The organism is Kocuria rosea subsp. polaris (assembly GCF_001483755.1).
Taxonomy (GTDB): domain Bacteria; phylum Actinomycetota; class Actinomycetes; order Actinomycetales; family Micrococcaceae; genus Kocuria; species Kocuria cellulosilytica.
Map to the genome: position 1 here is coordinate 394,134 of NZ_LQBK01000004.1, position 55,460 is coordinate 449,593.

The 55,460-nt window shown below is 74.0% G+C and carries 52 protein-coding genes (2 of these 52 cut by a window edge); 24 read left to right on the forward strand and 28 right to left on the reverse strand.

All coding sequences use genetic code 11. The features are described 5' to 3' along the window. Positions 1-402, forward strand: the 3' portion of a protein-coding gene (locus AVL61_RS04205; protein ID WP_157571283.1) for a DUF6544 family protein. Its footprint begins 360 nt before the window's first position; the window shows 402 of its 762 coding nt (coding positions 361-762); its start codon lies beyond the left edge, outside the window; its stop codon occupies positions 400-402. Between the two features lie 43 nt (positions 403-445). Here the strand turns inward: AVL61_RS04205 and AVL61_RS04210 are convergent, their stop codons facing one another. The 3 genes from AVL61_RS04210 to AVL61_RS04220 all read right to left on the reverse strand — a co-directional run bounded on the left by AVL61_RS04210 (position 446) and on the right by AVL61_RS04220 (position 3,793). After that, entirely contained in the window at positions 446-2,053 is a 1,608-nt protein-coding gene (locus AVL61_RS04210) for a DUF4389 domain-containing protein (protein ID WP_058873073.1), read from the reverse strand. Positions 2,054-2,150: 97 nt separating this feature from the next. Then, on the reverse strand, positions 2,151-2,666 hold the full coding sequence (locus AVL61_RS04215; RefSeq protein WP_157571284.1) for a flavodoxin domain-containing protein: 516 nt from the start codon (positions 2,664-2,666) through the stop codon (positions 2,151-2,153). 128 nt (positions 2,667-2,794) lie between these two features. Then, on the reverse strand, positions 2,795-3,793 hold the full coding sequence (locus AVL61_RS04220; RefSeq protein WP_058873074.1) for a zinc-dependent alcohol dehydrogenase family protein: 999 nt from the start codon (positions 3,791-3,793) through the stop codon (positions 2,795-2,797). Positions 3,794-4,132: 339 nt separating this feature from the next. Between AVL61_RS04220 and AVL61_RS04225 the strand changes: the two genes are divergently transcribed. After that, positions 4,133-5,002: a VOC family protein gene (locus AVL61_RS04225; RefSeq protein ID WP_058873075.1), complete on the forward strand. Its 870-nt coding sequence runs from the start codon at positions 4,133-4,135 to the stop codon at positions 5,000-5,002. A 39-nt stretch (positions 5,003-5,041) separates the two neighbouring features. Here AVL61_RS04225 and AVL61_RS04230 read toward each other — a convergent pair whose 3' ends face one another. The 3 genes from AVL61_RS04230 to AVL61_RS04240 all read right to left on the reverse strand — a co-directional run bounded on the left by AVL61_RS04230 (position 5,042) and on the right by AVL61_RS04240 (position 6,236). Then, positions 5,042-5,299, reverse strand: coding sequence for a DUF6480 family protein (locus AVL61_RS04230; protein ID WP_082696946.1), 258 nt, complete (start codon positions 5,297-5,299; stop codon positions 5,042-5,044). Positions 5,300-5,457: 158 nt separating this feature from the next. Then, complete coding sequence (locus AVL61_RS04235) at positions 5,458-5,829, reverse strand: fluoride efflux transporter FluC (protein WP_058873076.1); 372 nt, start codon at positions 5,827-5,829, stop codon at positions 5,458-5,460. Continuing rightward, the gene (locus AVL61_RS04240; RefSeq protein ID WP_058873077.1) at positions 5,826-6,236 is read right to left on the reverse strand and encodes a fluoride efflux transporter FluC; all 411 of its coding nucleotides are present in this window, start codon (positions 6,234-6,236) and stop codon (positions 5,826-5,828) included. Before AVL61_RS04240 ends, AVL61_RS04235 begins: the two co-directional genes overlap by 4 nt. A gap of 78 nt (positions 6,237-6,314) precedes the next feature. Here AVL61_RS04240 and AVL61_RS17760 point away from each other — a divergent pair, with 78 nt between their 5' ends. Further along, a complete protein-coding gene (locus AVL61_RS17760; RefSeq protein ID WP_058873078.1) occupies positions 6,315-7,397 on the forward strand; it encodes an FUSC family protein in 1,083 nt (360 codons plus the stop codon). Positions 7,398-7,462: 65 nt separating this feature from the next. Here the strand turns inward: AVL61_RS17760 and AVL61_RS04250 are convergent, their stop codons facing one another. The 5 genes from AVL61_RS04250 to AVL61_RS04270 all read right to left on the reverse strand — a co-directional run bounded on the left by AVL61_RS04250 (position 7,463) and on the right by AVL61_RS04270 (position 13,412). After that, positions 7,463-8,290, reverse strand: a complete 828-nt coding sequence (locus AVL61_RS04250) for a hypothetical protein (protein WP_157571285.1) — start codon at positions 8,288-8,290, stop codon at positions 7,463-7,465. A gap of 401 nt (positions 8,291-8,691) precedes the next feature. Continuing rightward, positions 8,692-10,095 carry a rhodanese-like domain-containing protein gene (locus AVL61_RS04255; RefSeq protein WP_058873080.1) on the reverse strand — a complete coding sequence of 468 codons (1,404 nt, stop codon included), beginning with the start codon at positions 10,093-10,095 and terminating at the stop codon, positions 8,692-8,694. A 114-nt stretch (positions 10,096-10,209) separates the two neighbouring features. Beyond that, positions 10,210-11,367 carry a glycosyltransferase gene (locus AVL61_RS04260; RefSeq protein WP_058873081.1) on the reverse strand — a complete coding sequence of 386 codons (1,158 nt, stop codon included), beginning with the start codon at positions 11,365-11,367 and terminating at the stop codon, positions 10,210-10,212. A gap of 8 nt (positions 11,368-11,375) precedes the next feature. Beyond that, a complete protein-coding gene (locus AVL61_RS04265) occupies positions 11,376-12,590 on the reverse strand; it encodes an NAD-dependent epimerase/dehydratase family protein (protein WP_058873082.1) in 1,215 nt (404 codons plus the stop codon). A gap of 54 nt (positions 12,591-12,644) precedes the next feature. After that, positions 12,645-13,412 carry a methyltransferase domain-containing protein gene (locus tag AVL61_RS04270; protein WP_058873083.1) on the reverse strand — a complete coding sequence of 256 codons (768 nt, stop codon included), beginning with the start codon at positions 13,410-13,412 and terminating at the stop codon, positions 12,645-12,647. 129 nt (positions 13,413-13,541) lie between these two features. On the opposite strand from AVL61_RS04270, the gene AVL61_RS04275 reads away from it, so the two are divergent. Further along, positions 13,542-13,940: a hypothetical protein gene (locus AVL61_RS04275; RefSeq protein ID WP_058873084.1), complete on the forward strand. Its 399-nt coding sequence runs from the start codon at positions 13,542-13,544 to the stop codon at positions 13,938-13,940. A gap of 30 nt (positions 13,941-13,970) precedes the next feature. After that, complete coding sequence (locus AVL61_RS04280) at positions 13,971-14,762, forward strand: nitroreductase family protein (protein WP_058873085.1); 792 nt, start codon at positions 13,971-13,973, stop codon at positions 14,760-14,762. 9 nt (positions 14,763-14,771) lie between these two features. Here AVL61_RS04280 and AVL61_RS04285 read toward each other — a convergent pair whose 3' ends face one another. Next, positions 14,772-16,325 carry a GMC family oxidoreductase gene (locus AVL61_RS04285; protein WP_058873086.1) on the reverse strand — a complete coding sequence of 518 codons (1,554 nt, stop codon included), beginning with the start codon at positions 16,323-16,325 and terminating at the stop codon, positions 14,772-14,774. Between the two features lie 229 nt (positions 16,326-16,554). Between AVL61_RS04285 and AVL61_RS04290 the strand changes: the two genes are divergently transcribed. The 4 genes from AVL61_RS04290 to AVL61_RS04305 all read left to right on the forward strand — a co-directional run bounded on the left by AVL61_RS04290 (position 16,555) and on the right by AVL61_RS04305 (position 20,349). Beyond that, on the forward strand, positions 16,555-17,958 hold the full coding sequence (locus AVL61_RS04290) for an aldehyde dehydrogenase family protein (protein ID WP_058873247.1): 1,404 nt from the start codon (positions 16,555-16,557) through the stop codon (positions 17,956-17,958). Positions 17,959-18,127: 169 nt separating this feature from the next. Further along, positions 18,128-18,484 (forward strand): PadR family transcriptional regulator, encoded by a 357-nt coding sequence (locus AVL61_RS04295; protein ID WP_058873087.1) that lies wholly within the window; start codon positions 18,128-18,130, stop codon positions 18,482-18,484. 5 nt (positions 18,485-18,489) lie between these two features. Further along, the gene (locus AVL61_RS04300; RefSeq protein ID WP_058873088.1) at positions 18,490-19,503 is read left to right on the forward strand and encodes a permease prefix domain 1-containing protein; all 1,014 of its coding nucleotides are present in this window, start codon (positions 18,490-18,492) and stop codon (positions 19,501-19,503) included. Between the two features lie 318 nt (positions 19,504-19,821). Then, positions 19,822-20,349, forward strand: coding sequence for an Lrp/AsnC family transcriptional regulator (locus AVL61_RS04305; RefSeq protein WP_058873248.1), 528 nt, complete (start codon positions 19,822-19,824; stop codon positions 20,347-20,349). On the opposite strand, the gene AVL61_RS04310 is transcribed toward AVL61_RS04305, so the two are convergent. From AVL61_RS04310 to AVL61_RS04330, 5 genes are all read right to left on the reverse strand, one after another. Next, positions 20,324-20,647: a hypothetical protein gene (locus AVL61_RS04310; RefSeq protein ID WP_058873089.1), complete on the reverse strand. Its 324-nt coding sequence runs from the start codon at positions 20,645-20,647 to the stop codon at positions 20,324-20,326. The genes AVL61_RS04305 and AVL61_RS04310 overlap by 26 nt on opposite strands. A 147-nt stretch (positions 20,648-20,794) precedes the next feature. After that, a complete protein-coding gene (locus AVL61_RS04315; RefSeq protein WP_058873090.1) occupies positions 20,795-21,331 on the reverse strand; it encodes a hypothetical protein in 537 nt (178 codons plus the stop codon). A 180-nt stretch (positions 21,332-21,511) separates the two neighbouring features. Then, positions 21,512-22,216, reverse strand: a complete 705-nt coding sequence (locus tag AVL61_RS04320) for a response regulator (RefSeq protein WP_058873091.1) — start codon at positions 22,214-22,216, stop codon at positions 21,512-21,514. Continuing rightward, a complete protein-coding gene (locus AVL61_RS18110; RefSeq protein ID WP_197412635.1) occupies positions 22,213-23,415 on the reverse strand; it encodes a sensor histidine kinase in 1,203 nt (400 codons plus the stop codon). Before AVL61_RS18110 ends, AVL61_RS04320 begins: the two co-directional genes overlap by 4 nt. A 12-nt stretch (positions 23,416-23,427) precedes the next feature. After that, on the reverse strand, positions 23,428-23,949 hold the full coding sequence (locus tag AVL61_RS04330) for a hypothetical protein (RefSeq protein WP_058873093.1): 522 nt from the start codon (positions 23,947-23,949) through the stop codon (positions 23,428-23,430). 247 nt (positions 23,950-24,196) lie between these two features. Here AVL61_RS04330 and AVL61_RS04335 point away from each other — a divergent pair, with 247 nt between their 5' ends. Further along, entirely contained in the window at positions 24,197-25,060 is an 864-nt protein-coding gene (locus AVL61_RS04335; protein ID WP_058873094.1) for an SRPBCC family protein, read from the forward strand. A 208-nt stretch (positions 25,061-25,268) separates the two neighbouring features. On the opposite strand, the gene ilvD is transcribed toward AVL61_RS04335, so the two are convergent. After that, positions 25,269-26,960 (reverse strand): dihydroxy-acid dehydratase, encoded by a 1,692-nt coding sequence (gene ilvD / locus AVL61_RS04340; protein ID WP_058873095.1) that lies wholly within the window; start codon positions 26,958-26,960, stop codon positions 25,269-25,271. A 200-nt stretch (positions 26,961-27,160) separates the two neighbouring features. On the opposite strand from ilvD, the gene AVL61_RS04345 reads away from it, so the two are divergent. Both AVL61_RS04345 and AVL61_RS04350 read left to right on the forward strand, forming a co-directional pair. Next, on the forward strand, positions 27,161-28,063 hold the full coding sequence (locus tag AVL61_RS04345; protein WP_058873096.1) for an SDR family oxidoreductase: 903 nt from the start codon (positions 27,161-27,163) through the stop codon (positions 28,061-28,063). A 27-nt stretch (positions 28,064-28,090) separates the two neighbouring features. Continuing rightward, positions 28,091-28,513 (forward strand): ChaB family protein, encoded by a 423-nt coding sequence (locus AVL61_RS04350; RefSeq protein ID WP_058873097.1) that lies wholly within the window; start codon positions 28,091-28,093, stop codon positions 28,511-28,513. 13 nt (positions 28,514-28,526) lie between these two features. Here AVL61_RS04350 and AVL61_RS04355 read toward each other — a convergent pair whose 3' ends face one another. Further along, complete coding sequence (locus tag AVL61_RS04355; RefSeq protein ID WP_058873098.1) at positions 28,527-29,279, reverse strand: TSUP family transporter; 753 nt, start codon at positions 29,277-29,279, stop codon at positions 28,527-28,529. Positions 29,280-29,402: 123 nt separating this feature from the next. Here AVL61_RS04355 and AVL61_RS04360 point away from each other — a divergent pair, with 123 nt between their 5' ends. Beyond that, complete coding sequence (locus tag AVL61_RS04360) at positions 29,403-30,866, forward strand: aldehyde dehydrogenase family protein (protein WP_058873099.1); 1,464 nt, start codon at positions 29,403-29,405, stop codon at positions 30,864-30,866. Between the two features lie 14 nt (positions 30,867-30,880). Beyond that, positions 30,881-32,566 (forward strand): RecQ family ATP-dependent DNA helicase, encoded by a 1,686-nt coding sequence (locus AVL61_RS04365; RefSeq protein ID WP_058873100.1) that lies wholly within the window; start codon positions 30,881-30,883, stop codon positions 32,564-32,566. 21 nt (positions 32,567-32,587) lie between these two features. On the opposite strand, the gene AVL61_RS04370 is transcribed toward AVL61_RS04365, so the two are convergent. Continuing rightward, on the reverse strand, positions 32,588-33,145 hold the full coding sequence (locus AVL61_RS04370; RefSeq protein WP_058873101.1) for a dihydrofolate reductase family protein: 558 nt from the start codon (positions 33,143-33,145) through the stop codon (positions 32,588-32,590). A gap of 204 nt (positions 33,146-33,349) precedes the next feature. Between AVL61_RS04370 and AVL61_RS04375 the strand changes: the two genes are divergently transcribed. Continuing rightward, positions 33,350-34,588 carry an FAD-dependent oxidoreductase gene (locus AVL61_RS04375; RefSeq protein WP_082696949.1) on the forward strand — a complete coding sequence of 413 codons (1,239 nt, stop codon included), beginning with the start codon at positions 33,350-33,352 and terminating at the stop codon, positions 34,586-34,588. An 81-nt stretch (positions 34,589-34,669) separates the two neighbouring features. On the opposite strand, the gene AVL61_RS04380 is transcribed toward AVL61_RS04375, so the two are convergent. Genes AVL61_RS04380 through AVL61_RS04395 form a run of 4 tightly spaced genes read right to left on the reverse strand, consistent with a single transcriptional unit; the run spans position 34,670 to position 42,981 of the window. Continuing rightward, positions 34,670-40,063: a multicopper oxidase domain-containing protein gene (locus tag AVL61_RS04380; protein WP_058873102.1), complete on the reverse strand. Its 5,394-nt coding sequence runs from the start codon at positions 40,061-40,063 to the stop codon at positions 34,670-34,672. Between the two features lie 39 nt (positions 40,064-40,102). Next, complete coding sequence (locus AVL61_RS04385; RefSeq protein WP_058873103.1) at positions 40,103-40,972, reverse strand: DUF2182 domain-containing protein; 870 nt, start codon at positions 40,970-40,972, stop codon at positions 40,103-40,105. Between the two features lie 2 nt (positions 40,973-40,974). Further along, on the reverse strand, positions 40,975-41,724 hold the full coding sequence (locus AVL61_RS04390) for a DUF1326 domain-containing protein (RefSeq protein WP_058873104.1): 750 nt from the start codon (positions 41,722-41,724) through the stop codon (positions 40,975-40,977). Between the two features lie 60 nt (positions 41,725-41,784). Beyond that, positions 41,785-42,981, reverse strand: a complete 1,197-nt coding sequence (locus AVL61_RS04395; protein WP_058873105.1) for a hypothetical protein — start codon at positions 42,979-42,981, stop codon at positions 41,785-41,787. Between the two features lie 229 nt (positions 42,982-43,210). Here AVL61_RS04395 and AVL61_RS04400 point away from each other — a divergent pair, with 229 nt between their 5' ends. Continuing rightward, on the forward strand, positions 43,211-43,777 hold the full coding sequence (locus tag AVL61_RS04400; RefSeq protein ID WP_231738273.1) for a uracil-DNA glycosylase: 567 nt from the start codon (positions 43,211-43,213) through the stop codon (positions 43,775-43,777). 9 nt (positions 43,778-43,786) lie between these two features. Here the strand turns inward: AVL61_RS04400 and AVL61_RS04405 are convergent, their stop codons facing one another. Then, positions 43,787-44,332: a TetR/AcrR family transcriptional regulator gene (locus AVL61_RS04405; protein ID WP_058873106.1), complete on the reverse strand. Its 546-nt coding sequence runs from the start codon at positions 44,330-44,332 to the stop codon at positions 43,787-43,789. A gap of 123 nt (positions 44,333-44,455) precedes the next feature. Between AVL61_RS04405 and AVL61_RS04410 the strand changes: the two genes are divergently transcribed. From AVL61_RS04410 to fmdA, 6 genes are all read left to right on the forward strand, one after another. After that, entirely contained in the window at positions 44,456-45,973 is a 1,518-nt protein-coding gene (locus AVL61_RS04410; protein ID WP_058873107.1) for an MFS transporter, read from the forward strand. Positions 45,974-46,093: 120 nt separating this feature from the next. Beyond that, complete coding sequence (locus AVL61_RS04415; protein ID WP_058873108.1) at positions 46,094-46,618, forward strand: mycothiol transferase; 525 nt, start codon at positions 46,094-46,096, stop codon at positions 46,616-46,618. 234 nt (positions 46,619-46,852) lie between these two features. Next, positions 46,853-48,703 (forward strand): M23 family metallopeptidase, encoded by a 1,851-nt coding sequence (locus AVL61_RS04420; protein WP_058873109.1) that lies wholly within the window; start codon positions 46,853-46,855, stop codon positions 48,701-48,703. A gap of 110 nt (positions 48,704-48,813) precedes the next feature. After that, entirely contained in the window at positions 48,814-50,241 is a 1,428-nt protein-coding gene (locus AVL61_RS04425; RefSeq protein ID WP_058873110.1) for an FAD-binding oxidoreductase, read from the forward strand. Positions 50,242-50,391: 150 nt separating this feature from the next. Beyond that, the gene (locus AVL61_RS04430; RefSeq protein ID WP_058873111.1) at positions 50,392-50,676 is read left to right on the forward strand and encodes an FmdB family zinc ribbon protein; all 285 of its coding nucleotides are present in this window, start codon (positions 50,392-50,394) and stop codon (positions 50,674-50,676) included. 52 nt (positions 50,677-50,728) lie between these two features. Continuing rightward, on the forward strand, positions 50,729-51,982 hold the full coding sequence (gene fmdA, locus AVL61_RS04435) for a formamidase (protein ID WP_058873112.1): 1,254 nt from the start codon (positions 50,729-50,731) through the stop codon (positions 51,980-51,982). A gap of 2 nt (positions 51,983-51,984) precedes the next feature. On the opposite strand, the gene AVL61_RS04440 is transcribed toward fmdA, so the two are convergent. The 3 genes from AVL61_RS04440 to AVL61_RS04450 all read right to left on the reverse strand — a co-directional run bounded on the left by AVL61_RS04440 (position 51,985) and on the right by AVL61_RS04450 (position 54,237). Beyond that, the gene (locus tag AVL61_RS04440) at positions 51,985-52,929 is read right to left on the reverse strand and encodes a serine hydrolase (RefSeq protein WP_058873113.1); all 945 of its coding nucleotides are present in this window, start codon (positions 52,927-52,929) and stop codon (positions 51,985-51,987) included. Between the two features lie 52 nt (positions 52,930-52,981). Continuing rightward, entirely contained in the window at positions 52,982-53,515 is a 534-nt protein-coding gene (locus AVL61_RS04445) for an alpha/beta fold hydrolase (protein ID WP_058873114.1), read from the reverse strand. A 74-nt stretch (positions 53,516-53,589) separates the two neighbouring features. Then, on the reverse strand, positions 53,590-54,237 hold the full coding sequence (locus AVL61_RS04450; RefSeq protein ID WP_058873115.1) for a maleylpyruvate isomerase family mycothiol-dependent enzyme: 648 nt from the start codon (positions 54,235-54,237) through the stop codon (positions 53,590-53,592). Positions 54,238-54,312: 75 nt separating this feature from the next. Between AVL61_RS04450 and AVL61_RS04455 the strand changes: the two genes are divergently transcribed. Together AVL61_RS04455 and AVL61_RS04460 are read left to right on the forward strand one after the other, a co-directional pair. After that, positions 54,313-54,756, forward strand: coding sequence for a MarR family winged helix-turn-helix transcriptional regulator (locus AVL61_RS04455; protein WP_082696970.1), 444 nt, complete (start codon positions 54,313-54,315; stop codon positions 54,754-54,756). A 114-nt stretch (positions 54,757-54,870) separates the two neighbouring features. After that, positions 54,871-55,460: the 5' portion of a zinc-dependent alcohol dehydrogenase gene (locus tag AVL61_RS04460; RefSeq protein WP_058873116.1), read on the forward strand. The gene runs 430 nt beyond the window's last position; only the first 590 of its 1,020 coding nucleotides appear in the window; the start codon lies at positions 54,871-54,873; its stop codon lies beyond the right edge, outside the window.

Consider the following 55,460-nt stretch of genomic DNA (forward strand, 5'->3'; position numbering starts at 1 on the left):
CCCGTGATGTCGGCCGCCGGCCCGGACATCACCCGCAGCGCCGCCGGCCGGCTCGCCGGGGAGAGCATCACGGTTCCCCCGGCCTGCCTGGGTGCCGAGTGGTCCGCGGGCCCGGACCCGGACACCGCCGTGATGTCCTGGGTCCTCGACGGGGTGCGCGAGGACGCCCTGCTCCGGGTCGACCCGGAGGGCCGGCTCCGGGAGCTGAGCATGCAGCGGTGGGGAGATCCCGACGGCACCGGGTTCGGCCGTCACCCCTTCGGGGTCGCGCTGTCCGAGGAGGCCGACGTCGGGGGCGTGCGCGTGCCCACGGTCCTGCGCGCCGGCTGGGCGTGGGGGACGGACCGGCAGGCCGCGGGCGAGTTCTTCCGGGCGAGGCTCGAGGACGTCCGCTTCCGCTGAGCTCCCACTTCTGTCCGGCCGGCCGTCCCGGGAGGGCGCCGGCTCAGCGGGCCGGGTCCTGGCGCTCCGGGCCCTCGCCGGGCAGGTCCCGCGACCGGTCGTGCGGCCGGTCCTGCTGCCGGTCCGGCGTCCGGTCGTGTGCCCCGGCGGACCAGGGCGCCGCCGGGTGGGGCGGGGGCTCCACGGGACCCTGGTCGAGCCGGAACGGCGGGTACTCGTCGCGCAGGAGCAGCACGTAGGCGAGGACCCGGTTGACCCAGCGGTTGATGCCCATGACCAGGGCGAAGAGCTCGGGACGGTAGCGGCCCGTGAAGAGCAGGAGCACGGCGGCCACGAGCACGAGCAGCCCGAGCAGGGACGGCCCCCAGCTGGTGGTCGTCGTGCCGTCGTCGCCGCTGCGGCTGGTGCTCCACGTGCTCCCGCCGCCGGTGAGCACCCCGAGGATCAGCAGGTGCGGGATCGCCAGGAGCCACCACTTCACGAGCACCAGGCCGCGGGAGAGCCGCTCCGGGGGCGCGATCTCCAGCTCCGCCGGGTAGTCCGCGCGGGCCAGGCTGAAGGGCGGGTACCGGTCGGTGCCCAGGGCCGAGTAGGAGTAGAACCCCACCCGCCAGCTCCACCGCAGGACCCCCACGCTGAAGGAGAACCACGAGGGCGGGTACCGGCCCGTGAACAGCACGGCGACGCCGGCGGCCACCGTGGTGACCACGAGCGCGAACCACAGCACCGCCAGCACGATCAGGTGCGGGACCACCAGCAGCCACTTCACCAGCCACAGCCACCGGGACAGTCCCGCGTCGAGGAACCCGCTCAGGCGCACGGGGGAGACCGGCCGCGGGGCCCCGCTCCGGTCCGGGGCCCCGGCGAGCGCCGCGCCCGGGCCCGTGCCGCGCGGCGGCGTGCGCGGATCGATGTCCCGGCCCAGTCCGGCGGCGCCGAGCAGCAGCAGCGGGATGCCCACGACCACGCCGGCCAGGCCGCCCACCAGCTGGCCGCCGGCCAGGGGTCCCAGGAGGTCGGAGCGCGCCCCGAGCTGCAGGTCCGCCCAGACCGGCCGGGTGGCGTCCGCGTTCATCACCACGAGCGTCCAGCTGCCCGAGCGCAGGTCCAGGGTCAGCTCCCGGGTGCCGGTGCCCTGGTCCGAGTCCGCCCAGAAGGTCTGGTTCCCGGGCCGGTCGGGCACCCGTTCGCCGGGCACACGGGACGGGGCGTCGTCCCCGGACTCCGTGGCGCTGCCGAGCTCGGCGTGGGCGACGCCGTCCAGGTACCGGTCGACGTCGTCGGTCCCGGCCACGCCCACGAAGATCTCCTGCTGCGGGTCCGCCGCCGTCACGCGCACCTGCACCCGGCCGAGCTGGTCGAGGAAGGGCACGGGCGAGACCTGCGCGTCGCCGACGTCGAGCACGGCGGGCGGTCCGACCAGGGCGTAGGTGATGGTCTGGTGCCGGTCCGGGGACGTCGTGAGGAAGCGCCCGTCCTGCTGGGCCGCGGCGGCGCCGGCGAGGACGAGGCCGCTGACGAGCGCCGCCAGGGCCAGGGCGGTCAGGACGGCGCCCAGGACCAGCAGCACCCACTGCCCGGGCCTGGTGCGGCGCGGGGTGCCGTGTCGGGCGGTCGGGCGGGGCGGGCGGGTTTCGGGGTGCTCGTGCATGGGAGCTCCTGCGGGATCGGCCGGGTGGGGTCGGAAGGGCGGAGTCGGAGTGGCGGAGCCGGACGGGGGCCGGTCCCGGTGCGGGGCGTCCGGGTGGTCAGAGTGTGTCGGCGAGGCCGCGGCCCCAGGCGAGCGCGCGCTCCTCCTCCCCGGGGACCAGCTCGTTGCCCATGGTCACGAGGAAGCTCTCGGGCTCCGCGACCAGTTCGTAGCCGTGCTCCTGGAGGGCGCGGACGATCTTCTGCGAGGCGCGGCCGGTGAGCATCGCCGGGCCCTTGACCCGGGTGTCGAAGGCGGCCGCCCGGCCGGTCCCTGCGTCGAGGGCGGCCAGCCACTCGCGGACCCCGGGACCGGCGGCCGAGCCGTCCACGTCCAGGTGGTGGCGGGAGGCGTCCCGCACGGCCTGCTCGCGGGAGTTCTCCCGGCTCAGCCCGTGGCCGTGGGTGGGGGCGCCGACCACCAGCACGTCACCGGCACCCGGTGGGCGCCGCTGGGCCTCGGTGGTCGAGCGCACCTCCGCGGGGACCCCCGCCTCCGTGAGCCCCCGGACGATCGCCTCGGCGATCCGGTGGGTGTTGCCGTACATGGACTCGTAGACCACCAGGACGGTCACGGCGGGTCTCCTCTCTGTGCTCCGGTCGCTGTGCTCCGGTCGACGCGTTCTGCCTGCTGCGGTGCTGTCCCCGGCGTTCCCTTCCGTGCGGCCGGCCCGGCGGTGCGGGCCGTCCGCGGGGCCGCGGCTCACACGCGCAGGACGGCTGCTCCCGTGATGCGGTCCGCGGCCAGGTCCGCGAGGGCCCGGTCCGCCGCGCGCAGGGGATAGGGCACGGTGGTGGGGCGCAGCCGCAGCCGGGCGGCCAGCTGCAGGAACTCCTCGCCGTCCTGCCGGGTGTTGGCGGTCACGCTGCGCAGCTGCCGCTCCTGGAAGAGCTCCGCGGCGTAGTCGAGGGCCGGGACGTCGCTGAGGTGGATCCCGGCGACGGCGAGGGTGCCGCCCCGGTCCAGAGCGCGCAGCGCCGGGGGCACGAGCGTGCCCACGGGGGCAAAGAGGATTGCCGCGTCCAGCGGCACCGGGGGAGGCTCGTCGGCCTCGCCCACGAAGGCGGCGCCCAGCTCGCGGGCCAGCGCGCGCGCCTCCGCCGAGCGGGTCATGACGTGGACCTCCGCGCCCTGGTGCAGGGCCACCTGGGCGGCGAGGTGGGCGGAGGCCCCGAAGCCGTAGATGCCCAGCCGGCCCCCGGGCGGCAGCTGGGCCCGCCGCAGCGCCCGGTAGCCGATGATCCCGGCGCACAGCAGCGGGGCCGCGTGCTCGTCGTCGAACTCCTCGGGCAGGCGGTAGGCGAAGGCCTCGGGGGCCAGGGTGAGCTCCGCGTAGCCGCCGTCCTGGTCCCACCCGGTGAAGCGCGGGGCCGTGCAGAGGTTCTCCCGCCCGCGGCGGCAGAACCGGCAGCGGCCGCAGGTGTGCCGCAGCCACGCGACGCCCACGCGCTCACCCTTCCGGAACCGGCCGCACCCGGGGCCCGCGCGCACCACCTCGCCGACGATCTCGTGGCCCGGGATCACGCCCGCCCGGTGCAGAGGGAGATCGCCCTCCACGAGGTGCAGGTCGGTGCGGCACACCCCGCAGGCCCGCACCCGCACGAGCAGCTCCCCGGCTCCCGGCACGGGGTCGGGGCACTGCCCGAACCGCATCGGCCCGCCGGCGGCGGGACCGGGCTCATCGATCCACCACGCACGCATGCTGTCCTCGTCGATCCCCCGGGGAGGGCTCCGGCCGCGGCCGTGACCCCTGTCCTGCTCCGAGTCTAGGAACGGAACACGGGCTCCAGCCGGAAACGACGAATGTTAATGCCCCGTCCGCCGTTCCCGTCCCCCCGGTCCCCTGCCCGGGACGGCCCAGCGCAGGCGGGTCCGCCCCGCGGGGGAACGCCCCGGCACGGGCGGGCCCGGATGTCAGCGGGAGGTGTTCCCAACCGGGGCGCGGGGGACGACCATGGGGGACGAAGGACCGCCCGGGGGCGGGCCGCGTCGCCGGCCCCCGGGCACAGCCGTCCCGGCGCGCGACGAGAGGACTCAGGCATGACCGAGCGCATCGACCACTGGCCCGCGGGAGCCCCGTGCTGGGCGGACATCATGGTCTCGGACCTGGACCGTTCCATGGACTTCTACGCCTCCGTGCTCGGGTGGCGGTTCACGCCCTCCGATCCGGCGTACGGCGGCTACTGCAACGCCCTGGTGGACGGCGAGCCGGTGGCGGGGTTGTCGCCGGCGCTGCCGGACATGGAGGACGACCCGCACGCGTGGGCCGTCTACCTCGCGTCCGACGACATCGCGGCCACGGGCCGGGCCGCGGTGGCGGCCGGCGCCCGTCAGCTGTTCGAGCCGATGGCCGTGGGCCGCTTCGGCACCATGGGCGTGTGGATCGACCCCACCGGGGCGGCCTTCGGGGTGTGGCAGCCGCAGGAGCACACCGGCTTCAGCATCGTCGGCAAGCACGGGACCGTGGCCTGGTGCGACCTCCTGACCTCCGACCAGGCGGCCGCCGAGCGGTTCTACGCCGAGGTGTTCGGCTACACGTACCAGGACATCGGCACGCGGCACGAGGCGTACGCGGTGTTCACGGTCCCGGGCATGGACCGCACGGCCGGCGGGATCGGCGTGCCCGCCGAGGACGTCGACCACCTGCAGCAGGCGCCCCCGCTGTGGTGGGTCTGCTTCGAGGTCGACGACGCCGACACCGCGGCCGAGCGGGTCGTCGCCGCCGGGGGCGCGCTGGTCCAGGAGCCGGAGGAGTTCGGCTACGGGGAGCTGGTGTTCGCCGCCGGCCCGGACGGCGAGCGCTTCGCCATGATGGGCCCGTCCTCGGAGGACTGGACCGAGGAGGAGGACGACGAGGAGGACGAAGAGGACACCGGAGGGAACACCGGCGAGGACGACGGCCGGCCGTGAGCGCGGCCGCCGGCCGCCCGGCGCCTCAGGACGGGTGCCTCAGAACATGCCCACCACGGCGCCGACGAACCACAGCACCGCGAACAGCGCCACGAGGCCGAGGATGACCGCCAGCGCGATCTTGCCCTTCGCGGAGTCCCCGCGGTGCTCGACGTCGAGGTCGGGGTTGTCGGGCCCCACCCCCACGCCGGCGTCGGGCGGGGTGTCGCCGTCGATGCTGCGCCCGGACTCCTCGTTCAAGGCCTCCCGGGCCTTCTCCGGGTCGTTGCGCGCCTGCTCGGGATTGATGTCGGCCACGGGGTCCTGCTTCCTTCGGTCGGACGTGCTGGAACGGGTGTTCCCAGCAGAATAGCAAGCCTGCTGGTGAAATGGGTCGCCCGCTCGGGGACCGGTCCCGGTCCTCCGGCACGGAGCGTGCGCCGGGGCCCCGCGCCCTCCGCCGCCCCGGCCGCCGGTCAGGACAGCGGTGCGGCCGCGGCCAGCCCCGCGAGCACGGCGAGCACGGTCAGCGCGCCGGTGCCCGCGGCGTTGAGCAGGGCGCGGAGCGGGCTGCCGTCCCGGGCCAGCCGCACGGTGTCGGCCATCGCGGTGGAGAAGGTGGTGTACCCGCCGCAGAAGCCGACCACGGCGGCCGCGGCGGCGGGCCCGCCCAGCGTCCCGGCCAGCGCGGCGCCGGAGAGGAGCCCGGCCAGGAAGGAGCCGCTCACGTTGACGACCACGGTGCCGGCGGGGAAGGCCGTGGCCCACCGCTGCCGCACGGCCCCGTCCACCGCGAACCGGGCCATCGCCCCCAGCCCGCCGAGGAGGCAGATCAGCAGGGCGGTCACGCGCGCCGCCCCCGGGCCGCGAGGACGGTGCCGGCGAGGCACGCCAGGAAACCGCACCCCAGGGAGATCCCCACGTAGGCCAGGGCCTGCCCCGCGGCGCCGCCGGCCAGCATCCGCTCCGCCTCCAGCGCGAGCGAGGAGAACGTCGTGAACCCGCCGAGCGCCCCGGTGCCCACGCCGAGACGCAGCAGCATCCCGCGGGGCGTCTCCTCGCCGCGCCGCAGGAGGGACTCCAGGAGCATGCCCAGCAGGAAGGCCCCGAGCAGGTTCGCGGCCAGGGTGGCCAGCGGCCAGCCGGCCACCGCCGGCAGCAGCGCGGCGAGGCCGTGGCGGGCTCCGGTGCCCAGCGCGCCGCCGGCTCCCACGGCGAGGACCAGCAGCAGGCGCCGGTGCGGCGGTCGGCTCATGGGGGCTCCTCGGGGGCGGGCTCCGGCGGGGGAGCGGTCGGCGGCTCGATCCTACCGGCGGGTCCGTAGGATGTCGGGGTGCAGACGATACGCGGTGCCCGGATCCTCCTGGCCCTCAAGACCTCGCTGGCCGTGGCCCTGTCCTGGGTCGTGGCCCAGCGGATGCCCGGAGTGATCGACGACTACCCGTACTATGCCCCGCTGGGCGCGATCTCCGCGATGTACCCGACCGTGCTGGGCTCGGTGCGCGCGGGCCTGCAGACGGTCGCCGGCATCGCCCTGGGCATCATGCTGGCCGCGGGAGTCCTGCTGATCGGGGATCCCAATCTCGTGACCGTGTCGGTGGCGGTCGGCCTGGGCGTGCTCCTGGCGGGCATCCGTCAGCTCGGGGCCGGAGCGGAGTACGTCCCGGTCGGAGCCCTGTTCGTGCTCATCGTCGGGGGCCAGGACGCGGAGGGCTTCTCGGCGGGCTTCCTCGTGCAGATGTCCGTGGGCGTCGCGATCGGCCTGCTCGTCAACGTGACGGTCATCCCGCCCCTGGACTTCCGCACCGCCCGGCTGCAGCTCGACCGGCTGCAGAACGTCGCGGTCGACTACCTCGAGGACGTCGCCGGGGAGCTCGCGGAGCCCGGGACCACCGGGGGACGGGATTGGCGCCAGCGCAACCACGCGCTCGTGCGCATCACGGGCGAGGTGCGCGAGGCGGTCGACGAGTCGGCGCGCAGCGCCCGCGGCAACCCCCGGATGGTGCTCCGCCGCCGCCGGCGCCGCGCCGGGGCCTCGGCGGACCCCGGCTACGACTCCCTGCTGAAGCTCGAGAACGTGATCTTCCACCTCCGGGGCTTCACGGACGCGCTGCGGGAGCTCTACGACCACGAGCAGCACGACTGGCTGGTGCCCGCCGCCCTGAGCGCCCGGCTCGCCGAGGCGGTGCAGTCCGCCGCCGACGCGGTGCGCGCGTGGGCCGACGGCGAGGACCCCGAGGAGGCGGCCGAGCGGGTCCGCTCCCTGGTGGGCCGGCTCCACGCCGAGCTCACCGACCCCTCGCGGGCGGAGGACCGGCTGGTCATGGCCGCGGCCCAGGACCTCGCCCGGCTCGTGGCGGTCCTGGACCCGCCGACCGCCCCGACGGCGGGCAGCAGCGCCGTGACGCGGGGCTGAGGCCCGCACCGGCCGCGGGGCGGCGCCGTTCCCGGTGCCTGCGGGCCCCGGGAACGGCGCGCGGCTCAGGCCCGGCTGCGCCGCCGCAGGCGCAGGGCGACCGCCGCGCCCAGGGCGGTCCCGGCCACGAGCAGCCCGGCCAGGAGGCCGGGGCGCTGCTCCGGCTCCGCGGCGGCCGTCTGCATGTTGAGGCCCGGATTGACGGCCGCGGTCGCGGTCCCGGCGGGGGCCTCCACGACGGGGGCCTCGGCCACGGGGGCCTCGACGACGGGAGCCTCCACGACGGGAGCCTCCACGACAGGCGCGACGGGCGCCGGCGCGACCTCCACCGGGGCGGGGGCCACCGGGGCCACGGGTGCGGCGGGGGCCTCGCAGGCCACGATGGCCTGCTCGAGGAGCACGAGGAACTGGCCGACCGCGGCCTCGTCGAGGGCCAGCTGTGCCAGGAGAGCCTCGAAGGCCACGGCGGCGTCGGCGAGGGCCTGCTCGGCGACAGCGGGGTCGAGCGTGCCGAGCGCGGCGGCGAGCTCCTGGTCGAGCTCGAGGAGGCGCGCCTCGGCCTGGGCGATCGCCGCCGGGTCACCGGACTCCTGGGCGGCCATCAGCGCGGCCCCGGCCGCCTCCAGCTCCTGCAGGCTCGGCCCGCCGGCACCCCCGACGAGTGCGGCGTACTGGGCCTCGGCGGCGGCCAGGGACTCGGCCGAGGAGTCGAGGGCCGCGAGCGAGTCGGGCGTGAGGCCCGCCCCGGCCAGCGCCGCGTCCAGCTGGGCCGTGGCCTCCAGGCAGGCGGGATCCCCGGGTGCGGCGAGGGCCGCCGGGGTGCCCGTGAAGAGGCCTCCGGCCAGCATCGCGGCCGCGGCGCCCGTGGCCGCCCATGTCTTTCCAGCAGTCATGTCCTGTGTCTCCTGTGCTCGGTCCTCGCCCCGGGGCCACCCCGCGGCCGGCAGCGCGCGGCAGACCTCCCCCCGGCGTCACCGGTCCGCGCGCGGGGTGACAGGAAATGTCGTGCTGCTGGTCGGGCGGCGTGCGCCCCGGAGCTCGCGGAGATCCGGGGCGCGTCCGACGGACTGCTGTGCCGTCAAAGTACGCGCCGGTAGCCTTCGTTGGCAATAGTGAATCGACGGGTCGGGGCGGAGCCCTCCGGGCCGTCCGCCCGGAGGGGTCCGCAGGCCGGTGGAGGCGGGGATCCTGTCCCGCGCGCGCAGGACCGGGTGCGGGCACGCCGCGACCCCCGGGTGCGTGGCACCCGGGGGTCGCGGCGATCGGAGAGCCCTCCGCCGGAGCGGAGCGCGGGTCAGTGGGCGGCCACGGAGTCCTGGGCGGCGGCCCAGGCGGCGTAGGAGCCTTCCAGCTCGACGACGTCGTAGCCGGCGTGGCGCAGGGTGGAGGCCACGACGGAGGAGCGCAGCCCGCTCTGGCAGTAGGTCACGATCGTGCCCTGGGCCGGGAGCCGGTCCAGGTTCCACAGGACCCGGCCGCCGTGCAGCTGCACGGAACCGGGCACCGAGCCGGCGGCGTGCTCGCTCACGGCGCGCACGTCCAGCAGCATCGCCTTGTCGAAGGCCTCGACCTCCTCCGGGGCCACCAGACCCGGGGTGGACCGCGGCAGCCCCTCCACGGTGGTGACGTAGCCGGCCACGGCGTCGATGCCCACCCGCACCAGGTGGTCCCAGAACTCGTCGGCGGCCTCCTGCTGGTCCTCGGCCAGCAGCACCAGCGGGCGGGGGTCGGTCTCGGGGTTCACCGCCCAGGCGGCGTAGGTGGCGATGGACGTGCCGGCCGGGATGTTCAGCGCCCCGGTCACGGTCCCGGCGTGCACCTCCTCGGCGGAGCGGGTGTCCACGAAGGTCACCTCGTCGGCGGCCAGGCGCTGGGCGACCTGCTCGGTGTCGAGCTCGGGCAGCGGGGCCCGCTCGCCCATGACGGCCGGGCCCCGGCGGTTCTGGTGCTTCATCCGCCCGAAGTAGAACGGGGCGTCGGGCTGGCCCTCGAGCAGCTCGGCGACGAAGCCGGCCTCGTCGTCGGCGGCCAGGTAGGGGCCCCACCAGGCGTAGAGGCGCTCGTAGCCGACCGTGGTGGAGGGGATCGCGCCCAGGGCCTTGCCGCAGGCCGAGCCCGCGCCGTGGCCGGGGAAGACCTGGACGTGGTCGGGCAGGGTCAGGAACTTCTGCTGGAGGCTGGCGAACATCTGCTGCGCGCCGAGGAAGCGGGTGTCCGCCCCGCCGGCGGCCTCGTCGAGCAGGTCCGGGCGGCCCAGGTCGCCGGAGAACACGAAGTCGCCGGTGAGCAGGTACCCGGGGGCGTCGGCGAAGGCGCCGTCGGTGACCAGGAAGGACAGGTGCTCGGGGGTGTGGCCCGGGGTGTGCACCGCGGCCACCACGATGTTGCCGATGCGGATCTCGTCACCGTCGTGCAGACGCTCCGCCTCGAACTCGTACTGCCAGTCCTCCCCGCCCTCACCCGAGACGTGCATGGTGGCCCCGGTGGCGGCGGCCAGCTCGCGGGTGCCGGAGAGGTAGTCGGCGTGGATGTGGGTCTCGGTGACCGCGGTGATCTCCATGCCGTTCTTGACGGCCAGGTCCCGGTAGACCTCGATGTCGCGGCGGGGATCGACCACCAGCGCCTGGCCGGTGGCCTGGCAGCCGATGAAGTAGCTGGCCTGGGCGAGGTCCTCGTCGTAGATGCGCTCGATCAGCATGGTGCTCTCCTTGGTTCGCTGGTTGGTGACGCGTGCCCCGTCGGGGCTTCCCGCGTCGTGCTGAGCACAACGATAATACCCCTGGGGGTATAGCGCAAGTACCCCCGGGGGTATTTAGCGGGCGGGGCGCCGGGATCGTTGCCGGCGGGTGCGGTGCCGCTCGACCGCCTCCTGGTAGGACGCCACGAGGGCCTCGGTCGCGGCCCGCCAGCCGAGGCCCTCCGCGTCGGCCCGGCCGGCCGCGCCCATCCGCGCGCGCAGGGCCGCGTCGTCGAGCAGCCGGGCCAGGCCGCCGGTGAGCGCGTCCGTGTCCCCGGGCGGCACGAGCAGTCCGGTCCGCCCGTCCTGCACCGCGAAGGGGATCCCGCCGGCCCGGGCGCCCACCACCGGCACCCCGCTGGCCAGGGACTCCAGGGCCACGAGCCCCAGGGTCTCCGTGGTGGACGGGAACGCGAACACGTCCGCCGAGGCGTAGGCGGCCGCCAGCTCCTCCCCGGCGAGCCGCCCCGGGAAGACCACGGGGGCGCCCGCGAAGCGCCGTTCGAGCTCCGCCCGGTGCGGGCCGTCGCCCACCACGGCGAGCCGGGTGCCCGGCAGCCGCCGCAGCGGTTCGAGCAGCGCCGCCACGTTCTTCTCCCGCGACAGCCGCCCGACGGAGAGCACCAGGCGGTCGCCGGGGTGCCCGTCGGTGAGCCGGGCACGCATCGCGGGGGACGCCTTCGCGGGGTGGAACAGCTCCGTGTCGACGCCCTTGGGCCACAGCGCCGTGCCGCGCACGCCCAGGGCCTCCGCGCGTTCCACCATGGGGTCCGACGTGCACAGCGTGATGCCGGCGAGGTTGTGGGTCGTGCGGATCCATCGCTCCACGGGCCGGCGCAGGACGCCGAGCCCGTGCCTGAACGCGCTCATGTACTGCGGCACGTCGGTGTGGAAGGACGCGAGCAGCGGCAGGTCCCGGGCCCGGGCCGAGAGGGCGCCCCACGCGCCGAACCACACCGGGTTCACGGCGTGCACCACGTCGGGGCGGAACGCCGACACGGCGCGCTCGGCCCGCGGGGACGGCAGGCCTCCCCGGACGTCCCGGTACCAGGGGAACGCCACGGACGGGACCCTGAGCACCCGGTGCGGGCCCCAGTGCCCGGGCGGGTTCCCCGGCGTGAGCACGAGCGCCTCGTGGCCGAGCTCCCCGAGCTCGTCGAGGGTGCGCGTCAGGCGCGTCACCACCCCGTCGACGTTCGGGACGAAGACGTCCGTGTACAGCGCGATCCGCATCCGCCGGCTCAGGCGCCCACGGCCACGGGGTGGGCCGGCCGCGACGGGACGCCCGGGCGGCGGCGGGCGTTCCACACGGACGTCGCCGGGATGCGGGAGAGGTCCACGCGGTGGGCCCAGCGCACGGCGGTCTGCTCGACCTCCCGGAGCAGGCCCTCCGACAGGGTGGTGGGTCGCAGTCCGAGGTCCAGGAACGCGGCGTTCTCGACGTGCAGGTCGTTCTCCGCGAACTCCTGGCGGGGGTTGGGGACCGTCTCCACCTCCGCGCCGGTGAGCCCGGCCACGAGGCGGGCGAGGTCGCGGACCCGGTGCGTCTCCGTCATCTGGTTGAAGATCTTGACCCGGTCCCCGGCCTCCGGCGGGTTCAGCAGGGCGAGCTCCACGCACCGGACCGTGTCCTGGAGGTGGATGAACGCGCGGGTCTGCCCGCCCGTGCCGTGCACGGTCAGCGGGTGCCCGACCGCCGCCTGGACGAGGAAGCGGTTGAGGACCGTGCCGTAGTCGCCGTCGTAGTCGAAGCGGTTGACGAGCCGCTCGTCGAGCGCCGTCTCGGCGGTGCCGGTGCCCCAGACGATGCCCTGGTGCAGGTCGGTGATCCGCAGCCCGTCGTTCTTGGCGTAGAACGCGAACATGGTCTGATCCAGCACCTTGGTCATGTGGTAGAGCGAGCCGGGGTGTGACGGGTAGAGGATCTGCTGGGCGACGCCGCCGCGCGGGCCGGGGACCTCCACGTCCAGGTAGCCCTCGGGGATCCGCATCCCGGCGGTGCCGTACCCGTAGACGCCCATGGTGCCCAGGTGCACGAGGTGGACGTCCAGGCCGGACTCCACGATCGCGCACAGCACGTTGTGGGTGGCGTTGACGTTGTTGTCCACGGTGTAGCGCTTGGTGCGCGGGCTCTTCATGGAGAACGGCGCCGCCCGCTGCTCCGCGAAGTGCACCACGGCGTCCGGGCGCTCGATGACGAGGAGGTCCAGGAACGCCTCGTAGTCCTCGGCGAGGTCGATCTCGGCGGTGCCGAGCCGCCGGCCCGTGCGCTCCGCCCACGCCGCCAGTCGCTCGTCGAGGCCGCGGATGGGGGTCAGCGACTCCGTCCCGAGCTGGACGTCGATGGCGCGCCGGGAGAGGTTGTCGACCACGACCACGTCGTGGCCGCGCGCGGACAGGTGCAGGGCGGCGGGCCAGCCGCAGAAGCCGTCACCGCCGAGGATCAGGATCTTCACTGGTGCTCCGTTCCCGGCCCGGCCGGTGCCGGGCCCGTCGTGTCGGTGTCGGTGTCAGCGTGGAGGACGCGTGTGAACCCGGAGTGAACGGTCCTGGACCAGCTGCTGGTGCCCGAACGAACCGGGGCCGACCGCCCACGCCGGACCGGCCAGTTCCCGCAGCTCGTGGGGCAGATAGGCGCGGCGCAGGGAGCGCAGCCCGTCGGTGCGCAGGAACGAGCCCGCGGCCAGGGGCAGGACGCCCACCGCGTACAGCCGGTAGGCCGCCGGGCTGCGCACGAGGTCGTTGTGCACCACGAGCCGGCCGGCCAGCCGCTCGGAGTCCGCCACGAGCTCCCGCACGGGCCCGGGGTCCAGGTGGTGGAGCAGGTGGTTGGAGACCACCACGTCGAACGTCTCGCCGGCCGTGACGAGCTCCCGGCTGGTGACCCGCCGGAAGGCCGGGGGCGCCGCCCGCGGGTGCCGGACCGCCCAGCGGGCGGTCCGTGCCGACGCCCAGCGGTGGGCGCGGGCGTCCGGGTCGATGCCGGTGATGCGCAGGTCGATCCCGTCCCGCTGCGCCCACCGGGCCAGGGCGCGCGCGACGTCCCCGCCGCCGCAGCCGACGTCCAGGAGGCTCAGCGGGCGGCCGGTCGCGGCGAGGGGCCGGATCCGGTGCCGGTAGGTGGCGGACCAGCCGGCGACCAGGGAGTTGACGAGGTCGAAGCGCGCGTAGGTGCGCTCCAGCGCGGCGAGGTCGCAGCCGGGGTCGTCCATGAGCTCGCGCAGCCCGGCGTCCCGCCGGGAGAGGTCGGGCCGGGCGCGCGGCAGGACGGAGGGCATCTGCCCATTCTGCGCAGGACGACACGATCCGCCAAGGAGCGCGGCGGGCCGGGAGCGGCGTGCCGTGCCGTCACTAGACTGGGGATCTCTGCCGGCGCCGGGCAGGAGCAGACGGGAGAAGGGGGCCGCGTGGGACACACCGTGCGTGCCGTGGGCTCGTCGCCCGCGCCGTGGATCGGTCTCGCGAGCGCGTGCTGGGCCGCCAACGCCGCCCTGGGCGCGTCCGTGGGCGCCGGGCTCGTGCGCACGGGCCGGTTCCGCTGGATCCACCACGCCCTCTACATCGCCACCACCACCACGACGGCGGCCGCCGCGCTCCTCGCCGCCTGCTCGTCCTCCGCCTCCGGGCGCGCCGCGGGCCGAGCCCTGGCGCCGGCGCTGCTGCCCCTGCTCGCCCTCCCGCGCATCGGCACGCCGGCCCAGGGGCACCCGCGCCGCCACGCGCTCGCGGCGCTGTCCGCGGCACCGTTCTACGCCGCGGCCCTGGGCCGCGCCCGCGCCGCCCGCGGACCGACCCGCCCGTCCTGACCCGATCCGCCCGATCTGACCGGAGAGCACATGGAGTTCCTCGACGTCGTCTTCAACCGCCGCACCACGAACGGCCCGTTCCTGCCGGAGCGGGTGTCCCCGGAGCACCAGAAGCTGCTGCTGCGCACGGCCGCGGCCGCGCCCTCCCAGTTCAACAGCCAGCCCTGGCGCTTCGTGCTGATCGAGGACCGGGGGACCATCGACCGGATCGCCCGGATCAGCGCCGACTCGATGACGCAGGTGATGGCCGAGGGGACGTTCTTCGACCGGTACAAGCGCTACTTCCGCTTCAGCAAGCAGGAGATGGACGAGCAGCGCTTCGGGATGCTCTTCGACAAGCTGCCCGCGGTGCTGCGCCCCTTCACCAAGAAGGCGTTCACCCCGGGCGGGCAGGCGATGATGAACCGGCTGCGGGTGCCGCAGACCCTGGGCGCGGAGAACCACAAGCTCGTGGCGGGGTCCCCGCTGCTGCTCGGCGTGATGCTCGACCGCCGCGAGTACCGCCCGGGGGAGCTCTCCGGGTTCTACTCGCTCTTCTCGATGGGCGCGGCCATGGAGAACCTGTGGCTGACCACCGTGGAGCTCGGCATGGGCATCCAGTTCATCTCCTTCCCCATGGAGGCCCCCGCCCGGTGGGCCGAGATCGTGGACCTCCTGGACGTGCCCGAGGACCTCGAGCTCATGGCCGTCTACCGGCTGGGCTACGTCCCGGAGGAGCACCGTCGCCCGGCGATCGACTGGTCCAGCCGGGAGCGGCGCCGGATCTCCCAGTACGTGTTCCGGGAGTCCTGCGCCACGCCGCAGCAGGGCTGGGACGACTGAGGGGCGCCGTCACCCTCCGGTGATGAGGGACGCGGCGCGCTCCGCGATCATCGCCGTGGGCGCGTTGGTGTTGCCGCTGGGCACCCGCGGCATGACCGAGGCGTCCACGACCCGCAGGCGGTCGATCCCGTGCACGCGCAGGTCCTCGGGGGAGACCACCGCGTCCGGGCCGGTGCCCATGCGGCACGTGCCCACCTGGTGGTGGTAGGTGGTGACGAACCTGTTGACGTAGGCGATCTCCTCCTCCTCGGTGCGCACCTCCGCCCCGGGGTAGAGCTCCTCGGCGCCCCATCCCTGCGCCAGCGGCGGCGCCGCGACCATCTCGCGGGCCTGGCGGAAGGAGGCCAGCAGCGCCTCGCGGTCGCGCGGGTCGTCGAAGATGTTCGGGTCCAGCTCCACGGGGTCCGAGACCCCCGGCCCGGTGAGCCGCACGGTCCCCCGGGAGTACGGCCGGACCAGCCCGGAGTGCAGGGTGAAGGCGTTCGCCGGCCCCGTCATCCCGTCGTCGTACATCGGGACCGAGAAGTGGATCGGCTGCGTGTCGGGCGCGTCCAGCTCCGGCCGGGAGCGCCAGAACAGGTGGGTCTGGGTGACGGACCAGTCGGAGGCGGGGTGCTCGATGGTGCGGTTCGTCGCCTCGGCGATGACGGGGGCCAGCAGGTGGTCGTGCAGGTTGGCGCCCACCCCGGGCAGGTCGTGGGCCACGGGCACCCCGACGTCGGCGAGGTGCTCGGCCGGGCCGATGCCGGAGCGCAGGAGGATCTTGGGGGAGTCGAGCGCCCCGGCGCACAGGATCACCTCGTCGGCGTGGATCCGCTCGGGGACGCCGTCCGGGTCGTCGAGGGGCACGACGGCCACGCCGACGGCGCGGGCCTCCTCGAGCAGGACCTTCTGGAGGAGCACGCCGGTGCGGACCGTCAGCCGCGGGTGGTCCTCCACCGGCGCCACGTACGCCATGTACGTGTTGAAGCGCCGTCCGTCGCGGACGTTGATCTGCTGCTGGGAGACGCCGTCGAGCGTGCCGGCGTTGTAGTCCTCGTTCCAGGGCACGCCCACGTGCTCGGCGGCCTCGACGATCGACTCGAAGATCGGGTTGAGCGGGTAGTCCTGCACCGCGGGGACCGGCCCGTCGGTGCCCCGGCTGCCGTCCGGGACCGCCCCGGCGGGCGGCACGTAGGCCTCGACCGCGGTGAACCACGGCAGCACGTCGTCCCAGCCCCACACCGGGCAGCCGTCCGCCGCCCAGGCGTCGTAGTCCTGCGCCGCGCCGCGCACCCAGATGGTGGCGTTGAGCGCGTGGGAGCCGCCGAGCACGCGCCCGCGGGGCCAGTGGATGACCCGGCCGTCCGCGTGCCGCTGGGGCACGGTGAAGTAGTCCCAGTCCTCGGGCGAGTGCCAGAGCTCGCCCAGGCGGGACACCAGGTGGATCGCCGGATTCAGGTCCTTGCCCCCGGCCTCGAGGAGGATCACCTCGTGGCCGGCGTCCAGGAGGCGGCGGGTCAGGATGCTGCCGGCGGTGCCGGCGCCCACGACGACGTAGGTCTTGGCGGTCTCGTTGTCCATGGCCCCAGTGTGGTCCGGAGCACACCGCGGCACCTTGTCCCGGCGTGCACGGCGCTTGACCCACAGCGCGCCGGTCCGCGCTGTGGGTCAAGAGCCGTGCTCGCACGGACAAGCCGCGGTGACGTGTCCCGGGTCACCATGGGGGCAGTCCTGATCCGTCCGTCCCGAAGGAGACCCCGTGACCACCACGACCGAGACCACGACCGAGACCACGACCGAGACCGCGCCCATGACCTACGGCGACCTGCTCGCCGCCGTCACCGACCCGGAGGGCCGCGAGATCCTCGACCCGGCCACCGGGGAGCTGGTCGGCCGGGTCCACGAGTCCACGGTCGAGGAGCTGGATCAGGCCCTGGCCCGCGCCCGGGAGGAGCAGGGCGAGTGGGCGGCTGTCCCGGACGCCGAGCGCTGCGCGCTGCTGCACCGGGCCGCCGACGCGATCGAGGCGAACGCTCCAGCGCTCGCCGAGCTGCTCTCGCGCGAGCAGGGCAAGCCGGTGCACCAGGGGCCGAACGCCATGTTCGAGGTCGGCGGCGCGGCGGCCTGGATGCGCGCTGCGGCGTCCTTGCCGCTCGAGCCCGAGACGGTCTTCGACGACGAGTCCGGCACCGCGGTCCTCACCTACGACCCCATCGGGGTCGTCGGGGCGATCGGTCCCTGGAACTGGCCCATGATGATCTCGGTCTGGCAGATCGCCCCGGCGCTGCGCATGGGCAACACCGTGGTGCTCAAGCCCTCCGAGCACACCCCGCTCTCCGTCCTGGGCCTGGCGCACGTCGTGAACCAGGTGCTGCCCGAGGGTCTCGTCACCGTGGTCCCCGGCGGCCGGGAGGTCGGCGAGGCACTGTCCCGGCACCCCGGCGTGGACAAGCTCACGTTCACCGGGTCGACCGCCACGGGCAAGGCGATCATGCGCTCGGCCGCGGACACGCTGACCCGGCTGACCCTCGAGCTGGGCGGCAACGACGCGGGCATCGTGCTCCCGGACGCCGATCCGCAGGCCATCGCCGAGGGCCTGTTCTGGGGCGCGTTCATCAACACGGGCCAGACCTGCGCGGCCCTCAAGCGCCTCTACGTCCACGAGGACGTCTACGACGCCGTGTGCGAGTCCCTCACCGAGGTCGCGGCGGCCATGCCGATGGGCGAGGGCCGGGACGAGCGCAACGTCCTGGGCCCCCTGCAGAACAGGTCGCAGTTCGAGATCGTGGCCGACCTCGTGGAGAAGGCCAGGGCCGGCGGGGGGCGGGTGCTGCTCGGCGGGGACCCGGACGAGGACCGGCCGGGGCACTTCTATCCGACGACCCTGGTGGCCGACCTCGACGACGACAACCCCCTCGTGACCGAGGAGCAGTTCGGGCCGGCCCTGCCCATCGTGAAGTACTCCTCGGTGGACGACGCCGTGCGCATGGCCAACCGGCTGGACGTGGGGCTCGGCGCCTCCGTGTGGGGCACCGACACCGACCGCGCCCGGGAGGTGGCCGCGCGGATCCAGGCCGGCACGGTGTGGATCAACAAGCACGGCGCGATCGACCCCCGCATGCCCTTCGGCGGGATCAAGGGCTCGGGCTTCGGCGTGGAGTTCGGGGTGGAGGGCCTCAAGGCGTTCGGCGTGCCGAAGGTCATCGCGTCCTGACGGAGCCCGCCGCCCCGCCCCGCCCTTCTTCGCCGAACTCACCGGCTCCGCCCGAGACCGCAGACGAGGTCCGCCGGTCTCGGGCGGAGCCGGTGAGTTCGGCGGTGGTGGGGGCAGGCTGTGCGGGATGGCTCTTCCAATAGTGTGTGACGCACACTATGATGTGGGCATGGCACCGGAACCGTTCGACCAGGTCGTCGCCTCCCACACCCAGGAGCTGCGCCGCGGCACGACGGTCCTGGCCTGTCTGCTCGTCCTGGACGAGCCCCGCTACGGCTACGCCCTGCTCCGGACCCTCGCCGATGCCGGGCTCGACGTCGAGGCCGGCACCCTCTACCCGCTCCTGCGCCGGCTCGAGACCCAGGGCCTGCTCGAGAGCGACTGGAACACCGACGAGTCCCGGCCCCGGAAGTTCTACCGGATCACCGGGCTCGGGGCCCGCGCCCGGGACGCCCTCGAGGCCGAACGGCTCCGGCTGCACGCGGCGCTGTCCGCCCTCTCCCGCCCGACTCCTCCCGAGGACTGATCGCCGTGTCCGCCAGCACCCTCACCCCGCGCACCGAGAGCTATCTGCAGGAGGTCGCCCGGCGCCTCCCGCCCGGAGCCCGCGCGGACGTGTCCCGGGAGCTGCGGGGCACTGTCGCCGACATGGTCGACGACGGCGTGGCGCAGGGACTCCCGCCGGCCGAGGCGGAGCGCCGCGCCCTCGAGGAGCTCGGCGACCCCGCCCTGCTGGCCGAGGACTACGGTCCCGGTCCCCGGCACCTGATCGGCCCTGCGCACTACCACGACTTCCTCGAGCTGCTGCGGGTCCTGGTGCCCGTGCTGGCCGGACTCTTCGGCGGGCTCACCCTGCTCGGCCGGCTCTTCGGGGAGGCGGGGCGCGAGGACCTGGTCAGCTATCTCGTGCTCTCGCTCGCCCCCGCGGTCGGCGCCGCGATCCAGGGGGCCCTGATGGGGGCGGGCATCGCCGTCGTCGTCTTCGCCGTGGTGGAGCGCACGGAGGCCGCGGAGGCGGCGCGCCGCGGCGACCGGGGCGGGGCCGCGGGGCAGGCGCCCCCGCGGTGGACCGTCGAGCGGCTGCCGCCGCCGCGCCCCGAACGGGACATCACCGCCGGGGAGCTGGTCTGGGCCACCATCGCCCTGGGCCTGGCCTTCGCCGCGCCGTTCCTGCTCTCGCGGCCGCTGTTCCGCGAGGGCCCGCTCGCCGGCGAGCCGATGCTCGACCCGGCCGTGTGGACGCCGTGGGTGCCGCTCTACCTGGGGATCGTGCTGCTCGCCTGGGGGTGGGAGCTGCTGCGCTTCCGCCGCCGCCGGTGGTCGTGGGCGCTGTTCGGGATCAACGCCGTGCTGGACCTCGCCATGGCCGCGCTGCTCGTCACCGTGCTGCGCACCGAGTCCGTGGTGAACCCGGTGCTCCGCGAGCGCGGCTGGGTGGGCGACGAGTTCGCGCAGATCGGCGTCGCGGTCGTGGTGGGCGTCACCGTCTGGGACCTCGTGGCGACCTTCCTCGCCTGCCGCCGGTCGGTGGCCCGGCAGCACTGACCGGCGCCGCCCCGGACCGCGGGCAGGGCCCGGTCCGGGCGGCGGCCGTGCTGTTCCGGGACAGCGCTCGGCCCGCGGGAGCTCCTCGGAGCTCCCGCGGGCCGGGAGAGGGCCTCTGCCGCCGCGGGGTGCCGAGCGGTGCGGAGCGCAGGACGCTTCGTGGGCGTCCGGCGCCGGCCGGGATGCGCGGAACCGGGTCCGGTGGCGCACCGTGTGATCACCAGTTGACACCGTGGTCAGCACGATGCGCAAACGTCTACTCTGAACCTGATCAGATCGACCGATTTCGGTCAGGAAGGAGGGGCTGCTGTGGTCAGCATGACGAACGGCGGGGCCGGGACGGGCCCGCTGGACCCGACGGACCGGAGGATCCTGGCGGCGCTGGACGAGGACCCGCGGATGACCGTGCTGGCCCTGGCGCAGCGCACGGGCCTGGCGCGCGGGACCATCCAGGCCCGGCTCGAGCGCTACCGCGCGAGCCCCGCGCTGCGCCCGCACAGCACCCGGGTGACGCCGGCGGCGCTCGGCTACGGTCTCGCCGCGAGCGTGGCCGTGGAGCTCGACCAGCACCAGCTCGACGAGGCGATCGCCGGTCTGCAGGCGATCTCCCAGGTCATCGAGGTGTTCGCCCCCGCCGGGCAGACGGACCTGCTGTGCCGGGTGGTCGCGAAGGACCCCGAGGACCTCTACCGGGTCTCCGAGGAGATCCGGTTGTGCCCCGGCATCCTGCGGACGTCGACGAGCATGTTCCTGCGCACCGTCATCCCGTACCGGGTGGCGCCGCTGCTCGCGGAGGGCGGGACGCCGGGGAGGGGCGGGGTCAGTTCCGGGCGGCCGCGCCCATGACCTCGGCCCGCAGCCGGTCCAGGTCCACGTCGTCGCCCTCGTGCAGGCCGTGGGTGCGGACCCACGCGCGGGCGCTGAGCATGATCTCGTCGTAGTACTGGTGGGTCTCGCAGTGGGCGGCCCCGATGCGGGCCTGGGCGCGGGGCTCACAGCTGTCCTCCGTGAAGGAGATGACGGCCACCGGGCTGAGCGCCAGGCCGACCACGCCGTGGACCGCCGTGATGGTGCGGCCGTGGAACGTGTCGCCGGGGGTGAGGTCCCAGGCCCTGGCGGTGGGGTGCTGATGGGTGAGGTCCATGATCGGCTCTTGAGCTGGAGGGGAGTCCGTCCGGCCGGCGCACAGCGCCGGGGAACGGCCCCGGGAACGGGAGGTGAGGGAGGAAGAGCGGAAGGAGGGGGCGGTCCGGGGGCCGGCCGGTGTGCGGCCGGCCCCGGCGCCGTCCGGTCAGTGACCGAGACCGGTCCAGTGGCTGGTGTCCTGGTACCAGGGGGACCAGGAGTAGCCGTCGTAGTAGCGGTACTTGACCACGTGGTAGACCTTCTTGTCGTCGTGGTGGTCCAGGTGCTTGTAGTGCCCGCCGCCCCAGGCGCCGCCCCAGTAGTAGTAGTGGTCGCCGCCGGTGTAGTGGTGGTGGCCGTACTTGCTCACGGCGTAGTAGTGCTGCTTGACCTCCACCTTGTACCCCTTGGGGCACTTCACGTGGAACGGGTACTTGACGATCTTCTTCCCGTGGTGCCACGTCCAGGAGGGCTTGTGGGCGTCGACCGAGCAGTGCTTCTGGTGCGGCTTGTGCGACTCCGTCCCGAGCACCGAGGACTGTGCCGAGTCGGCCGGCGCCGGAGCCGCCTGGGCGGGGGAGCCCAGCAGGGGCAGGGCACCGGCGGCCAGGGTCAGGGAGGCCAGGGACAGCACCGCCTTGCGGGCGTAGCGGCGGGCGCCGGCCGGCTGCGGGGCTGCGGACGAGGTGGTTTCGATGGACATTTCGGGTCTCCTGCGGAAGAGGGACTGCGTGGTTGCCGGTGGTTCCTCCCCCGGGGTCCGGCGGGGAACTTCTCGAACCGACAGGACAAGATTCGCAGTCGGGGGCACCGTGCGGCGTCCACCCGGGAGTTGAACTCCGGCGTACAACCGGGGTGGTACGCGGGAGGCCGGGGGCAGGACTCAGAAGCTGTCCGTGGGCTTGACGAGCCCGCTCTTGAACGCGGCCGTCACCGCCTGGGCGCGCTCGCTGACGCCCAGCTTCAGGAAGATCCGGTGGACGTGGGTCTTCACGGTCGCCTCGCTGAGGAACAGCCGCCGGGCGATCTCCGTGTTGGTCAGGCCGTGGGCGACGGCGACCAGGACCTCGCGCTCCCGCCGGGTGAGCTGCTGCAGCTGCTCCGGCGGCGGGACGGCAGGGTCGGGGTGCCGGCTGAACTCGGTCAGGAGCCTGCGGGTCACGTCCGGGTCCAGCCAGCCCCCGCCGCGGGCGAGGGAGCGCACGGCGTCCGCCAGGACCTTCGGCGCGGAGCTCTTGAGGATGAAGCCGGAGGCGCCCGCCCGCAGCGCGGCGTGGACGGCGGCGTCCTCGTCGAACGTCGTCAGCATCAGGACGGTGGCGACGTTCGGCACCCGGTCCAGGAACGCGTCGGACGTGAGCACCCGGGTGGCGGCCACCCCGTCCGTGCCGGGCATGCGCACGTCCATGACCACCACGTCCGGCTGCAGGCGGGCCGTCTCCTCGACGGCCGCCGCGCCGTCGGCGGCCTCGCCGACGACGATCAGGTCCGGCTCGGCGGTGAGGAGCATGGCCAGCCCGGAGCGCACCATCGCCTCGTCGTCCACCAGGAGCACCCGGACGGGTGCGGGTTCCGTGCCGCGTGTCATCCGGTGGCCTCCCCGCCCGCGGTGGCCGCCGCGGCGCCGTGCGGGTCGGCGGGGCCGACGGGAAGCCGCGCGGACACCAGGTACCCGCCGTGCGGGTCGGGTCCGGCCGTCGCCTCGCCGCCCACCGCCCGGGCGCGCTCCGCCATCCCCCGCACCCCGTGCCCGGTCGACAGCCGTGCGGCGAGGCGACCGCGGGCCCCGGCGCCGTCCGTGCGGACGGAGAGCTCGACGTCCCGGGGGCCCCAGTCGAGGGCCACCCGGACAGGGCGGTCCGGGGCGGCGTGCTTGACGGCGTTGGTCAGGGCCTCCTGCGCGATGCGGTACGCGGCCTCGTCCACGGCCGGCTCCAGGGCGCAGGGCTCGCCCGCCACGCAGAGCTCCACCTCCCGGCCCGCCGCGCGCAGGTGGTCCAGCAGGCCGTCCAGTCGCTGCAGGCCCACCGGCTCCTGCTCTCCCGGAGCCGCCGGCGCCGGGGAGAGCAGGCCCAGCATGCGCCGCAGCTCCGTGACGGCCTGCTCACCGAGCTCGTCGACCTGCCGCAGCGCCGCCCGGGCCCGGTCCGGGTCGCGCTCCATGACGCGCTCGGCCCCTCCGGCCTGCAGCACCATGAGGCTCACCGCGTGCGCCACGACGTCGTGCAGCTCCCGGGCGATGCGCTGGCGCTCCTCGGCCTCGGCCCGGGCGGCGGCCAGCCGGGCCACGAGCTCGCGCTGCGCCACGCTCCAGCGGACCCACCGGCCCACGCCGAAGACGACGAGGTGGGCCACGGTGAGGAACAGGGCCGCGACGAGGAACGAGGCCGCCCGCATCGACGGATCGGGGGTGTCCTGGACGGTGGCGTGCACGCTGGTGGCGACCGGCAGGAACGCGATCGCCAGGCCGGGGACCGCCCTGCGGTCCGGGCAGTGCGCGGCCACCGCGAAGAGGGCCAGCCAGACGCAGAAGATGGGGTGGAACCCGAAGCCGAGCAGCGCGACGGCCACGGCGCCCAGCACGACCAGCAGGAGCACGGCCAGGGGCCACCGGCGGCGCCAGAACAGGGGCAGGTACAGCAGCGCCGCCGAGAGCACGACGAGCCAGGGGGCGACCGCACCGGGCTCCGCCGTGCGGTCCCACGTGATCTGGAGCTCGATGCCCCACAGCACCGGCACCGCGACGAGGTCCAGGGCCACGCGCGAGGGGTGTCTCCAGGATCTCATCGGCCCCCCTGCTCAGCTGCACACGGACCTGCCGAAGACGGTGCAGATCCACATCCGCTCGACGGGAGGGGCGGGCAGGCGGCAGTCCTCGACGATCGAGTGGCGCCGGATCTCCTCCCACGCCACCACAGGTCGCAGGGCGTCCTCGGCGCAGTCCGGGACCTCGGCGGGCCGTGCCCCCAGCGCGGTCTCCACGGCCGAGCACAGCTCGGCGCCCGTGGCGAGCCGGCGCTCGGAGCCCGCGCCGTCCGGGGGGCCCTGCGCGGGGCACCCGGACGGGTGCTCGAGCCGGATGCCCGTCATCTCGGAGTCCGGGTCGTGCAGGACGCCGTGCAGCAGGATCCGCGAGATCCTGATCCGCTCGACCTCGTCCGTGCGCCCCGACGCGACGCGGGCGATCAGCACCTCGGGGTCGACGTCCCGTCCCAGCCAGTCCGGCGGGCCCTGCACCAGCACGTAGTCGCTGTCCACCAGCCGTCCCCACGCCAGGTGCCCCTCGACGGCGTCGGGCGCTCGCGCGTTCTGGACGGACACCAGTGTCCGGAATTCTGTCTCGAGTGTCGCCATGCCGAGCCCCCCGCGAGTCGTGCGGCAATTCTCCTCGTCCGCCCACGTCAAGTCCATAGTCGGCGTCCCCGGCGGGCCGGCCGGTGCGTTCCGCGGCGCCTCCGGGGGTCCCGGAACCCTGGTCTCGCGGGGCCGTGCGCGGTACCGTAAGCAGACTGGCGAATTTGTTGTTTTTCGTCACCGCTGATCGTCAAGACGGAACGAAGGAGATGCCATGAGCACCAAGGTCGAGAAGACTGTCGTGGTCGACGTGCCGCTGACCACCGTGTACAACCAGTGGACCCAGTTCGAGGACTTCCCCCACTTCATGAGCGGCGTGCAGAGCGTGACGCAGCTCGGCGACGACCGCCTCGAGTGGGTTGCCGAGATCGGCGGCGTCCGCCGGCAGTGGGAGGCGAAGATCGTGGAGCAGGTCCCGGACCGCCGGGTCTCCTGGGCCGCCACCGAGGGCGCCACCAACGCCGGCACCGTGATGTTCCACGACGCGGGCAACGGCCGGACCGAGGTGCACCTGGTCCTCGAGTACGAGCCCGAGGGCCTCGTGGAGAAGGTCGGGGACAAGCTCAACGTGGTCGAGAACCAGGCCGAGGGCGACCTCGAGCGGTTCAAGAAGTTCATCGAGGACGAGGGCTACGCGACCGGCGCCTGGCGGGGCTCCGTCAACGAGGGCGCTCCCGTCGGCACGCCCGGGGTCGAGCACGCCGCCGCCTCCCGCGGGGACGACGGCAAGGCCGGGGTGTCGGGCAAGGCGGTCGCCGCCGGCGTCGCGGCGGCCGGCGTCGCGGCCGCCGGGGCGGCCGCCGCGGCGAAGAAGAAGGACTCCGCTCCGGACACGGAGCCGGTCACCCTCGAGTCGACGGCGCCGCCCGCGGCACCGGCGGCCCCCGCGGCGCCGGTGACCCCCGCGGCGCCGGTGACCCCCGCGGCGCCGGTGACCCCCGGCGAGACCGTGACCGGGGAGGTCCCCCCGATCCCCACCGTGGACGAGGCCCTCACCGACGACACCGTCGACGCGGACCTGGACGTGGACCCCACCAGCCGGCGCATCGACGACCGCCCCGCGGGCGGCGCGCTCTGAGCCGACCCCTCCCGTGCACCGGGCCCCCGACCACCGCGGTCGGGGGCCCGGTGCACGGAAGGGGTGCCCGGTGCGGCCGAGCCGCGCCCGGACCGGGCACGGGGACCGCCGGCCGCCGGGACTGCCGGCCGCCGGGACTGCCGGCCGCCGGGACTGCCGGCCGCCGGGACTGCCGGCCGCCGGGACGGCCGGCCGCCGGGACGGCCGGTCAGCCGGTGACGGCCCCCAGGGACGCCGAGCGCACCAGCTTGACGTACTTGCCCAGCACGCCGCCCTCGTACTGCGGGCGCAGGGGGGCCCAGCCCTCGCGGCGCCCGGCCAGCTCCTCGGCGTCCACCAGCAGGTCCAGGGAGCGGGCCGCCAGGTCCACCCGGATCCGGTCGCCGTCGCGCAGGAACGCGATCGGCCCGGCGTCGACGGCCTCCGGCGCGATGTGGCCGATGCACAGGCCCGTGGTGCCGCCCGAGAACCGCCCGTCGGTGAGCAGCAGCACGTCCTTGCCGAGCCCCGCGCCCTTGATCGCCCCGGTGATGGCCAGCATCTCGCGCATGCCCGGACCGCCCTTGGGGCCCTCGTAGCGGATGACGAGCACGTCCCCGGCCGTGATCTCGCCGGCCTCGAGGGCGTCCATCGCCGCCTGTTCGCGCTCGAAGACCCGGGCCGGGCCCTCGAAGACCTCGGCGTCGAAGCCGGCGGACTTCACCACCGCGCCCTCCGGCGCCAGGGAGCCGTGCAGCACCGTGATCCCGCCCGTGCGGTGGATGGGGTTGTCGAGCGTGCGGATCACGTCGCCGTCCAGGGGGTCGGGGTCCAGGGCGGCCAGGTTCTCGGCCACCGTGCGTCCCGTCACGGTGAGGGCGTCGCCGTGCAGCAGCCCGGCGTCGAGCAGCGCCTTCATGACCACGGGGATGCCGCCGTGCCGGTCGACGTCGTTCATGACGTAGCGGCCGAAGGGCTTGAGGTCCGCGAGGTGGGGGACGCGGTCCCCGATCCGGTTGAAGTCCTCCAGGGTGAGCTCCACCTCCGCCTCGTGGGCGATGGCCAGCAGGTGCAGGACGGCGTTGGTGGACCCGCCGAGGGCCATGAGCACGGTGACGGCGTTCTCGAAGGCCTCCTTCGTCAATACGTCCCGCGCCGTGATGCCCTGCCGGAGCATCTCGACCACGGCCTCCCCGGAGCGGTGGGCGAACTGGTCGCGCCGCCGGTCCGCCGAGGGCGGGGCCGCGGAACCCGGCAGGCTCATGCCCAGGGCCTCGGCCACGGAGGCCATGGTGTTGGCCGTGTACATCCCGCCGCAGGCGCCCTCGCCCGGGCAGATGGACCGCTCGATCCGGTCGAGGTCGGCCCGGCCCATCAGGCCCGCCTTGCACGCGCCCACGGCCTCGAACGCGTCGATGAGGGTGACGTCCTTCTCCGTCCCGTCGCTGAGCTTCACCCATCCCGGCGCGATGGTCCCGGCGTAGAGGAACACCGAGGCCAGGTCCAGGCGGGCGGCGGCCATGAGCATGCCGGGCAGGGACTTGTCGCACCCGGCCAGCAGCACGGACCCGTCGAGGCGCTCCGCCTGCATGACCGTCTCCACGGAGTCCGCGATGACCTCCCGCGAGACCAGCGAGAAGTGCATCCCCACGTGGCCCATCGAGATCCCGTCCGAGACCGAGATCGTGCCGAACTGGAGGGGGTAGCCGCCCCCGGCGTGGACGCCCTCCTTGCAGCCCTGCGCGAGCCGGTCCAGGGAGAGGTTGCACGGGGTGATCTCGTTCCAGGAGCTCGCGATGCCGATCTGCGGCTTCTCCCAGTCGGCGTCGCCCATGCCCACGGCACGGAGCATGCCGCGGCTGGCGGTCGCGTCGATGCCGTCGGTGACCTGACGGCTGCGGGGCTTCATGTCGGGGCTCATGCGGTCTCTCCCGGGTCGTCGGTGCGCGGTGGGATGCGCGGGGCAGGGCGTGCCGCGAACCTATCAACGGAACTCGAGGAGCGTCGAGCGATGTCCACGGCCGGCGCGGAACTTTGTGCCCGCGGGGGAAGACAAGGCGTGCCCGGCCCTCCTAGGGTGGGAGCAGGCAACGATAAGCAACCTGATCGAAGGAGCCCCAGATGCCCGAGGCGCCCGTCTCCCAGCACGCCCGCGCGATGGCCGACGACGAGGGCGGGATGCCCGAGCAGCAGCAGACGCCCCCGGGCCTGACCGCCGCCATGGACCCCGTGCCGGACCACGGGGAGGCGTCCTGGGAGGGGCGGGGCCGGCTCGAGGGGCTCAGGGCCCTGATCACCGGCGGGGACTCCGGGATCGGCCGGGCCGTGGCGATCGCGTTCGCCCGGGAGGGCGCCGACGTCGCGATCAACTACCTCCCCGACGAGCAGGAGGACGCCCAGGACGTGGTGGGCTGGATCGAGAAGGCCGGGCGCACGGCGGTCCTGGTCCCCGGTGACGTGCGCGAGGAGCGGAACTGCCAGGAGATCGTGGACCGGGCGGTCGAGGGTCTCGGCGGGCTCAACGTGGTCGTGAACAACGCGGGCTTCCACTGGGCGCGCGGAGAGGCGGGGCTCCAGGGGCTCGCCACGGAGGACCTGGAGCGGGCCGTGCGCACCAACCTCTACGGCACCCTGTGGATCAGCCGCGCGGCGCTGCCGCACCTCGGCCGCGGGGACAGCATCATCAACACCACGTCCGTACAGGCCTACGACCCCTCGGTGTCGATGGTCGACTACGCCGCCACGAAGGCGGCCCTCAACAACGTCACCGCCAACCTCGCCGCCGAGCTCGGCCCCGACGGCATCCGCGTCAACGCCGTGGCCCCCGGGCCCGTGTGGACCCCGCTGGGGCCGGCCACCAAGGAGCCCGGGGCGGTCGCGAGCATGGGCAAGGAGACGCCCCTGGGGCGGATCGCCCAGCCCGCCGAGCTGGCCGGCGCCTACGTCTTCCTCGCCAGCCCGGCCGAGGCCAGCTACGTCAGCGGCATCGTCCTCGGCGTCACCGGCGGCATGCCCGTCTTCTGAGCAACCCCCCCACGGAAGGAGCACCTCGTGCCCAAGACCGGCCAGGACGACCACGCCAAGAAGAGCGAGCTGCCCTCCACCCTGCAGCGCTCGGGGCGGAAGGCGCAGGACACGTTCGCCAAGACCTACGACTCCGCGCTCGAGCAGTACGACGACGAGGAGCGCGCGGCGCGCACGGCCTACAGTGCGCTCAAGCACACCCACGAGAAGGTCGGCGACCACTGGGAGGGCAAGGAGGAGCCCGGGCCCTCCGACGAGCACGCCGCCGGGGGCCGCGACTCCCGTGCGGAGACCGCCGGCGGGGTCGACGCGAACTCCTCCAAGCAGCACCTCTACGAGGTGGCGAAGCGGCTCGGCGTCGAGGGCCGCTCCTACATGACCAAGAAGGAGCTCGTCGACGCGATCCGGAAGGCCAACGACGCCGCGACGCGCAGGGCTCGGGAGGACTGAGGAGCGGCCGGGCTCAGAGGACGCCCAGCAGCCCGCGCACCAGCGTGATCGCCCCGCCCAGCCCCGCCAGGACCAGGGCGGTCGTGCGGGCGGTGCTCAGCGGCACGCGGCGGGCAACGACCCCGCCGATCCGCACGCCCAGCACCACCGTGAGGACCACGCCGGGCGCCACCCACCACGGGGGCATCCCGTCCGTGCCGGCCGCCCCGAGCAGGGTCTTGGTGAGCACCGACAGGGCGCCCATCGTCATGAACACCGGCTGCAGGGTCGCGGCGAAGGAGCGCTGCTCCCAGCGGGCCAGCCGGGAGTGGATCACCATGACCGGCCCGGCCACCCCCGCCGTGGTGTTGAAGAAGCCCCCGATCGCCCCGGCGAGCACCGTGGGCAGCCGCCCCGGCCACTCGGGCAGGCGGGGGAGCCCGAACATGGTGGTCAGCGCCAGCAGCACCACGCCGCCCACGACGACCTGCAGCCAGGCCGCGGGCAGCTCGCGCACCACGAGCGCCGCCGGCACGGCGCCCACCGCGGCGGCCGGGGCGATGAGCGCGTAGCGCCGCCAGTCCACGTGGCGCCACACCGAGAGCATGATGAGGAACCCGGAGACGGTCGTCGTCGCGTTGGTCACGAGCACGCCCGTGGCGGGGCCCAGCAGCAGCGCGAGGGTCGGGGCCACCACCAGGCCGACCCCGGTGCCCGAGACGCGCTGCAGGACCGAGCCCACGAGGATCGCGAGGGCGGCGACGACGATGATCTCCACGGGTCCCATTCTGCGCCCCCGTCCGCCCGGTCCCGGTGCGCACGCGGCCGGTCGTGGCACTTCCCGGATTCGATAAGTACCCTTGCTGTTACGCGAGGTCCCTGCGGGACGACGACGACCGAAAGGTGCGCCATGAGCATCACCCGAGACCTGATCATCGACGGGGAGCACGTGCCCGCCCTCAGCGGCAGGACCGCCGCGGACGTCAACCCCTACACGGGCGAGGTCTTCGCCACCGTCGCCGCGGGCGGGCCCGAGGACGTGACCCGCGCCGTCGACGCCGCCGCGGCCGCGTCCGAGAAGTGGGCGGGGATGGCCCCCGGCGCCCGCCGGCGGATCTTCCTGCGCGCGGCGGACCTGTTCGAGGAGCGCATCGAGCAGGGCGCGGACATCATGGCCCGCGAGGTCGGCGGCGTGCGCGGCTGGGCGGAGTTCAACACCCACCTGGCCGCCGACATCCTCCGGGAGGCCGCCGCCGCCACGACCATGCCCCAGGGCGAGGTGCTGGCCACCGACCTGCCGGGGGTGCGTTCGATGTCGGTGCGCCAGCCCTACGGGGTGGTCGCCGCGATCTCTCCCTGGAACGCCCCCTTCATCCTGGGGATGCGCTCCATCGCGGTGCCCCTGGCCGTGGGCAACACCGTGGTCCTGAAGCCCAGCGAGGACGCGCCGCTGGCCTGCGGCCTGTTCCTCGCCGACGCCCTGGTCGACGCCGGCCTGCCGGCCGGGGCGCTGAACGTGGTGACCAACGACCGTGCGGATGCCGCGGACGTCGTCTCGGCACTGATCTCCGACCGGAGGGTGCGGATCGTCAACTTCACCGGGTCCACCGCGGTGGGCCGCACCATCGGCACGCTCGCGGCGCAGCACCTCAAGCCCGCCGTGCTGGAGCTCGGCGGCAAGAACAGCCTGGTGGTGCTCGAGGACGCCGACCTGGACTACGCGGTGGACGCCGCGGCGTTCGGGGCCTACATGAACGCCGGGCAGATCTGCATGTCCGTGGACCGGGTGCTCGTGGACCGCTCCGTCGCCGCGGAGTTCACCGAGAGGTTTGCCGAGAAGGTCAAGGACCTGCCCGCGGGGGACCCGACCGACCCGGGCACCGTCATCGGTCCCGCCGTCAACGCCCGGGCCGCCGAGCGGCAGTACGGGCTCATCGACGACGCCGTGGCCAAGGGCGCCGTGGTGCGCGCCGGCGGGCACCGGCTCGAGAACTCGCTGGTGCCCGCGACCGTCCTCACCGAGGTCACCCCGGCGATGGACATCTTCCACGACGAGATCTTCGGCGCCATCACCACCGTCTTCGAGGTGGACGGCCCGGACGAGGCCGTGGAGTTCGCGAACAACACCAACTACGGCCTCACCGCCGGGGTCATCACCGAGGACCTCGGGGCGGGCATGGCCGTGGCGAAACGGCTTCGGACCGGGATCGTGCACGTCAACGACCAGTCCGTCGCCGACGAGCCGCAGGCCCCCTTCGGCGGGATCCAGGAGTCCGGGTACGGGAAGTTCGGCGGCCAGGCCGGCGTCGAGTCGTTCAGCGAGCGGCGGTGGATCACCGTTCAGGAGGAGGGCCACGCCCGGTTCCCGTTCTGAGCGGGAGCGCAGCCGTGAGCCCGAACCAGCAAACAGCGCAGGTCTCCGCGGAACGGCTCCGGGAGGTCGCCGCGTCCCGCTTCGGCATCGACGAGTTCCGGGAGGGGCAGCTCGAGGCGATGGCGGCGGCGGCCACCGGCCGGGACGTCCTGGCGGTGATGCCCACCGGCCACGGCAAGTCCGCGATCTACCAGGTCCCGGGCGCCGCGCTGCCCGGGACGGCCGTGGTGGTGTCCCCGCTGATCGCCCTCCAGCACGACCAGGTCGAGGCGATCAACGAGGACCTGGGGGCGGAGGTCGCGTTCGCGCTGAACTCCGCGGTGGGGGCCCGCCGCGAGCGTGCCGCCTGGGCGGCGGTGGAGCGCGGGGACGCGAAGTTCCTCTTCCTCGCCCCCGAGCAGCTGGCCCGGGAGGAGACGACGCAGCGGCTCGCCGCGCACCCGCCGTCCCTGTTCGTGGTGGACGAGGCGCACTGCATTTCCTCCTGGGGCCACGACTTCCGCCCCGACTACCTCGTGCTCCGGGAGGCGGCCGAACGGCTGGGCCGCCCGCCCGTCGTGGCCCTCACCGCCACCGCCTCCCCGCACACCCGGGCCGAGATCGTCGACCGGCTCGGCCTGCGCGACCCCCTGGTCCTGGTGCACAGCTTCGACCGGCCCAACATCGAGCTGCGGGTCGTGCGCCACCACCGCTCCTCCGACAAGCGCCGTGCGGTGCTCGACGAGGTCGCCGGACTCGGGGGCCCCGGGCTGGTCTACGTCGCCACCCGCAAGGAGACCGAGGACTACGCCGCGGAGCTCACCCGGCGCGGGGTGCGCGCCGAGGCCTACCACGCGGGGCGCCGGAAGTCCGAGCGGGACGAGGTGCACACCCGGTTCCACGACCACGAGCTCGACGTGGTCGTGGCCACCACCGCCTTCGGGATGGGCATCGACAAGCCGGACGTGCGCTTCGTGGTGCACGCGGACATCCCCGACTCCCTGGACAGCTACTACCAGGAGATCGGCAGGGCGGGCCGGGACGGGCGGCCCGCCCTGGCCGTGCTGCACTACCGCTCCGAGGACCTGGGGCTGCAGCAGTACTTCGCCGGGGCCGCCCCCGAGCCGGAGGACCTCGAGAAGGTCTTCCGCGCGGTCCGCCGGCACGGGCCGGTCCGGTCCCGGGAGCTGCGCGAGCACACCGGGCTCGGCCTGCGCGCCCAGGCCCGGGCCCTGCACCTCCTCGAGCACAGCGGCGGCGTGCTCGCCCGGCGCGAGGGCTGCCGTGCCGTGGACGGCGCCACGCCGAAATCCGCCGTCGCCGCCGCGCTCGCGGAGGCCGAGGCCCGGCACCGGATCGACCGGTCCCGGATCGACATGATGCGCGGCTACGCCGAGACGGACGGGTGCCGGCGGGACTGGCTGCTCAACTACTTCGGCGAGGAGACCGGCGGCTGGTGCGGCAACTGCGACAACTGTGCGGAGACGGGCTCCGCCGCCGAGGCCGAGGAGCGGGCCGCCGCCACCCCGCACGGGTGGGAGATCCAGACCCCGGTCACCCACCGCGAGTGGGGGCACGGGATCGTCATGGGCGCGGAGCCGGACCGGATCATCGTCCTGTTCGATTCGGTCGGCTACAAGGAGCTGTCCCTGCGGCTCGTCGAGGAGCACGAGGGCCTGCTGGAGCGCGGCCCCGAGGAGCGGCGGGAGGACGGCGCGTGAGCCCCGGGAGGCGCCCGCCGGTCAGCGGACGACGTCGTAGACGGCCTTGAGGACGCCGTTGGCGTAGGCCTCGTGCTCGACCAGCTCGAGCCTGCGGAAGGTGTCGGTGCTGTCGTCGAAGAGGCGGCGGCCCGCGCCGAGCAGCACGGGGAACACCAGGAGGTGGTACCGGTCCACGAGTCCCGCGGCGACGAGGCCCTGGGCCAGGGTGGCGCTGCCGTGGACCAGGACGGTGCCGTCGACCGTGGCCTTGAGCTGCGCGACCTCGTCGAGGGAGCGCAGCACGGTGGTGTTGTGCCACTGCGGGTCCTCCAGGGTGGAGGAGACCACGTACTTGGGCATGGCGTTGTACTCCGCGAACTCCTCCATCGAGGGCCACACGGGGGCGAACTCGTCGTAGCTGACCCGGCCCATCAGCATCGCCGCCGCCTCCTTCTGCTCCCGGTCCTTGAGCTCATAGGCGGCCTCGTCGTAGGGGACGTGCTGGAACGTCCAGCCCGCGTGCGGGTGCGGGCCGCCGCCGGGGGAGTCGACGACGCCGTCGAGGGTGATGAACTCGGTGACGATCAGCTGGCCCACGGGGATCTCCTGCCGGTACGGTCGGTGCTCCTGTCTGCGGTTCCTACTCTGGCGTGGCCGCGCGGCGGTGGAAAGGACTCGGCGCCCCATGACGGGGCCGGCGGCCGGGGCGTGCCGGTCCCCGGTGCCGCGCTCTTGCGCGGCCGGGGCCGCGGTGGGACCCTCGGCAGGGACGAGGGTTCGGCGAGGGTCCGGGAGGCACCCGTGGCGGCGGAGCAGGCGACCGGGCGGACGGTGGCGCAGGTGCGGACCACGTGCTGCGTGGTGGGCGGAGGCCCGGCCGGGCTGCTGGCCGGGGTGCTGCTCGCGCGGCAGGGCGTGGACGTGGTCGTGCTGGAGAAGCACGCGGACTTCCTGCGGGACTTCCGCGGCGACACCCTGCACCCCTCCACCCTGGAGGTGATGGCCGAGCTCGGCTGGCTCGAGGACGTCCTGGCGCTGCCGCACACCCGCGTGGAGCGCGCCACCGTCTCCCTCGGCGGGGAGACGGTCGTGGTCGGCCGCTTCGACCGTCTGCCCGTGCGCTGCCCGTTCATCGCGTTCCTGCCGCAGTGGGACTTCCTGGACCTGCTCGCCGAGAAGGGGCAGCTGCTGCCCGGCTTCCGGCTGCTGCGCTCCACGGCCGCCGACGGCCTGCTCGTCGAGGACGGGCGGTGCACCGGCGTCACGGCGCACGACGACGACGGGACCCCGGTGCAGCTCCGGGCCGAGCTGGTGCTGGCCGCCGACGGCCGCGACTCCGTGCTGCGGGCCGCCGCCGGCCTGGTCCCGCGGGCCTCGCCGTCCCTGATGGACGTGCTGTGGTTCCGCGTGCCCCGCAGCGAGGGCCAGGAGCAGCCGCTGTTCAACGCCGGGAACGGTGCGGTGGTCGCCCTGCCGCGCACCGGCTACTGGCAGGCCGCCATGATCGTGCGGGCCGGTGAGCACGACGCGCTGCGCGCCCAGGGGCTGGAGGCCTTCCGGGACCGGGTGCGCGCGCTCGCCCCCGGGCTGGGGGAGGGGCTCACCGCGATCGAGGACTGGGAGCAGGTGAAGCTGCTGCGCGTGCGCGTGGACCGGCTGCGCCGCTGGTGGCGGCCCGGGGTGCTGTTCCTCGGCGACGCCGCCCACGCGATGTCCCCGGCCGGCGGCGTGGGCATCAACCTGGCGATCCAGGACGCGGTGGCCGCGGCGAACCTCCTCGGCCCGCGCCTGCTGCACGGCGGGGTGCGGGCTCGGGACCTCGCGCGGGTGCAGCGGCGGCGGGCGTGGCCGGCGCGCGTCACCCAGCTGTTCCAGCTTGTGCTGGCCCGCCGGCTGGTCCCCTCCCGGCCCGGGCAGGCGCCGCGGCCGCCGGTGCCGCTGGGCGTGGTGCGGGCGCTGCCGTTCCTGCCCCACCTGACCGGACGGGCCATCGGCATCGGCCTCCGGCCCGAGCACGTCCGTCCGCTGCCCCGCGACTGACGGACCCCGGCCCGTCCGGCCGGGGCGGCGTGCTCAGGGCCGGTGCTCACCGGGGGGCGGAAGCCCTGCCGGGAGGATGGATCACCGGTCCTCCCGGTCCTCGACGCGCAGGATGCCCCACATGCCCTGGCCGACCGCCCAACGGAAGGCGCCGCTGCGGTAGGCGTGGTCCCCGGGGTCCCACCTGGTCTCCGGGGTCATCACCAGGTCCTGGACGAAGCCGGCGCAGATCGCCGTGACCGATCCGGACTCCGGGCTGGAGTTCTTCTGCTTCCGCACCCACGGCGCGGTGTCCCACGCGAAGTTGTGGGCGGTGAAGGTGTGGTTGCGGGGCTTGTCACCCGCGCACACCAGCCGCCACCAGATCGGCAGATCGTCGCGGACCTCGATGATCGGGGCCGTGAGGTTGGGCAGCGCCATGGGCCTGTGGTGCGGAGTCAGCGGCGACCGGTAGCTGATCGCCTTCTGTCCCACGTCGACGGGAGGATCGCTGGGCGAGATGTCCGGCATGGGCAGGTCGACGTCGCCGTTGATGAAGTGGCGCAGCCCGTCCTGCAGGAAGAGCACGAGCTCCTGGCCGACGATCTCCCCCTGGCACTTCACGTGCACGTGCGGGCCGACCCACTGCTCCGTGCGCTCGTCGTGGCGGTCGACGGGGACCACGTCGCGGGGCTCGACGACGACAGCCCCGATCAGGCCGTGGTGCCGGTGGTTGCGGATGTCGGCCATGTCGAAGAGATAGCAGACCTGTCCCGGCCGGGGGCTCTTCGACTCGTCCGGCTTCCGGTCCGGCTGTGGCGCCAGCAGGTCGTCGACGTACCACCAGTACTCCCGCCAGTTCGGGTCCCTGTGCCCGACCCCATGATCCGTGCGGTGGACCACGGCTCCGGCCGCGGCCTCGTCGCCGTGGACCACGTGGGCGGTGCCGTCCACGTCGAGGGCGGCCACGGTGCTGTCGTGGTTGAGGCCCACGTAGGAGCCGTCGTCGCTGACCACGTCGTACAGGAGCAGGCTGGGGTGCAGGGACACGCGGGGGCTCACCGTCCTGCGGTCGGGATAGCCGAGATGGTCACGGTGCTCGACCGGCAGGCGCGGCGGGCTCACTTCCGGGCCGAAGTCGGGCAGCTGGGGATCCCGGACGGAGTAGTTCTGTCCCGGAAGATTCTCCTCGGGCAGCAGCACCTCGTTGATGAGAGTGACCTTGATCCACTCCCCGGGATGGGCGCGCAGGACCAGGGGCTGGCCGGAAGGGTCCACTCCCGCGGCCCGGAGGTTGCCGGTCTCCCGCCCCTCCCGATCCTTCTCGGGCACGGCGTGCTGGGCCGCTCGGTAGATGAGTCCCCACGGGTCGGTCAGCGCATGGGCGGCGTATCCGTGCTCGTGGCGCTGGGCGACGACGACGTACTCCCGCACCTCGTCCGCCGACCACTTCCCGTCCGGTCCCCGGTTCGGCCGCCGGCGCCCGAACCGGGAAGCCTGCGCGCTGCGGAGCCGTTCCAGGGTTCTTTCGAGCTCCTCCCCGCTGGGTGGCACGACGGGCTGCCTCGGAGCGCTCTCCCCGTGCTCCTCTGCTCCGTCCGGCTCGGCCCCGGTGACGGGCGGCAGGGGAAGGAGATGGTGGCGGAAGCTGTCGAGAGTGGGGGGCAGGGACCGGATGTGGCCCCAGCACCCCAGCCACAGGTCGTCCATGACGGTGAACTGCCACAGGTGGTCGCCGATCCCGTAGGGACTGGCGTCCGCCGGGTCGATGTCCACGGTGAAGGCCTCGGAGATGCCGATGGTCTGCTGGTTCACCAGTGGCGACCGCCGGTTCTGCCAGTCCTTGCGCCAGCGCATGCCGTTCAGCATGAAGCTGTGCTGCTCCTCGTGCGACCCCTGCAGGAGCCTGAGGCGCAACCGTTCCCCCGGATAGGTGTAGATCACGGGCGTGTCCGGGTCCCCGCTCGTCTTGGGCGGCACCGGCCAGTGGGGGGTGCACCCGTCATGGTCCTCGCCGTGCCGCTCGTCCTGTCCGCCGCCCGTTTCCTGCCCGGCCGCGGACATCCACGGATGGTCGAGCGGGCGGGTGCGGACCCTGGCCTCGTCGAGCGCTCTGTGCTCGGCCTCGGCGTCCGCGAAGACCTGGCGTTCCAGGGCGTCGACATCGGCCGACGAGCGGTTGGAGCTGAACCACTCGGACGGGTCCTTGCCCCGGTACTCCAGCGGGGCGCAGCGGTAGTTGACGCCCATCACACCGGGGTCGTCGTCGCCGCCGAGCTGGTTCGGCTCGTTGAGCGGCTCGTCGTCGCGGCCGAGGACCTCCGGTGGCCTGGCCCGGGCGCCCCGCGGGCGGTTCAGGGGTACGAAGTCGCCGAGAGCGAGGCCGGCCTCACGGAACGACCCTTCGATGCCCGAGTTCCTAGGCCTGCCGTCCCCGTCCGGGCCGCGGGGGACCACGACGGCCTGCGAACCGACCCAGGCCGGGGTCTTCTGGTCCGGCAGGTACCACCGGGTGCCGTTGGGCTCGGCGACGAGTGCGCCGAACAGGCCCCGCTTCTGCCGGAAGTTGGCGAGCAGGTGGTCGTGGAAGAAGCACGTCCCGAACTCCTCGTCCACCACCCAGCGGTGCAGGGAGAAGTTGGTTGCCGGATCGCCTCCGTGATCGCGGATCACCTCGGGCGAGCTGGCCCCCGAGAGGTAGTTCCAGCCGCTGGCGGAGCCGTCCGCTGCGAGGACGTCGAACTTCACGAGGTGCACGTGCAGGCCGCACTCCACCGGGTGCGCGGGAAGGTCGAAGTGGTCCGGGGGGAAGGACTCCACCGTGTTGTAGAGCCGCAGCTCTACGACGTCGCCGTGGTTGGCCCGCGGGAAGAACGCGTCCACACCGCTCTCGCCGTCCCCGTCGAGGGGAATCCCCTCCGTGAAGGACACCGGCTCCCCGTCCGGGTCGCCCCGCTCGTCCAGGCGTGCGACCTCGACGTTCCGCAACGTGTAGTGGTGGCCCATGGGGTCGTACCAGCCTGCGGAGTTGTAGGTCATCCGGCGGGAACCCATCTCGATGTCGTAGCTGATGACCCTCCTCTCGGGAACCTCCGCCTTGTCGTTCCATCTCCTGGCCATGTCGTCGAGGTCGACGAAGAGGGCGCCCCGCTTCTTCCGCTCCACGCACCCCGGGGCGAAGGCCTTCAGCTCCTGCGGCGAGTGCTGGGGCATGCGCAGTATGCTGCGGCGCCAGTCCTTGTGGTCGTCCTCAAGGACGGGCGGCGGCGGCGACTTGCGGGGGTACGTGGCGTCGATGAACCACGGGAAGCCCGGCTGTTCGCGGTCGGAGACCGGAGGCCGGCGTCCTGGCAGCGGCACGAGGGGGGCGCACGGGGTGCCGTCCGGATAGGCCAGGTCCCCGGTCACCTCGCGGTCCAGGCTGCGCCACAGCCCCCACATGCCGTGGTGGAAGTGCGGATAGAGGTGGCAGTGCCAGATGATGTCGCCCACGGCATGCTGGCGGCTGCCGGATCCGTAGAGCGGGTCGATGGTCATGGCGGTCTGAGGCCCGATGGATACGGAGTCCAGCAGCTGGGAACCACGGGGCTCACCGGGCCTCCACTCGGACGGCTTCGCGGTGTCCTGGGGGACGGCACGCCACTGGTGGACGTGAAGGTGGTAGACGTGGGTCTCCTTGACGCCGGCGTGGACCAGGCGCACCCGGCAGGGGTCGCCCCGGTAGGCGCGCAGCGTGGGGGTCACGGACTCGCCGAACAGCCAGGCGCTGTGGTGCTGCTCCTCTCCGGAGACGCGCTCGAGAAAACCCCTCTTGCGCTCCTCGGCGTACGGCTCGAGGTGCGCGACGTCCGGGACGGCGGCACGGTGGTCCTTGGCGACCCAGAACTCCTCGCCCAGCGTCCTGTCGAGCGTGATCTCGACAGCGGAGTGGTCGATGTCGTCGTCCTCAGCGCGCATCTCGACCCAGGACGTGCCCAGCCGGTGGCGCTTCCGGAGACGGTAGGGCAGCCGGTTGTGCATGGGTTCCGCCCGGTAGGACAACGGCATCGCCGAGTGGGGAAGCGGGTGCGGGATACCGCTGTGGGTCTCCGTCTCGTCGTGGAAGAAGACCGTGAACTCGCGGAAGCTGCAGTTGCCGGCGAACTGGTCGGTCCTGTCCTTGTCGTGGTAGAAGTCGACGAAGTTCTCCTCCCGCCAGGTCCGGCACCGGTTGTCCGGGGAGCAGTGGTGGCGGTGCTCCGCCTCGGGCCCGCCCCAGTGCTCCTTGTGACATGGAGGAGGAGCCGTGACGGTCCCTTCCCGAAGCCCGTGCTCCTGCGGCGGCACGACGTCGACATAAAGGCCGTCGCCGTGGTCGGTGTTGTCGAGGCGGCTCCCGGTCTCGGAGTCGTACCACCGGGCGTGCTCCGGCTCGACGACGAGGGCGGCGAAGAGGCCGTGGTTGTTCGTCCCGCGGTCGGTGCCCCGTACGTCCCCCAGGTCGTTGATCGGCCACACGCCCTCGCGAGCGCACGTCCACCGGTAGATCATCCTGTGCCTGTAGGGGACCGTCGTGGGGTCGTTGTCGCCCACGCAGGCACCGTCGCCGTAACGGACCCCGCTGCCGCTGCTCCCGTCGGGGCGCGTTCCGGCCAGGCCGTCTCCCTGGACGTGCAGCCCGACCTCACGGCCGCGGATGCTGTTCTCGAAGTGGACCTCCAGCTGTTCACCGCGGCAGGCCCGCAGCACCAGGGGTCGGACCAGAGGGATCGGCCGCAACGGGTTGAACCACGCATAGTCCGGGGCGTCCTTGCCCCGATGCCAGTTCGCCGGATCATCGTGGTCGTTGCGCAGCAGTCGGGCGATGTCGTCGTCACTCAGCCGGGAGCCGGGACGCTCCAGGCGGTACTGCGCCAGCATGGCCGGCCACTCGTCGTTGATCTCCTGCAGCCGGCGCCGGATGCCGGCCTCGGCCGAGTCCAGCTGGGCCGACCAGTCAGCACGCCACTTCTGCAGCGTGCCGGTGTCGGCGACGAGCCTGGTGATCCGTCCGCCGGTCAGCTCGCGCAGCGCGTGCACCAGTTCGTCGACCGTGGCCCGGTAGTTCTGCCGGATGGTGAGGTGCTTGGGATGAGGGCGCCGCTCGCGCCGGTCGTGCTCCTCCCGGCCGAACACCTCCTCGTCGCTTCCCCGGTCGTCGAGGAGATAGCGGACGTCCTCGCCCCCGCTGTCCAAGGGGGTTCCGTCCTCGGTGGACTGCGCCAGGAGCTGTCTCATGCGCAGGTAGCGGGGAATGCCGTCCACCACCGTCTCCATGAGTTGGGAGTTGCGGTGGATCCTCGGCAGGTACTCGTCGTCCTTGTCCCACTGTTCCTTCGCCCATTTCAGGAGTGGCTCGTACACCCTCAGCGTGTAGAGCAGGCCGTTGGGATCGTGGTCGCCCTCCACGGAGTAGACGATCGGGAGGGACATGGCGACGACGTCGTAGGTACGGAAAGTGTTGTCGATGGGTAGCATGGCGATCTCCGATGTCGGCCCGTGCGCGGCGGGCGGTTCCTACAGCAATGGGATGGCGGGAGCCGCAGCGGCCAGCGCTGTGACGGCACCGAGGACGACGAGCACGAGCCCGGACGGCCGCACGAGGCGGTGCCCCCAGGGCACGAGGCGTTCGGCGGCCATGACCAGGGCCAGAGCCACCATGACGGGAAGGGCGGCCGTGCCGACCGCGAAACAGATCAGCATGAGCGCCCAGCAGCAGCCGATGCAGGACAGGGCGTAGGCGCCGCTCAGCGCCACCGTCTCCGTCCCCGGCGAGCGCCGCCCCTGCCAGTGGGCCAGCACGAAACTGCGAGGGCTGCGGCACCCGCGCAGGCAGAGATCCTTCAGTGGTGTGAACTGATAGACGCCGGCCAGCACGAGCACCCCCGCCGTCACCCACCGGGGGTCCGCGCCCGGCCAGCTGTGCTCGGCCAGCGCCCGGACGCCGAGGTCCCCGGCGACGACGGCTGTTCCGACGACCGTCCACGCGCCGACGAACGCCATGGCGCCGAGCACGGTCAGCCGCCACGGGTCGGGCTGCCGGGACACGAGCCGCCGGAGAGTCTGCAGCAGGGGCAGAGCCGGGGGCAGCATCATGGCGACCACCATCAGTGCCCATCCGCCTATGGCGACCATTCCGCCGACCAGCGCGGGCGGAGGAGTCACGGCTGTGTTCCCGTGCCGCGCGTGGGGGCTGTCGGCCGCGTGGGAGGCTCCCGCGCTGTCGGCGAGAACATGCTCCGCCCCGTGGCCGACCATGTCATGGACGAGGAACAGCAGGCCCCAGGACGCCGCCGCCACGACGAGCACGCCCAGTGCCACGAGCTCCCGATCGATGCTGCGGTGGCGGGCAGCTGCGCCAGGAGAGACGGAGGAGGTGGCAGCCACGCCTACCGTCCTGCGGTGGTGTCAGCGTCGGCTGCTCCCGCCGCGGCCGGCTGGTCGGCGGAGTGGTCGTAGTGGTCGTAGTGGAAGGCCCCGCGCATCCCGGACCGGCCGGTGACCTCGAGGTTTCCTCCGGGCAGTGCGCCGACGTTGACGACGAGACGTTCGCCGTCCTGCGCCTCGACCGGTCCGGAGGCGCTCAGCTCGTAGGAGATGGCGGTGTGCTCGAGGATGAGGGGCTTCTTGTTCCCGCGTTGGGCGTCGAAGATCTTGGGACTCCCCTTGGCCTCGACGAACGCGGTCCCGGACGCGTCTCCGGAGGGACGGACCGTTACCGTCCAATCACTCTCTTCGGGCGGACTGAGCGAGATGCTCGCACGGCAGTCACCCACCACGGTGCCGTTCACCTGGGCGAGATCGCTCAACGGGCCGCCGAAGCGGCCGCTGAAGAGATCGACCAGAGCACGGTACTGCTTGGTCGTGTCCGCAGAGGTCCTCCCTTCAGCGGGGACGTCGATGTAGAGCATCGTGGTGGTCCTGTTGGTGTCGCGGCGGTTGCCCCCGTGGGTGGCGACGCTCACCACCGTGCAGCCCCCCACCGGGATGCCGTCCACGACGGCGGTGTCGCCCTCGTCGATCTGCCAGGCGATGAACCCGGTGCAGTGGCCTCCCACCGGGTCGTCGTCGACCCAGCAGGGGCAGATGACGGTGCAGTCGCAGGCTTCGAGGAACTGGCCAGCCAGTGTGTAGTCCATGATGTTCCCTTGCTGGTGTGGTGTGGTGTGGCGTGGTGTGGGGGAGTGGGACAGACCGGCTCAGCCGACAATCCTGACGGTGCGGGTGCTCGAACCGCCCGCGGCGGATTCGACGGTGATGACCGGAGGCGGCGCGTCGACGCCGGACAGCACGCCGACAGGGCCGGACAAGCCGCCGCGGCCGGACACGGTGAGCGTCGGCGGGCTCTGCTGGTCGCTCGAGGCGGCCGCCACGGTGAGCGTCTGCGTGGCGGCGTCGTAGTCGGCCTGGGTGATCTCCACGGCGTCGACGACGTCGGCGGTCGCAGGCAGGGGGAGGGGATCGGTCAGGTTGGTCACGGTCACCCGTGCGGGCACGGTGGTCCCGACATCGGCCCGGGCGACGTAGTTGCGGGTCGCCCCACCCTGCATGGAGGTGTCGGAAAGGCCGGGCGCCGTGATCAGCAACTGCTGGCCCGGGACCGATCGGGCGAACACGTCCACGACTGCGTCGCCCGCGGCGGTGCGGCTGTAGACGGCCCGGGGGACGTCGGCCCCGTTCACGGTGGCGACCCGTCCCTGGAGGACGAACCGGTCGGTGTAGACCTTGTCCGGGTTCGTGGGGTCGTTCGGGTCCGGCTCACCCCCGGCGGAAGCGACTCCGGGTCCTTCGACGAGGGCGAAGTTCGTGCCGAGCGGGCTGCCCGTGACGGTGTGCTCCGTGGCTCCGTCCCCGACATGGGTCGCGGGAAGCACGGGGTCGGCCGTCCACCGCAGGAAGGGGGCGATGGAGGAGTCCAGCGCGCCGGTGAAATCCAGGGGAGTGAGCCCGATGTCCTCGGTGGCGGTCACGCGTCCCCGGTCGTCGGTCATCGCCTCGACCGTGCCGTAGGGGTGGGTGAGCGTGTACGTCGTGTCCGGTAAGCCGTCGCGGACCCGGAATCGGACCCTGCCGAAGACGATCTGCTGACCGTCGGTCACGCCCTCGGTGGTGAACGTCGCCTCGAGTGCAAGGACGACCCGGATCCGGGCCGTGCGGGCTCCGGCACCGGCCTCGAGCTCCGTCTCGGCCAGCAGGTAGAAGGCTTCTGCGGGGAACGCGCCGACGTCGCGCAGCGGTCCGCTCTCCTCCGGATCGATGACGACCGGCGCGAAGTCGTCCCCGGGCGCCCAGACCAGTTCGAGTCGGAGTCCTGTGGAATCCTCGTACCAGAACGGAAAACCGGTCCTCGGATCGATAGGACCTACTTCTGCGAGACGTTCGGTGTGCTGCGGCATGGCAATCCTCCGGGCCCGAGCGAAAGAATTCACAACAAGCTGATGCGGATTAATGTAGGCGCGTCACCGCATGTGACAGCATGTTTCATAGTCACGAAGGTGTGAACACCAGGCGGTAGAAAAAGAATGGAACAGAATTCTGTTTGCCTGTCGGTTTGTTGATGGATGGGATAACGACTTGAATTCGGAAAACTCAGCGGAAACTCCGATCACGAGCAAGCGCGCCCGCGTGGACGAGCCCCACGTGGCCCCGCTCAACGCCCTGGTCCGGAGTTGGCGCAGCGGCGGCAGGTTCGTGCCGTGGGCCGATCCCGACGGCGGCGGCACCGGCGCCCGGGTGCTCGTGCTCATGGAGGCGCCCGGGCCGGCCACCGTGGCGGCCGGGGAGCGGGGCTTCAGCTCCGAGGACAACCCTGATCCCACCGCCCGGGTCTTCAAGGCGCTGCGGGAGGAGTCCGGGCTGGCCCGCGGCGACTACTTGCGCTGGAACGTGGTGCCCTGGGCGCTGCGGGACGCGGACGGGCGGCACCGGCCGCCCAGGGCGGAGGACCTCGTCGAGGCGGAACCGGCCCTGCGGGAACTGGTCGGCTCGCTGCCGGAGCTGCGCGTCGTCGTGACCTTCGGGGCCCCGGCGCTCACGGGGATGATGCGGCTGCTCACCGTCGAGGATCCGCCGCGGCTGCTGCCCGTGCTGGGTGTGCCGCACCCCTCGCTGCGCAACGGCCACCGCCGGGTCGAGACGCGGCAGCGGATCCTCGTGGCGCTGCGCACGGCCGCAGCCGCGGCGCGGAGCTGAAGCGGGAGCTCAGGGCCGCGGGCTGAGCCGGTCGACCGCGGCCAGGAGGTTCTCCAGGATGGTGTGCCGCTGCGCGCTGCCGTCGGGCAGCAGGCCGATCGACGCGTTCTGGTAGAGCCCGTCGCCCATCTGCTGGACTGCGGTCGCCACCACCGGGTCCCCCACGTCCGCGAGGATCAGCTCGTACCACGCCTCCTCGAGCCGCTTGAGGGCGGCCCGGGCGTTCTCGTCCCCGGCCTGGACCAGCCGGGAGGCCACGATCAGGGCCCGGTCGAGCCGGCTGTCCTCGAACAGGGACGTGACGAGGAAGTAGCGGGCGGCCCCGTCCGGCGCCGCCGCCATGGCCTCGAGGTCCAGGCGCATGAGCTCCTCGAGCCGCTGCAGCGTCGCGTCCACGAGGGCCTGGCGGTGCGGGAAGTGGTAGAGCAGGCCCCCCTTGGACACGCCGGCGGCGGCGGCGACGGCGTCGAGGGTCGCGGCTCGTTCGCCGTCGTCGAGGACGATCTGCTCGAAGGCGGCCAGGAGCTTGTCCCGGGCCACGGGTGGGCGCGACATGTGAGGAAGACCTCCCTGGATCGGACGTGGTGCCCATTGTGCCAGCTCGTCCATAACTGTACCGTCTAGACGGTACAGTTAATGCGGCTGTCCGATCCCGATCCGTTTCCCCGGAGGTGAACCATGACCACTCTGCTGACGCCCCGCCCCACGGCCGGTGCGCGCGAATGGGCCGCGCTCGCGGTCCTGATGATGCCCGTCCTGCTCGTGTCGGTCGACAACACGGCCCTGAGCTTCGCGCTGCCCACCATCTCCCAGGCGCTGCACCCCACCGGGGCGCAGCTGCTGTGGATCGTGGACGTCTATCCCCTCGTGCTCGCCGGCCTGCTCATCCCCATGGGGTCCCTGGGGGACCGGATCGGCCGCCGGCGGCTGCTGCTGATCGGCGGCACGGGCTTCGCCGCCGTCTCCGCGGCGTCGGCCTTCGCGCCCACCGCCGAACTGCTGGTGGCCGGGCGGGCCGCGATGGGGCTCTTCGGCGCGATGCTGATGCCGGCCACCCTGTCCTTGCTGCGCAACATCTTCCTGGACCCGGGCCAGCGCCGGATCGCGATCGCGGTGTGGGCCGGCGGCTTCAGCGGCGGCGCCGCGCTCGGGCCGATCGTCGGCGGCTTCCTGCTCAACCACTTCTGGTGGGGCTCGGTGTTCCTGATGTCCGTGCCGGTGCTGCTGCCGCTGCTCGTGCTCGGCCCCGTCCTGGTGCCGGAGTCGCGCGACCCCCGGCCCGGGCCCGTGGACGTCCCCTCCGTGCTGCTCGCCATGCTGGCCATGACCCCGGTGGTGTACGGCGTCAAGGCGGCGACGGCCTCCGGGGAGCTGTTCCACGGCCTGCTCAGCGCGGCCTTCGGCGTGCTGGCCGGTGTGCTCTTCGTCCGGCGCCAGGCGGTCCTGGCGCACCCGATGCTCGACCTCGCCCTGTTCCGGCTCCCGGGCTTCCGGGGCGGGGTGACCGTCAACGTGCTCGGCAACGTGGGGCTCTACGGGTTCCTGTTCATGCTGACCCAGTACCTGCAGCTCGTGGTCGGCCTGGACCCGATGAGCGCCGGCCTGACCATGGTCCCCGGCCTCGTCCTCACGGTCCTCGCCGGCTTCCTGGCCGTGCGGGCCGTGCAGTGGCTGAGCCCGCGGACCGTGATCACCGCGGGGATGCTCCTGTCCGCGGCCGGCTTCCTCGTGGTCGCCCTCGCCGATCTCTCCGCGACCGCCGGCGCCGTGGTGGTCCTCATGGCCTTCTGCCTGGTCGGCACCGGCATCGGGCTCGCCGAGACGCTCTCCAACGACCTGGTGCTCACGGCCGCGCCGCCGCACAAGGCCGGGGCCGCCTCGGCGATCTCGGAGACCGGCTACGAGGTCGGTGCAGTGCTGGGCACGGCCGTGCTCGGCGGGCTGCTGACCGCGTTCTACCAGCGTCACCTCGATCTGCCCACGGCGCTGGAGCCCGGCTCCTCCGCAGCGGCGCACGAGACCCTCGGCGGGGCCGTCGAGATCGCGGAGGGTGCGGGGGCGCTCGGTCCCGCCGTGCGGGAGGCCGCCTTCGCGGCCTTCACTGCGGGCATGCACTGGACGGCGCTGGTCATGACGGCCGTGGTGGTCCTGGCCGCGTTCACGGTCGCCCGCGTGCTGCGGCCAACCACGCGCTGACCTGCCCGCCGCAGGGGCCGGGACGCCGCAGCACGCCGGCGGCGCTCCACGGAGCCCCGGGGCCGTAGGCTCGGCGGCAGGGGCTGGTCCGGCCCTTCGGGAACGGAAGGAGTGGTCACCATGACGCCGCAGGACCTGTTCGAGGACGCCGCCCGCCGCCCGTCCCAGGTGGCCGAGCACGTGCTCGAGGACATCTCGCCGGAGGTGCTGAACACCATGCCGGGAGGGACCGCGAACTCCGTGGCCTGGCTGGTGTGGCACGCGGCCCGCCAGCAGGACGCGCAGGTAGCCCGGCTCGCCGGTGCCGAGGAGGTGTGGACCGCGGAGGGCTGGAGCGGGCGGTTCGGCCTCGACCTCCCCGACTCCTCCATGGGCTTCGGCCACGGCCCGGAGGACGTCGCGCGGGTGCGTGTGGCGTCCCCCGACGTGCTGCGGGGCTACCTCGACGCGGTGGTCGAGCGCACCGTGGCCTACGTGCACGGGCTCACCGACGCCCAGCTCGACGACGTGGTGGACCGGTCCTGGAGCCCGCCCGTCACCCGCGGCGTGCGCCTGGTCAGCACGGTCGACGACGCCGCGCAGCACCTCGGCCAGGCCGCCTACGTCCGGGGGCTGCTCGACGACGGGTGGTCCGGGCCCTACTGACCGTTCCTCCCGGTGGCTCTCGTCCGTGAGGGCCCCGCGCGGGAGCGCTCCGCCCGGGGCGAGAGAGTTTGCGTTTGCATAAAGTCGTCGTGTGACAAGGCGCCGATGAGGGGACGGCGGATCCCTCGGTCACGACCGGTTGTTCACTTAAGCTGATGCCGCGGGGCGACAGCGCCCCGATCATCTGCACGATCTTCTCGTCGCCGTCCGCGACATCCTGGGGGAAACACCGTCATGCCCCGCGACTCCTCTCGCCGCCCTGCTCCCACCGGTCTGCGCCACCGCGCGTCCTCGCCGGTCACCGCCCTCACCGCGTTCTCGGCCCTCGTGGCCGTCAGCGTGGCCGTCAGCGCGGGCATCGCACCGGAGGCCGGCGAGGACCGGGGGACCTCGGCCTTCGGCGCCCCGGCGGCCTCCGCGGAGCGGGCGGAGCACTCGAACAGCCGGTGGAGCCTGCTCGCGGCCGGCCAGGAGCAGGAGGCCCCTCCGGCCCGCCCGGTGCGGGAGGACCGCGCCGTCTCGCCCGTGCGGGACGGCGGCGAGGGGAAGGGCTCCTGGCGGGCCGGGACCGGGCGCGGTGACGGCGGTCGCGAGTCCGCGTCGACCGTGCGCCCGGGCCGGCAGGCGCCGAAGCTGTACCAGGGCGAGCTGCCCGTCAACACGATCATCGCGCCGACCCGGCCCGGCGCCGTGCTGCCCGGCGGGCAGTTCGGCTGGCGGATCGCCCCCGACCGCGGCGGGCGCGAGTTCCACAACGGCACCGACGTCTCGGCCGCGCCCGGACTGCCGGTCGTCGCCGCCCTCGACGGTGTGGTGACGGCCGTGTTCTGGGACGTCTGGGGCGGCAACCGGGTGGAGGTCACCCACGCGGACGGGATCAGGACCACCTACAACCACCTCGAGGACGTCCAGGTGCGGACCGGTGACCGGCTCGCCGCCTCCGAGCAGCTCGGCACGGTCGGTGCCACCGGCGTCCGGGTCACGGGCCCGCACCTGCACTTCGAGACCTGGGTGGACGGCCAGGCGGTCGACCCCCAGTCCTTCGACTGGGTCGACGGCATGCGCGTCATTCCCGCCTCCCGCAGCAAGTACTCCCTCGAGGTTCCCGTGCCGGACGCGGTCGAGGACCCGGCCGCGCAGAAGGCCGAGGCCGCCCGGAAGAAGGCCGACGCCGCGAAGAAGGCGGAGGCCGCGAAGAGAGCGCAGGCCGCGCAGAAGTCCGAGGTCGCGAAGAAGCAGGCGAAGGCCGCCGAGAAGGCGGCCGCGGTCAAGAGGGCCGAGGCGGCGAAGAAGGCCGAGGCGGCCCGGAAGACCGAGGCGGCGAAGAGGGCGGACGCGGCGAAGCGGGCCGAGGCGGCGAAGAAGCAGGCGGACGCCGCGCAGCGGGCGGAGCACGAGCAGAACGGCACCACCGAGCGGCCGGGGCGGCCGGTGGGGGACCCGCCGGCACCGGCGGCCCCGGTGGTGTCCGCTCCTTCCGCCGCTCCCGTGGAGGCCGACCCCGTCGTCCCCGCTCCGGCCCCGCCGGCCGGAGTGGACCCTGCGCTGCCCCCTGCCGTGCCGGCCCCCGGGCAGCAGCCCGTGCCGGCGCCGGACCGTGAGCCGGTGACGGTCCCCGACCCGGTGACGGTCCCCGACCCCGTGTCGGTCCCCGACCCGGAGCCCGAGCTGGAACCGGGAGTCGCGCCACGGGTTCCCGACGCGGTGCGGGACACCGACGGGGACGGGACGCTCGACACGGAGGACCCCGACATCGACAACGACGGCACCCCCAACGAGCTGGACGACGACATCGACGGGGACGGGATCCCCGACGTCGTCGATCCCGACCTGGACGGGGACGGCCTGCGCAACGAGGAGGATCCGGACCGCGACGGGGACGGGATCCCGAACGACAAGGACGCGGAGCCGGACACCCCGGCGCCCACGGCGGCGGCCGGCGCCACCGCCGACGCCGGCGAGGCCGCAGACCCGGCCGGACCGGCCGGGGCGGCCGGTCCGGAGGAGGCCGCCGGTGCCGCCGCGGCCGCTCCGGCGGCCGGGTCCGTGCCGGCGGCCGGTGCGGACGAGGCGGGCGGCCTCTGACGCCCGGCCCGGAGTTATGCAGGTGTGACAAGGGCTTTCGCGGCGCCCTGCGCCGGGCGGACTAGAATCTGCCTCCGGGCCGACACATTCTTCGCGCAGGAGCGGGAGCCATGAGCACCACCGATCACGGTGCGCCGGGCGACGGGACGGCCAGGGCGCTCCGGGAACTCCGGGACCGCCTCACAGGGGGACTGGTCGAGCCGGGGGACCCCGACTACGACAGGGCCCGCCGGGTCTGGAACGGCCTGGTCGACGTCCGCCCCCGGGCTGTCGTGCGAGCCGGCGACGTCGGCGACATCGACCTCGTCCTGGCCGCGGCGCAGCGCACGCGGCTGCCGCTGGCGGTGCGGGGCGGTGGACACGGGGTGGCGGGCCACGGCACGGTCGAGGGTGGCCTGGTGCTGGACCTGGGGCGGCTGCGGGGCGTCGTCGTCGACCCCGCGAACCAGCTCGTGAGCGTGGACCCCGGCACCACGGTCGCCGGGCTCGACCGTGCCACGGTCCGGCACGGTCTCGCGGTCCCCGGCGGCCTCGTCGGCGCCGCCGGCGTGGCCGGACTCACCCTGGGCGGGGGCATGGGCTGGCTGACCCGCAGCAACGGGCTGACGCTCGACAACCTGGACTCCGCCGACGTCGTGACCGCCGCCGGCGACCACCTGCACGCCAGCGAGGAGGAGAACGCCGGGCTCTTCTGGGGCCTGCGCGGCGGCGGCGGCAACCTCGGGGTGGCCTCCTCCTTCACCTTCAGGGCCCGCCGGCTGCCCTCCGCCGTGCTCGCGGGGAACCTCTACTACCGCAGGCCGCACTGGCGGGACGCCCTGAGCGCCTTCGCCGAGTGGTCGCGCGGTCTGCCGGACGAGATGAACCCGGTGCTCAGCTTCGCGATCCCGCCGCCGGGGGCCGGGATGGGCGACGAGCCGGTGCTGACCGTGGGCTTCTGCTGGGCCTCCGAGAACCACGCCGCCGGCCTGGACGTCGTCGACGGGCTGCGGGAGGACGCTCCGCCCGACGCCGAGGAGAAGGGGCCGACACCGTGGCTCGCCTGGCAGGGGGCCAGGGACGGCGCCTTCCCCAGGGGTTCGCACGGCCACTGGCGGAACGTGCCCTTCTCCCGGCTGGACGGTGAGGTCGTCGACGTCCTCGCCGGCCTGGCCTCCGGGATCACGTGCCGGGGCGCCGGCATCGACGTCCACCACCTCGAGGGCGCGTTCGGGCGGGTGCCGGAGGAGGCCACCGCCTTCCCCAACCGCTCCGCGCGGTACTGGCTGACGGTCTACGGCGTCCGGCACGACCCCGCCGACGACGAGCTCCTCGCCGGCTTCGTCCAAACGGTGCGGAACGGGATGCAGCCGTTCGCCGAGCACGGGGAGTACGTCAACCTCATGGGCCCGGACGCCGAGCTCGGGGGCGACCTCCCGGAGGCGGCGCGTTGGGCCTACGGGCGGGAGAAGCACCAGCGGCTGGCCGCCCTCAAGGACCGCTACGACCCCGGGAACCTCTTCCGGCACAACCTCAACGTCGAGCCCCACCGGCCCTGAGCGTGCCGCGGCCGGGACCGCACGGCGCGGGCGCCCGGCGCACCCGCCTCCGTCATCTCCGGGCGATGTCGGCGACCGCCCTTCCCCGGCCGCGGGCGCGGCACTACGGTCGACAGTCCAGAGACCCCGCGTTCCCGGGAGGCGCACCGCATGCCGATCTACGAGTACCGCTGCCCGGACTGCGGCGTCTTCGAGAAGCTGCTGGGGATGGGCGCCGCCGCGCGCGAGCGCACCTGTCCCGGCTGCGGGGCCCCGGCGCGGCGGCTGATGAGCGCGGCCGGGCTCTCCCGGGCCGGCACCCCCGCGGCCCGGCTGATCGAGCGCACCGAGCGCACCGCCGCCGAGCCCGTCGTCGTCGCCGCACCCCCGCCCGGTGCCCGCGGCGCGGCCCGGACCACCGGCAACCCCCTCCACCGCAGACTTCCCCGGCCCTGAGAGGCGCCCCGACCGAGCACCACTTCGCACACCGCAGCCTAGGAGGCACGTCATGCCGGAGCTCATCTTTCCCCTGGACTCGTCCCGGCCGTTCGAGGACCAGCAGCTGGTGGGGCACAACCGGTGGCACCCGGAGATCCCTCCGGTGGCGACCGTGCGACCCGGGGACACGTTCCGGGTGCACTGCCGGGAGTGGTTCGACGGCGCGATCGTCAACGACGACTCCGCCGAGGACATCCTCAACGCGCCGCTGACCACAGTGCACAAGCTCTCCGGCCCGTTCGCGGTGGAGGGCGCGAAGCCGGGGGACCTGCTCGTCGTCGACATCCTCGACGTCGGCCCCGTCCCGCAGGAGGACTCCGGCCCGCTGGCCGGGCAGGGCTGGGGGTACACCGGCGTCTTCGCACGGTCCAACGGCGGGGGCTTCCTCACCGACCGCTTTCCGGACGCCTACAAGGCGATCTGGGACTTCCGCGGCCAGACGGCCACCTCCCGCCACGTCCCGGAGGTCTCGTTCACCGGCATCGTCCACCCCGGCCTGATGGGCACCGCACCCTCCGCCGAGCTGCTGGCCCGGTGGAACGCGCGCGAGGGGGCGCTCATCGCCACCGACCCGGACCGGGTCCCGCCCCTGGCGCTGCCGCCCGAGCCCGCGGACGCCCTGCTGGGCGGGGTCCCCGACGCCGACGTGGAGCGGGTCGCGGCGGAGGCCGCGCGCACCGCCCCGCCCCGGGAGAACGGCGGCAACCAGGACATCAAGAACCTCACCAAGGGCACCCGGGTCTTCTACCCCGTCTTCGTGGACGGCGCGAACTTCTCCGTGGGGGACCTGCACTTCTCCCAGGGCGACGGCGAGATCACGTTCTGCGGCGCCATCGAGATGGGCGGGTTCGTCGACTTCCACGTGGACGTCATCAAGGGCGGCATGGAGACCTACGGGGTCTCGGAGAACGCGATCTTCCTGCCGGGCAGGACGGACCCGCAGTACAGCGAGTGGATCTCCTTCTCCGGCACCTCGGTGACGCTCGACGGCGAGCAGCGCTACCTCGACTCGCAGCTCTCCTACCAGCGGGCGTGCCTGCATGCCGTCGACTACCTCACGAAGTTCGGGTACTCCCCGGAGCAGGCCTACCTGCTGCTGGGCGCCGCGCCGATCGAGGGCCGGTTCTCCGGGGTGGTGGACATCCCCAACTCCTGCGCCACGGTGTACCTGCCCACCGCGATCTTCGACTTCGACATCCGGCCCTCCGCGGCCGGCCCGCACCAGGTGGACCCCGGCCGGGGCGCGCCGCACGCGGCGGCGTGAGCTCAGGCGGCCCCGAGCGCGAGGTACAGCTCGACCACGGCGGTGGCCACGTCCTGGCCGCACGCCGCGGTGGGGTAGCCGGAGCCCAGCACGGCGATGTGGTGGGCCGTCCCGCCCGTGGCGGCCCGCCCCACGCTGTGGGTGTCCCACTGCCCGCCGGCGTCCGGGAGCCACCCGTTCTTGACGAGGGAGTCCGTGGTGGCCGCCCCGCCCGCGCGGGGGCCGCCCACGCCCCACGTCTGGGACGGATGGCTGGGCCGCATCTGCTCCCGCAGCCAGGCGAGGTCCTCCTCGGGCAGCCAGTCCGCGCCGTGGACCACCGTGCCCAGCACGGCCAGCTGGTCGGAGGCCGTGGTCATGTTGTGGCCCCAGCCGCCCGAGGACCGGGTCGAGCTGACGCCCATGAGGTCGTAGGTCTCGTTGAGCTCGGCCTCCATGGCGGAGACCGTGGGGCCGAGCGCGCCGTAGAGGGCGGAGGTGGACTCGTTGCCGCTCTCGTGGACGCTGTTGCGGATCAGCTCCCGCTGCTGCGCGGTGAGCCGGCCGTCCCGCTCCGCGGCCAGGCGCATGGTGGTCAGGGCCAGCGGGACCTTCGAGAGGCTCGCCTCCATGCCGGACAGATCGGGGCGGTGGGCGAGGACCGTGCGGCCGTCCGGGTCCTGCACCAGCAGGCCGATCTCCGCGCCCACGGCCCCGCTCAGCCCGTCCAGGGCGGCGGTGAGGGCGCGCCGGTCGTCCTCCGCCGAGGGCCCGTTCGCCACGGCGAACGATCCGGCGCCCGCCGGGCCGCAGGAGGCGGGGACGGTCACCGAGGTGGTCCCGGGGACCTCGCCGCCCGGGGCGGCGGGGAGCGCGGCGGCGGGGACCGGGGCGCAGAGGCCCAGGAGCAGTGCGGCGGTCCCCAGGGTGCGGGCGGTCCTGCGGGGCACGGGATGGGATCGGGTCATGCCCTCCATGCTCTCGCACGGAGGCGATTCTGCCGATCCGCCCGGCTCCGCCTCACGCAATGAGACCCCGGTCCGTCCAGGACGTCGGCAGGTGCCCTCCGGAGCGGAGCAGCACGAGTTCGGCCGAGGGCAGCTGCTCGGCGAGACAGTGCGCGTGGGCGGAGGGCACGACGTCGTCGTCCTCGGCGTGGACCAGGACGATCTCGAGGTCCGCGAGCGTCCGGCCCACGGTGGGGGGCAGGGCGAAGCCGCGCTCGTTCCAGTCCGGGTGCTGCGGGCACCAGCACGGGGCCGCCACGGTCACGACGCGCTGCAGCAGCGTGGGGATCCGGTTGCACAGGAAGCGCAGGGCCTCGGACCCGCCGAGGGAGTGGCCCACGATCACCCAGGGCTCGTCCGGGATGGCGCGGACGGCCCGGCCGATCGCCTCCTGCCACAGCTCCGGATCGGGATTCTCCGGGCTCGGGAGGTCGGGGGCGACGAGGTCCGCGTCCGGCCACTGCCGCCGCACGGCCTCGAGCACCGGGTTTCCACCGGGGCCGGGCTGGAGTCCGGCCCCGTGCAGGAAGAGGATGCGCTGGACCATGGGTCACCTCGGGGGACGGGGGAGGTGACGGCGGATGCCGCCTCCACCAGCGTCCTCGCCGCCGCGGCGGGGTGTCAAGAGCGCCGGACGGCCCCCGCCCCCGGGTCCACGAGGTCCAGGCCCGGTCCCTCGAGCCGGTCGAGCGCCGCCGTCCGTCCGGTCAGCAGCAGGAGCAGGGCTTCCATGGTCCCGCGGACCTCGGGGCCGCTGCCCGCGCGCCAGTCGACGTCGGTCGCGGTGAGCGTCACCCCGCGCAGCCGCCGGCGGGCCCGGAACAGGAAGGAGATCGACCACACCCGGTCGGCGGCCGTGCGGGCGGCCTCCGGGGGCATGGCGTGGTGCCGCCCCAGGGGCAGGGCGATGTCCTGGGTGTGGACCAGGACGTCGAGGAGCGGATCCCGCACCCCCGTGCCCGGGGGACGGCGCCTCGACCCGTCCAGGCGGCGGTAGTCCGCGACGATCTCCTCGACCGGCCGGCGGCCGCGGCGCCGGGCGTCCAGGAACACCGCGCGGTCGTAGTTCCCCCGGCCGCGCCACAGGGCGACGGCGAGATCGGCCACCCCGAACTGCGGCGAGGAGATGACGTGGGCCGCCACGTCCCGCACGGCCCATCCCGGGCACAGGGTGGGGTGGTCCCACTCCTCGGGACCGAGCGTCCCGAGGAGGTCGGCGAGCGCGGACCGCTCCCGGTGGACGGCGTCCCAGATGGCGGTGCGGTCCATGGTAGTCTCCCCACAATGGTCAGGTTTACTGACTTAATTCTCCGGCGGGATCCGCCACGGTGTCAAGGGGTGGGAGTGCGCGAGGACGAGGGGACGAACACGGGGCTGCTGCTGTACTGCCCGTACCGGGCCATGGAGATCCGGGTGGTGGAGGCCCTGCATGCCGCCGGCTTCGCGGACCTCTCCTACGCGCAGGCGCGGATCTTCCAGCGGATCGGCCCCGACGGCACCCGCACGGTGCAGCTCGCGGAGCAGGCCCGCGTCACCAAGCAGACGGCCAGCCTGCTGGTGCAGGCCCTGGAGGAGGAGGGGTACGTGGAGCGGCAGCCCGATCCCGCCGACGCCCGGGCCCGGCTCGTGACCATCGCCGAGCGCGGCCGGGCCGCCCAGGCGGTCGCGGCGGGCGTGGTCGCCGAGGTGGAGGAGCAGTGGCGGCGCCGGCTCGGGTCCCGCCGCTATGCCGCGCTGCGGCGGGCGCTCGCCGAGCTGCACGAGGAGGGGCCCGCCCCGACCGCCTGACCTGCGGAGCACGGCCGGCCGCACGCTTCGGTGGCCGGCCGGGCGCGCGGGGGCCCGGGCCTGCCGCGGCGGTCGCCCGGTGGCGGGCCGCCGCCGGCACGCCACAATGGGAGCATGACCGACACCGCCGCCGCCCCGGAGCAGCCCCGGACCTGCCGCGCCTACTGGACCGTGGAGCCCGGCCGGGGGGAGCTGCGCACCGCGGAGCTGCCCGCCCCGGGGCCGGAGGACGTGCTGGTGCGGGCGCTGCGCTCCGGGATCAGCCGCGGCACCGAGTCGCTGGTCCACCGCGGTCTGGTCCCGGCGCGGGTGCACGAGCGGATGCGCGCCCCGTTCCAGGAGGGGGACTTCCCGGGCCCGGTGAAGTACGGCTACCTGTCCGTGGGCGTCGTGGAGCAGGGGCCGGAGGACCTGGTGGGCCGGCGGGTCTTCGGCCTGCACCCGCACCAGGACCGCTACGTGCTCCCGGCCTCCGCCGTGACCCCCGTGCCCGACGACGTGCCCTCCGACCGCGCCGTGCTCGCCGGCTCCGTGGAGACGGCCGTCAACGCCCTCTGGGAGGCCGCGCCCCGCCTCGGGGACCGCGTGGCCGTGGTCGGCGCCGGGATGATCGGCGCGTGCACGGCCGCGCTGCTGGCCCGCTTCCCGCTCGCCCGGCTGCAGCTCGTGGACCCGCAGCCGTCCCGCGGGGAGCTCGCGGCACG

What these genes read in the sequence shown, in the direction of transcription:
- AVL61_RS04210 (WP_058873073.1), bottom strand. Translation starts at nt 2,053, where the DNA reads ATGCACGAGCACCCCGAAACCCGCCCGCCCCGCCCGACCGCCCGACAC.
- AVL61_RS04220 (WP_058873074.1), bottom strand. Translation starts at nt 3,793, where the DNA reads ATGCGTGCGTGGTGGATCGATGAGCCCGGTCCCGCCGCCGGCGGGCCG.
- AVL61_RS04225 (WP_058873075.1), top strand. Translation starts at nt 4,133, where the DNA reads ATGACCGAGCGCATCGACCACTGGCCCGCGGGAGCCCCGTGCTGGGCG.
- AVL61_RS04240 (WP_058873077.1), bottom strand. Translation starts at nt 6,236, where the DNA reads ATGAGCCGACCGCCGCACCGGCGCCTGCTGCTGGTCCTCGCCGTGGGA.
- AVL61_RS04250 (WP_157571285.1), bottom strand. Translation starts at nt 8,290, where the DNA reads ATGACTGCTGGAAAGACATGGGCGGCCACGGGCGCCGCGGCCGCGATG.
- AVL61_RS04255 (WP_058873080.1), bottom strand. Translation starts at nt 10,095, where the DNA reads ATGCTGATCGAGCGCATCTACGACGAGGACCTCGCCCAGGCCAGCTAC.
- AVL61_RS04260 (WP_058873081.1), bottom strand. Translation starts at nt 11,367, where the DNA reads ATGCGGATCGCGCTGTACACGGACGTCTTCGTCCCGAACGTCGACGGG.
- AVL61_RS04270 (WP_058873083.1), bottom strand. Translation starts at nt 13,412, where the DNA reads ATGCCCTCCGTCCTGCCGCGCGCCCGGCCCGACCTCTCCCGGCGGGAC.
- AVL61_RS04280 (WP_058873085.1), top strand. Translation starts at nt 13,971, where the DNA reads ATGGAGTTCCTCGACGTCGTCTTCAACCGCCGCACCACGAACGGCCCG.
- AVL61_RS04285 (WP_058873086.1), bottom strand. Translation starts at nt 16,325, where the DNA reads ATGGACAACGAGACCGCCAAGACCTACGTCGTCGTGGGCGCCGGCACC.
- AVL61_RS04290 (WP_058873247.1), top strand. Translation starts at nt 16,555, where the DNA reads ATGACCTACGGCGACCTGCTCGCCGCCGTCACCGACCCGGAGGGCCGC.
- AVL61_RS04295 (WP_058873087.1), top strand. Translation starts at nt 18,128, where the DNA reads ATGGCACCGGAACCGTTCGACCAGGTCGTCGCCTCCCACACCCAGGAG.
- AVL61_RS04305 (WP_058873248.1), top strand. Translation starts at nt 19,822, where the DNA reads ATGACGAACGGCGGGGCCGGGACGGGCCCGCTGGACCCGACGGACCGG.
- AVL61_RS04310 (WP_058873089.1), bottom strand. Translation starts at nt 20,647, where the DNA reads ATGGACCTCACCCATCAGCACCCCACCGCCAGGGCCTGGGACCTCACC.
- AVL61_RS04315 (WP_058873090.1), bottom strand. Translation starts at nt 21,331, where the DNA reads ATGTCCATCGAAACCACCTCGTCCGCAGCCCCGCAGCCGGCCGGCGCC.
- AVL61_RS04320 (WP_058873091.1), bottom strand. Translation starts at nt 22,216, where the DNA reads ATGACACGCGGCACGGAACCCGCACCCGTCCGGGTGCTCCTGGTGGAC.
- AVL61_RS18110 (WP_197412635.1), bottom strand. Translation starts at nt 23,415, where the DNA reads ATGAGATCCTGGAGACACCCCTCGCGCGTGGCCCTGGACCTCGTCGCG.
- AVL61_RS04335 (WP_058873094.1), top strand. Translation starts at nt 24,197, where the DNA reads ATGAGCACCAAGGTCGAGAAGACTGTCGTGGTCGACGTGCCGCTGACC.
- ilvD (WP_058873095.1), bottom strand. Translation starts at nt 26,960, where the DNA reads ATGAGCCCCGACATGAAGCCCCGCAGCCGTCAGGTCACCGACGGCATC.
- AVL61_RS04345 (WP_058873096.1), top strand. Translation starts at nt 27,161, where the DNA reads ATGCCCGAGGCGCCCGTCTCCCAGCACGCCCGCGCGATGGCCGACGAC.
- AVL61_RS04355 (WP_058873098.1), bottom strand. Translation starts at nt 29,279, where the DNA reads ATGGGACCCGTGGAGATCATCGTCGTCGCCGCCCTCGCGATCCTCGTG.
- AVL61_RS04360 (WP_058873099.1), top strand. Translation starts at nt 29,403, where the DNA reads ATGAGCATCACCCGAGACCTGATCATCGACGGGGAGCACGTGCCCGCC.
- AVL61_RS04380 (WP_058873102.1), bottom strand. Translation starts at nt 40,063, where the DNA reads ATGCTACCCATCGACAACACTTTCCGTACCTACGACGTCGTCGCCATG.
- AVL61_RS04390 (WP_058873104.1), bottom strand. Translation starts at nt 41,724, where the DNA reads ATGGACTACACACTGGCTGGCCAGTTCCTCGAAGCCTGCGACTGCACC.
- AVL61_RS04395 (WP_058873105.1), bottom strand. Translation starts at nt 42,981, where the DNA reads ATGCCGCAGCACACCGAACGTCTCGCAGAAGTAGGTCCTATCGATCCG.
- AVL61_RS04405 (WP_058873106.1), bottom strand. Translation starts at nt 44,332, where the DNA reads ATGTCGCGCCCACCCGTGGCCCGGGACAAGCTCCTGGCCGCCTTCGAG.
- AVL61_RS04410 (WP_058873107.1), top strand. Translation starts at nt 44,456, where the DNA reads ATGACCACTCTGCTGACGCCCCGCCCCACGGCCGGTGCGCGCGAATGG.
- AVL61_RS04415 (WP_058873108.1), top strand. Translation starts at nt 46,094, where the DNA reads ATGACGCCGCAGGACCTGTTCGAGGACGCCGCCCGCCGCCCGTCCCAG.
- AVL61_RS04420 (WP_058873109.1), top strand. Translation starts at nt 46,853, where the DNA reads ATGCCCCGCGACTCCTCTCGCCGCCCTGCTCCCACCGGTCTGCGCCAC.
- AVL61_RS04425 (WP_058873110.1), top strand. Translation starts at nt 48,814, where the DNA reads ATGAGCACCACCGATCACGGTGCGCCGGGCGACGGGACGGCCAGGGCG.
- AVL61_RS04430 (WP_058873111.1), top strand. Translation starts at nt 50,392, where the DNA reads ATGCCGATCTACGAGTACCGCTGCCCGGACTGCGGCGTCTTCGAGAAG.
- fmdA (WP_058873112.1), top strand. Translation starts at nt 50,729, where the DNA reads ATGCCGGAGCTCATCTTTCCCCTGGACTCGTCCCGGCCGTTCGAGGAC.
- AVL61_RS04440 (WP_058873113.1), bottom strand. Translation starts at nt 52,929, where the DNA reads ATGACCCGATCCCATCCCGTGCCCCGCAGGACCGCCCGCACCCTGGGG.
- AVL61_RS04445 (WP_058873114.1), bottom strand. Translation starts at nt 53,515, where the DNA reads ATGGTCCAGCGCATCCTCTTCCTGCACGGGGCCGGACTCCAGCCCGGC.
- AVL61_RS04450 (WP_058873115.1), bottom strand. Translation starts at nt 54,237, where the DNA reads ATGGACCGCACCGCCATCTGGGACGCCGTCCACCGGGAGCGGTCCGCG.